At 69.5% G+C, this 46,030-nt stretch carries 37 protein-coding genes and 5 pseudogenes; 31 read left to right on the forward strand and 11 right to left on the reverse strand.

Features of this window, described 5'->3' with window-relative positions:
- The 4 genes and pseudogenes from ACIPFH_RS42485 to ACIPFH_RS42500 form a co-directional block, all read left to right on the forward strand.
- Positions 1-150 (forward strand): annotated as a pseudogene (locus ACIPFH_RS42485) (MerR family transcriptional regulator); the annotation flags it as partial.
- Between the two features lie 490 nt (positions 151-640).
- Positions 641-1,093: a DUF5707 domain-containing protein gene (locus ACIPFH_RS42490; protein ID WP_401835399.1), complete on the forward strand. Its 453-nt coding sequence runs from the start codon at positions 641-643 to the stop codon at positions 1,091-1,093.
- A gap of 75 nt (positions 1,094-1,168) precedes the next feature.
- Complete coding sequence (locus ACIPFH_RS42495; protein WP_401835401.1) at positions 1,169-1,399, forward strand: hypothetical protein; 231 nt, start codon at positions 1,169-1,171, stop codon at positions 1,397-1,399.
- A 362-nt stretch (positions 1,400-1,761) separates the two neighbouring features.
- Positions 1,762-1,849: pseudogene (locus tag ACIPFH_RS42500) on the forward strand (IS5/IS1182 family transposase); the annotation flags it as partial.
- A gap of 571 nt (positions 1,850-2,420) precedes the next feature.
- On the opposite strand, the gene ACIPFH_RS42505 reads toward ACIPFH_RS42500, so the two are convergent.
- Entirely contained in the window at positions 2,421-2,870 is a 450-nt protein-coding gene (locus tag ACIPFH_RS42505) for a spore-associated protein (RefSeq protein ID WP_401835404.1), read from the reverse strand.
- Between the two features lie 542 nt (positions 2,871-3,412).
- Between ACIPFH_RS42505 and ACIPFH_RS42510 the strand changes: the two genes are divergently transcribed.
- Complete coding sequence (locus ACIPFH_RS42510) at positions 3,413-3,787, forward strand: hypothetical protein (RefSeq protein ID WP_401835407.1); 375 nt, start codon at positions 3,413-3,415, stop codon at positions 3,785-3,787.
- Between the two features lie 694 nt (positions 3,788-4,481).
- On the opposite strand, the gene ACIPFH_RS42515 is transcribed toward ACIPFH_RS42510, so the two are convergent.
- On the reverse strand, positions 4,482-4,988 hold the full coding sequence (locus ACIPFH_RS42515; RefSeq protein ID WP_401835409.1) for a hypothetical protein: 507 nt from the start codon (positions 4,986-4,988) through the stop codon (positions 4,482-4,484).
- A 1,298-nt stretch (positions 4,989-6,286) separates the two neighbouring features.
- Here ACIPFH_RS42515 and ACIPFH_RS42520 point away from each other — a divergent pair.
- The 6 genes and pseudogenes from ACIPFH_RS42520 (at position 6,287) to ACIPFH_RS42545 (ending at position 11,216) form a co-directional block, all read left to right on the forward strand.
- Positions 6,287-7,432, forward strand: coding sequence for a Fic family protein (locus ACIPFH_RS42520; protein ID WP_401835411.1), 1,146 nt, complete (start codon positions 6,287-6,289; stop codon positions 7,430-7,432).
- Positions 7,433-7,607: 175 nt separating this feature from the next.
- Positions 7,608-7,841, forward strand: a pseudogene (locus ACIPFH_RS42525) (transposase); the annotation flags it as partial.
- Positions 7,842-8,351: 510 nt separating this feature from the next.
- Entirely contained in the window at positions 8,352-8,555 is a 204-nt protein-coding gene (locus tag ACIPFH_RS42530; RefSeq protein ID WP_356261949.1) for a cold-shock protein, read from the forward strand.
- A gap of 327 nt (positions 8,556-8,882) precedes the next feature.
- Positions 8,883-10,394: a DEAD/DEAH box helicase gene (locus tag ACIPFH_RS42535; RefSeq protein WP_401835414.1), complete on the forward strand. Its 1,512-nt coding sequence runs from the start codon at positions 8,883-8,885 to the stop codon at positions 10,392-10,394.
- A 52-nt stretch (positions 10,395-10,446) separates the two neighbouring features.
- Positions 10,447-10,851 (forward strand): CBS domain-containing protein, encoded by a 405-nt coding sequence (locus ACIPFH_RS42540; protein WP_401835417.1) that lies wholly within the window; start codon positions 10,447-10,449, stop codon positions 10,849-10,851.
- 53 nt (positions 10,852-10,904) lie between these two features.
- Positions 10,905-11,216: an SCO5918 family protein gene (locus ACIPFH_RS42545; protein WP_401835419.1), complete on the forward strand. Its 312-nt coding sequence runs from the start codon at positions 10,905-10,907 to the stop codon at positions 11,214-11,216.
- Between the two features lie 189 nt (positions 11,217-11,405).
- Here ACIPFH_RS42545 and ACIPFH_RS42550 read toward each other — a convergent pair whose 3' ends face one another.
- Positions 11,406-11,846 (reverse strand): hypothetical protein, encoded by a 441-nt coding sequence (locus ACIPFH_RS42550; RefSeq protein WP_401835422.1) that lies wholly within the window; start codon positions 11,844-11,846, stop codon positions 11,406-11,408.
- Positions 11,843-12,311 (reverse strand): annotated as a pseudogene (locus ACIPFH_RS42555) (transposase); the annotation flags it as partial. The pseudogene ACIPFH_RS42555 and the gene ACIPFH_RS42550, both read right to left, overlap by 4 nt.
- Positions 12,312-12,318: 7 nt before the next feature.
- Between ACIPFH_RS42555 and ACIPFH_RS42560 the strand changes: the two are divergent.
- The 3 genes and pseudogenes from ACIPFH_RS42560 to ACIPFH_RS42570 form a co-directional block, all read left to right on the forward strand.
- A pseudogene (locus ACIPFH_RS42560) lies at positions 12,319-12,405 on the forward strand (IS5/IS1182 family transposase); the annotation flags it as partial.
- A 109-nt stretch (positions 12,406-12,514) separates the two neighbouring features.
- On the forward strand, positions 12,515-13,363 hold the full coding sequence (locus ACIPFH_RS42565) for an alpha/beta hydrolase (protein WP_401835425.1): 849 nt from the start codon (positions 12,515-12,517) through the stop codon (positions 13,361-13,363).
- 124 nt (positions 13,364-13,487) lie between these two features.
- On the forward strand, positions 13,488-14,240 hold the full coding sequence (locus tag ACIPFH_RS42570) for a transposase family protein (protein WP_401835428.1): 753 nt from the start codon (positions 13,488-13,490) through the stop codon (positions 14,238-14,240).
- Between the two features lie 515 nt (positions 14,241-14,755).
- Here ACIPFH_RS42570 and ACIPFH_RS42575 read toward each other — a convergent pair.
- Positions 14,756-16,423 carry a PucR family transcriptional regulator gene (locus ACIPFH_RS42575; protein ID WP_401835431.1) on the reverse strand — a complete coding sequence of 556 codons (1,668 nt, stop codon included), beginning with the start codon at positions 16,421-16,423 and terminating at the stop codon, positions 14,756-14,758.
- A gap of 225 nt (positions 16,424-16,648) precedes the next feature.
- Here ACIPFH_RS42575 and ACIPFH_RS42580 point away from each other — a divergent pair, with 225 nt between their 5' ends.
- The 3 genes from ACIPFH_RS42580 to ACIPFH_RS42590 are packed head-to-tail and all read left to right on the forward strand — an operon-like array spanning position 16,649 to position 22,232.
- Entirely contained in the window at positions 16,649-17,917 is a 1,269-nt protein-coding gene (locus tag ACIPFH_RS42580; protein ID WP_401835433.1) for an aspartate aminotransferase family protein, read from the forward strand.
- Entirely contained in the window at positions 17,914-20,796 is a 2,883-nt protein-coding gene (locus ACIPFH_RS42585) for an FAD-binding and (Fe-S)-binding domain-containing protein (RefSeq protein ID WP_401835435.1), read from the forward strand. The genes ACIPFH_RS42580 and ACIPFH_RS42585 overlap by 4 nt, the downstream gene beginning before the upstream one ends.
- Positions 20,793-22,232, forward strand: coding sequence for an NAD-dependent succinate-semialdehyde dehydrogenase (locus ACIPFH_RS42590; protein ID WP_401835436.1), 1,440 nt, complete (start codon positions 20,793-20,795; stop codon positions 22,230-22,232). Before ACIPFH_RS42585 ends, ACIPFH_RS42590 begins: the two co-directional genes overlap by 4 nt.
- A gap of 37 nt (positions 22,233-22,269) precedes the next feature.
- Here ACIPFH_RS42590 and ACIPFH_RS42595 read toward each other — a convergent pair whose 3' ends face one another.
- Together ACIPFH_RS42595 and ACIPFH_RS42600 are read right to left on the reverse strand one after the other, a co-directional pair.
- The gene (locus tag ACIPFH_RS42595) at positions 22,270-23,013 is read right to left on the reverse strand and encodes an IclR family transcriptional regulator (RefSeq protein ID WP_401835438.1); all 744 of its coding nucleotides are present in this window, start codon (positions 23,011-23,013) and stop codon (positions 22,270-22,272) included.
- Between the two features lie 362 nt (positions 23,014-23,375).
- Positions 23,376-24,122: an IclR family transcriptional regulator gene (locus tag ACIPFH_RS42600; protein WP_401835478.1), complete on the reverse strand. Its 747-nt coding sequence runs from the start codon at positions 24,120-24,122 to the stop codon at positions 23,376-23,378.
- 284 nt (positions 24,123-24,406) lie between these two features.
- On the opposite strand from ACIPFH_RS42600, the gene solA reads away from it, so the two are divergent.
- From solA to ACIPFH_RS42665, 13 genes are all read left to right on the forward strand, one after another.
- Positions 24,407-25,543, forward strand: coding sequence for an N-methyl-L-tryptophan oxidase (gene solA / locus ACIPFH_RS42605; RefSeq protein WP_401835439.1), 1,137 nt, complete (start codon positions 24,407-24,409; stop codon positions 25,541-25,543).
- A complete protein-coding gene (locus tag ACIPFH_RS42610; RefSeq protein ID WP_401835441.1) occupies positions 25,540-26,607 on the forward strand; it encodes a succinylglutamate desuccinylase/aspartoacylase family protein in 1,068 nt (355 codons plus the stop codon). The genes solA and ACIPFH_RS42610 overlap by 4 nt, the downstream gene beginning before the upstream one ends.
- Before the next feature lie 117 nt (positions 26,608-26,724).
- On the forward strand, positions 26,725-27,831 hold the full coding sequence (locus ACIPFH_RS42615; protein WP_401835442.1) for an ABC transporter substrate-binding protein: 1,107 nt from the start codon (positions 26,725-26,727) through the stop codon (positions 27,829-27,831).
- Positions 27,824-28,963, forward strand: coding sequence for an ABC transporter ATP-binding protein (locus tag ACIPFH_RS42620; RefSeq protein WP_401835444.1), 1,140 nt, complete (start codon positions 27,824-27,826; stop codon positions 28,961-28,963). The genes ACIPFH_RS42615 and ACIPFH_RS42620 overlap by 8 nt, the downstream gene beginning before the upstream one ends.
- Positions 28,964-28,968: 5 nt before the next feature.
- Positions 28,969-29,889, forward strand: coding sequence for an ABC transporter permease (locus ACIPFH_RS42625; protein WP_401835446.1), 921 nt, complete (start codon positions 28,969-28,971; stop codon positions 29,887-29,889).
- The gene (locus ACIPFH_RS42630) at positions 29,886-30,755 is read left to right on the forward strand and encodes an ABC transporter permease (RefSeq protein WP_401835448.1); all 870 of its coding nucleotides are present in this window, start codon (positions 29,886-29,888) and stop codon (positions 30,753-30,755) included. Before ACIPFH_RS42625 ends, ACIPFH_RS42630 begins: the two co-directional genes overlap by 4 nt.
- Entirely contained in the window at positions 30,752-32,134 is a 1,383-nt protein-coding gene (locus ACIPFH_RS42635; RefSeq protein ID WP_401835451.1) for an aminotransferase class III-fold pyridoxal phosphate-dependent enzyme, read from the forward strand. Before ACIPFH_RS42630 ends, ACIPFH_RS42635 begins: the two co-directional genes overlap by 4 nt.
- Before the next feature lie 32 nt (positions 32,135-32,166).
- The gene (locus ACIPFH_RS42640; RefSeq protein ID WP_401835453.1) at positions 32,167-33,120 is read left to right on the forward strand and encodes a succinylglutamate desuccinylase/aspartoacylase family protein; all 954 of its coding nucleotides are present in this window, start codon (positions 32,167-32,169) and stop codon (positions 33,118-33,120) included.
- Positions 33,117-34,577 (forward strand): aldehyde dehydrogenase family protein, encoded by a 1,461-nt coding sequence (locus ACIPFH_RS42645; RefSeq protein WP_401835456.1) that lies wholly within the window; start codon positions 33,117-33,119, stop codon positions 34,575-34,577. Before ACIPFH_RS42640 ends, ACIPFH_RS42645 begins: the two co-directional genes overlap by 4 nt.
- A complete protein-coding gene (locus ACIPFH_RS42650; RefSeq protein ID WP_401835459.1) occupies positions 34,574-35,512 on the forward strand; it encodes an aldo/keto reductase in 939 nt (312 codons plus the stop codon). The genes ACIPFH_RS42645 and ACIPFH_RS42650 overlap by 4 nt, the downstream gene beginning before the upstream one ends.
- A gap of 46 nt (positions 35,513-35,558) precedes the next feature.
- Entirely contained in the window at positions 35,559-36,224 is a 666-nt protein-coding gene (locus ACIPFH_RS42655) for a haloacid dehalogenase type II (RefSeq protein WP_401835462.1), read from the forward strand.
- A 46-nt stretch (positions 36,225-36,270) separates the two neighbouring features.
- Positions 36,271-37,554 (forward strand): NAD(P)/FAD-dependent oxidoreductase, encoded by a 1,284-nt coding sequence (locus ACIPFH_RS42660; RefSeq protein ID WP_401835465.1) that lies wholly within the window; start codon positions 36,271-36,273, stop codon positions 37,552-37,554.
- Between the two features lie 111 nt (positions 37,555-37,665).
- The gene (locus ACIPFH_RS42665; RefSeq protein WP_401835467.1) at positions 37,666-38,004 is read left to right on the forward strand and encodes a transposase; all 339 of its coding nucleotides are present in this window, start codon (positions 37,666-37,668) and stop codon (positions 38,002-38,004) included.
- Between the two features lie 133 nt (positions 38,005-38,137).
- Here ACIPFH_RS42665 and ACIPFH_RS42670 read toward each other — a convergent pair whose 3' ends face one another.
- On the reverse strand, positions 38,138-38,305 hold the full coding sequence (locus ACIPFH_RS42670; protein ID WP_401835469.1) for a hypothetical protein: 168 nt from the start codon (positions 38,303-38,305) through the stop codon (positions 38,138-38,140).
- A gap of 349 nt (positions 38,306-38,654) precedes the next feature.
- On the opposite strand from ACIPFH_RS42670, the gene ACIPFH_RS42675 reads away from it, so the two are divergent.
- Positions 38,655-40,115: a non-reducing end alpha-L-arabinofuranosidase family hydrolase gene (locus ACIPFH_RS42675; protein ID WP_401835480.1), complete on the forward strand. Its 1,461-nt coding sequence runs from the start codon at positions 38,655-38,657 to the stop codon at positions 40,113-40,115.
- 139 nt (positions 40,116-40,254) lie between these two features.
- Here the strand turns inward: ACIPFH_RS42675 and tpg are convergent, their stop codons facing one another.
- From tpg to ACIPFH_RS42690, 3 genes are all read right to left on the reverse strand, one after another.
- On the reverse strand, positions 40,255-40,812 hold the full coding sequence (gene tpg, locus ACIPFH_RS42680; protein WP_401835470.1) for a telomere-protecting terminal protein Tpg: 558 nt from the start codon (positions 40,810-40,812) through the stop codon (positions 40,255-40,257).
- An 85-nt stretch (positions 40,813-40,897) separates the two neighbouring features.
- On the reverse strand, positions 40,898-42,997 hold the full coding sequence (tap, locus tag ACIPFH_RS42685) for a telomere-associated protein Tap (protein WP_401835473.1): 2,100 nt from the start codon (positions 42,995-42,997) through the stop codon (positions 40,898-40,900).
- Between the two features lie 58 nt (positions 42,998-43,055).
- On the reverse strand, positions 43,056-45,455 hold the full coding sequence (locus ACIPFH_RS42690; RefSeq protein WP_401835476.1) for a Helicase associated domain protein: 2,400 nt from the start codon (positions 45,453-45,455) through the stop codon (positions 43,056-43,058).
- Between the last annotated feature and the right edge of the window lie 575 nt (positions 45,456-46,030).

The raw sequence follows: 46,030 nt of genomic DNA on the forward strand, positions 1-46,030 counted from the left end.
ATCGCCGCCCGCGCCCGCGAACTCGTCGACCAGGGGACCCCCATCGAGGCCGCCTGCCGCATCATCATCCTCGAAGACCAGCTCGAAGAAGCCCAGCGCATCCACGCCGAATACCGCCGCGCCGCCGAGAACTCAACGGCCGCGGCCTGAACGGGGCGCACCGGCACGCTCGTACGTGGTGACGGCCGTGAGCCGCTCGGGCTCGACAGCGCGATCACCATGATGTCCCACCCCGTTCGTCTTCGCCCCGGCCCCGTGCCGTGCGGTGGTCCCCCGGGGAACAGGGAGGCCGTCTTCCACGAGTGTGCCCGTCCCGTCTCGGGCGTGAACTGCCGGCTCACCGGGGCTGGTACGGCCCTTTGCTGCTGACCCGGCACAGGGCCGACCGGCCGATGTGGGGGGGGCGACGGCCGTGACGAGAACGGCAGGCGGGGCCTTCACTGCGGTGACAGCGCTCGCCCTCGTCTGTATGGCGCGACTCAAGCAGGCAACACCGCGGAATGGGGCCAACAGGTCCTACTCAGACGGAAGTTGAGTACGTGCGCTCATACGGGGTGCCCGATGCGCGGCCCAGTATGGGTGCAACGGCGCAGCTAGGAGCGCCGGTTGATCCGGCTGAGTCCGTGAAGGGGAATTTCTTATGTCGCGTCGTGTCGCTTTGTCCGTGGCTGCCGGTGTCGTCGTCCTCGCAGGTGCCGGTGCTTTCGCCGTCGCCTACGCCGGGGACCAGCCTCCGGCGTTGGCGCACAGCACCGCCCGCTACGCTGCCCCCGATGGCGACCGCAGTGGTTCGTTGACCTTCACCACTGACGTCACGGCGTCTTCCGGCGTCAAGAATGTGAAGGTGCTGGCGTGGCCGGAGAAGTCGTCCTTTGCGAAGGAAGGGCTGACCGCCCAGGACATGGCCGCCGCGGAGTCGGCCGTCTGCAAGCCCTCTGGTGAGGACACCGTGCGCTGCACCTACGCCGTCAAGGTCACCGGTTCCGATGCCGAGTCCTCCCCGCGCGGTGTCTGGCACGTCGCGGTCCTGGCCACAGCCAAGGGCGGCGAGACGACGCTGGAGACCGAGGCGGCGGACTTCACCGTTGCGTGATCCGCACGCGGGATGTGATCGTGGCGCGCGTGCAGTTGAGGACACGGGCCGGGGGCTGAAGGAAAGCAGGTCGTGATGCCGGCGAACGAGCCGTGGCGGATGTCGGTCGACGGTGAGGAGTTCGAGGTCAGCCAGCGGGACGGCAGGCCGGGCTCCTACGACCTGACTTGGCTGACCGGGGCCGATCCCCAGTACGGATTCGGGTTCAGCACCCACCCTCCGGTGCAGTGCGGCAGGGAGCAACTCGAGGAAGCCATCCGGGAGTTCCTCTCGCAGGTGGATCCCGGCACCGGACACATCGAGTGATCAACCACTCCGGGCTGCACCGCATGCTGTCCGGAGCGGTCGGGCTCCGCAAGGTTCGATGCCCTGAGGCTCTACGCCTGCACCATGCGCCATCCGAACGTCGCGGCCCGCGCCCGCGCAGCATTCCGGGTCCTGGTCGTGGCCGAAAGGTCAGGGCCGCCGCCCGAAAGCGGTGGATGTGTGGTTCGTGTGGCCGGACCGGAGCGGTGTCCGGCCGCCCGCTTCAGAGCCGCTCGGGTGAAAGCGCGAGGCTGGAAGTCAGCCTCCTCGGCGCTGGAAAGGACCCGTCCGACCCGATCGCAAGCCCAGTGCGGTCAGCCTCAGGATCCCCACTCTGCTGAATTCCGGCAGGCCCCGGGTGCGGGATCCTCTTCGTGCTGCACACCGGCATGCAGTGGGAGTACCTGCCCCAGGAGCTGGGCTTCGGCTCGGACATGACCTGCTGGCCGACGCCTGCCGCCTGGAGCCAGACCGGCATGGCGCTCACCGAGGAGTTGGCCAAGCAGTCGCAGGAGGCCCAGGCCGAGCGGGAGGAGGTGGTCGCCGAGCGCGGAGGAGGCCGCCGCGGCCGTTGCCCCGGCTCCCGCCCGGGTGGCGGGGCGGGCGGTGCCGCTGATTCCGCACCGCAGCGAGATTCCCGACGAGGCAGCCGCCGCAGACCGCCGCACGGGAGGATCAACAATCGGATCAGACATCGAACTTGCTCGTCCAGGATGACCCGTTGGAGCCAGCCAGACCCGGCCGCGACGAGTACCCCGGGCCAGGGGAGCACGACGGCGCCCGGCTCCTCGAGTGCACGCCACGGCCGGGCCTGGACATCGGCCGGCCACCCCACCACGAGATGGGACTTGCGTGATTGCCCTGGCGGATTCGATTGAGTTCCGCCAGGGCGGGCCAAATTGTTGACGGCCTCGTGCGCTGTCCTGCGCCACGGCGCCCACCGGCCGGCCCGGGGCGTAGTCCGGCCTGACGGTCAGCGGGCGTTCCGGTCGGCAGTCGCAGGACGGGTGGATGGGGTGGATCAGCGGGTGTGGGTGGTCCGGTGTTCCTTGAGGGAGGCGCAGTTGGAGCCGGTCACCTGTACAGAGGTGTTGGCGATGGCGCCGCCCCAGTCCACGCAGTGGCCTTTGCCGATGACGTAGGAGGGTCCGGCGTAGGAGGTGTAGCGCCCGTAGTCGTCGTCGCCCTCGTTGGTGTCGGGAACGTAGATCCAGGCAGACATGTCCACGATGGTGCCGGGGTTGTTGCGGATGGTGACGACGCAGTTGTTGCCGTTGGCGGCGTTGTAGGCGAGGTAGACGGTGCCCAGTGAGCCGACGGCGGCGGAGTTCACGGTCTTGTAGCCGCTTCCGCAGACCTTCTGCGGGGTGGTGTTGGGCGCGGCGGAGGCGGGTGCCGCCAGGGCGGTGGTGGCCCCCACCGACAGAGCGGCCAGTGCGGCGGCGCCCAGCATGGAATGAGTGAAGCGCATATTTCCCCCTTGTGTGCTTAGGAGTTGGTTGCTCCTGCCTTATGTGACGGGCAGGGCCTTCGGATGGTTGTGCCGGAGTTACTGGTGTTTCCAGTCATAACTGGCGGCATGGTTGGCTGAGTTGGGACGCAACCAGAGGCGTGTGAGCGGTACGTGCCAGGTTCCGGCTGCATGGGCTGGCCTGTGTCCTGGCGGCGTGGCGCGCCGTGCGGTGGCGTCAACGGTGGGGGAACTGCTGCAGACCGGCTGAGGAACGGGACGGGCAGGGCAGCGTTGCGGGGCAGCTCGTTGCAATGACTCCAGCGCGCACTGCGCGCCTTGAGTCAGACCGGAACCGGACGGGTGGGATACGGCGCGCGCAGCACGAGATCGGTCCGGTGCCCTCACACATGACGCGCGAGACCTGGGGGTTGTGCCGGATGGCGCAGTGGTGTGACGAGATGGGTTTGGGGGCATTCGGGTGGTTGGTTGCCGGTGCTGCAACTGCCGACCGGGCAGTCCGGCTCCTGGTTACCAAGTGAACGCCGGATGCTGGAGGTTGTATGCGGGACTGGCAGTGCTCACCGACCGCTGTGACGACGACGCCTGAGCTGATCCTGGACCCCTACCGCTGCGGTTTCGACGCGCAGACGGCTCTGGGCGGGGCGGAGTCCGCAGAGCAGTGGGGGGACGAGGACTGGCGGGTGCCGCCGCAGGCGCGGGCGGTCGAGGAGGAGGCGCCGTGGCCTGCTCCCGACCCGGGCCGGCGGCTCCCCGCGGTGATGGCTCCGGCAGACCGGCGCCGTCTGGAGCTGCACGCGGCACTCATCCGGGCGGGAGTCGCGCCCGAGCCAGGAGACCTGCACGCCGTGGAAGCGCTGAGCGCCCTCGACGACACCGTCAACGACGCCGTCCGGCGCTGGATCGCCGCCCACTGAGCCTGGGGGCCTTGCTGTGACGCAGGCGTGCGAGATGTTGCGACCGGCCCGAGGTGCCGCAGCCGGCGTCGGCGCCGACTTCCCATCGTGCTTCGTGTCCGCCGCTCGATCGAGGACCGTGGGGGAAGGATCGTCGGTGCGCGAGCTCGTGCAGGACGTCGGGATGAGCAGTACTGCTTCGGCCGTCTACCACTTGACGGACCGACAGAAGCGCGGCGCCCTGGCACGCGACGGCTGGCGCTGGGCGCGCACCCGCCAGGCCGGTGCGGGGCGGGCGACGGCGCGAGGCGCCCGAATCCCCCGCTCCTCGCGGGCGAGGAGAAGACCTCAGCCTTCGGCCCTTGGCGGCCGGCTCAGCGGCGCCGGCTCGCACAACGCCTGAGCTGGCCGCACTGCAAGATCTGCAAGCTGGAGAACGGACAGTGGACAGCGACCCCAGAGGATCTGCGCGCGTGGGTTGACGGCATCGGCCAACCCGCGGTCTTTGACGAACTGGACTTCACACTCAACGGGTTGGAGAGGCCGCTCGCCTCCGGTCGGCCGTTCACGCCGCACCCGCCCCTGTGCATGCAGCACAAGCGGTGGGCCGTAGGCCGTACGGCGTGAAAGGGGCCCGTCCACCTCACGGTAAACGGGCCCCTTTCATGCGCCGCACATGCTCATACGCGGGTTGCGCGCCGCAGCATCCGGGTGGTTACAGGGCGCCCTTCTTGGCGCCCGAGAACGCGGCGAACGCGCCGATGGCGAGGAACAGGAAGGTCATCGGGTCGGCCGTCTCGCTCCAGCCCTTGGTCAGCACGTCGAAGTGCTCGGTGAACAGCGAGGTCGCGGAGACGCCGACTTCGTCGGCGCCGATCATCGCGATGCCGATGAGCTGGCCGAGGTAGACCGCGCCCAGCGACAGCAGGGCGCTGACCACGGGCAGTACCGGGTTGGTGCCGCCGATCTTGCCCGCCGCGAAGCCGATGAGGAAGCCGACGCCGACGGCCGCGTAGCCGATCTCGTACTCGGTCGCGCCGACGATCCCGCCATAGATACCAGCGGTGACCAGCGCCACGACGACGGCGACGACCAGGCCCAGGGCGAGGTTGTTGCGGGCCGGCGCGGCCGGGGGCGTGAACGGGGCCGGAGGAGGCAGGGCGGCACCGGGCTGCTGGGCGAACGGGTTACCCTCGGACGGCGGTGGAGTTGGCTGGGTCATGACAGGATTCCCCCGATGGGACTGATGCGACGAGTGGCGTGATGTGTGCGCACGAGTGTGCGACAAGACGCCGAAGACTAGCAGGCGAGACGGCCCTCTTCGCCAGGGATTACACGGGCGGTTGCGGGTGGGAACCGGCTGACGAGTCCGCGCCGGAGGGCGGAGGAATCAGCGGGGGAGTCCGAGGGGAATCGACGAGCAGGCTGCCGCCGCCGTGATCCCGCCGAGCACGTCTTCCTCAATGGCGTCGGTGGACTGGCAGGGCGAGGTACTGGTTCGTCCGGCACGTGGCGGGCGCACGCGCCGAGGGCAAGACATATCGCTGCCCTGGCTGCGACCCGTTGATCCCGTCCGGCGTCGCGCATGCGGTGGCCTGGGCCAGGAACAGTGCTGCGGAGGACCGCTCCAGCATCACCCAGCCGTGGTCAAGTGTGGCCACGCGCTCCTGGGGCAGCCCGCAGTACGGCACGTGAACAGTTGCGTGTCTATCCGGGATGCGCCCTCGTCAGCCCCCGTGTTCTCGAGGCTGCGGCGCGGCAGGGGCTGCGGGAAGAGTGCGAACTGGTCGCATCGGCGATGAGACGGATGCCGTGTCACTGCGGGCCTTCGGCCCGGCAGCCAACTGCCCGTAAGTGCCGGCGTGGAGGCCGCGGCCGGCCGGCGGCCCGGACGTCCCGCCCCGTGACCGGAAGCGGCGTCCGGCGGAGGCCGATGCGTGGCCACCGGTACGATCCGGGGACGGTCGTGAGGGCCGGTGGGGGAGATGCCGGGCGGGAGGCCCGGGCGGGGGAGGGGCGACATGGGGGACGGGGCCGTCGCAGAGGGTTCGGGGCCGCAGCGTGCACTGCTCATGGGCGTCAGCCGCTTCGCCTCGGCTGTTGCGCCGGACGCGGGCGCGGCGTTGAGGTCCAGACCGACCGCACGGGGCAGCGTGAACTCCTCATCCGTCAGCCGGTGGAGGTCGCGCACCCGCTGGTAGGCCTACGCATCCCGTCTCATCCACGGCCGTGTGGCTGCCTCTTGCTGTGGCCTTTCTGCACAACCGTCGTCGGGCACCGCGACGCGTACGTCTCCCTCCTGGACGCGTGCGCACACGAGGGGCCCGAACTGTGCCCGGGCCCCTCCGAATGATCCCAACGGCACACAGAAAGCAGCCCTGTGCCTCAACAGTCCTGGTGGGAGCACCGGACTGGGCTTCATGGCGGCCGTTTGCCCTCGCACTGCGGCGGGCGGAGTCGCATACAAGCAGCGACTCGACGGCACACCACCGAATGATATGCAGTGGGTATCATTCCATCATGCTCCACGAAACTCCACCGCTCGCCGCAGCCGACCAGCACGTTCTCGACGAGATCACCGCCATGCGTCACGATCTACGGCACGTCGTTCAGCAAAGCCCCACAAAGTGGACCGCCGATCTTAGGCGCTCGCTGACCGCGTCCGCCATCGCGGCGTCCAACACCATCGAGGGCTATCGAGTCGACCCGGTCGACGTGGCCGACCTCCTCGACGGCGAGCGGGACGCCGTGGACGCCAGCGAGGAGAACAAGGCGGAGACCCTGGCATACCAACAGACCATGACGTACATCCAGTCGCTGTGGGACGTCCCGGACTTCACCTACTCCAAGGAGCTGCTCAACGCCCTGCACTGGATGCTGCAGGGCCACCACCACCCCCACCGGCCGGCAGGCCGGTGGCGCCGCAAGGCCATCTTCATCACCGCTGTCGGGGACCCGCACGCCACCGAGTACGAAGGCCCCCACGAAGACGGCGTCCCCCAACTGATGGCTGAATTGGTCGACTGGCTCAACCAGGGCGACCTCGATGCAGATCCTCTGGTGCGCGCCGCCATGGCCCACCTGAACCTGGTGAAGATCCACCCATGGACGGACGGCAACGGCCGCATGTCCCGCAGCCTGCAGACACTCCTGATTGCCCGCGAGGGGGTGCTGGCCCCGGAGTTCTCCTCGATCGAGGAATGGCTGGGCATGCCCGGCAATACCTGGGAGTACTACAAAGTACTGCGCGAGGTAGGCGGGCCGGTTTACTCCCCCCAGCGCGACGCACTCCCCTGGGTCCGCCTCAACCTGCGTGCCTACCACGAACAGACACAGCGTGTGCAGCACCGCGTGAAACGCTCCACCGACTGCTGGATCGCCCTCGCCGAACACGCCGAGCACTTCCAACTCGCCGAACGCCAGATCACCGCACTGCACGAGGTCGCCATGGTCGGCCGCGTCCGCCGCTCTCGCTACGAAAAGGCAGAAGTCCTCAGTAACCAGCAGGCCGTACGCGACATCCAGGCACTGACCAAAGCTGGCCTACTCACCGCCGTCGGCAACACCAAAGGCCGCTACTACATCGCCGGCCCCGCCTTCCCTCGAGACGTCCTCCACACCGCACAACGGCGCCATACCATCACCGATCCCTACCAAAACCAGTAACCGGTGTACAACCACCCGCAGCGCCGGGAGGAGCAATGCTCAAGGCTCGTGGATCAGCCTCGGGTTGGCGCGCGAAAAGGCGTACCTTCCCGAATGATCCTGTGATGGCCATCGAGTAGGCCGACCCTGCGAACGCCGGTCGGGAAGGCACGCCCCTGGCTCACGGTAGTCAACGATGACACCACACGGCTCCCTGATTGACGAGATCGTCCGCGAGGGCGCACGGCGGATACTGGCCGCCGCGCTGGAAGCCGAAGTCAACACCTGCATAGCCGAGTTGGCCGATCGGCGGGACGAGTCCGGGCGGCGGCTGGTCGTGCGCAGCGGCTACCACCAGGCGCGGAAGGTCACGACCGCGGCCGGGGTGATTGAGGTGAAGGCCCCGCGGGTCAATGACAAACGCGTCGACGAGGCAGGCTTCGCTGGGGTCGTGCGACGAATGTCGCCGGCGACGGCCCGGACGGCCTGTGGGGGACCGGGGCCCGCGCTCGGAGCGTACGGCTGCCCGCCTGACAGCCCCAGCGGCCCCGTACTGGCCGATGGGGCCGGCGCCGGGCAGTATGCCGTCACCGGAATTTCGTGCCCTTTTCGGCCGTGACAGCGACCGTCTTCCTGAAACGCTGCCCTCGGGGTGGGTCAATATCTGTGGCAGTGACGTGAGAATTTGACGCGCCGTGCGGGGAGTGTTTTTACTGCAATCAGCAGGGTGGAGTCATTTACCGAACATGGGCCGCTACATCATGCTACTGTCGATCTCAGTTGCAGTCGTGGTTCCCAAAACTTCAAGCGCCTTCGCCCGGTATTTTCAGCCGCTGGCGGCGTTTTCGTATTGCCGGTAATTTTCCGGACGGGGCATCATCGCGGCGACCCGGTATCCGCGCATCGCGGTCCCGGCGTACTGCCCAAGAGGAGATATGACGTGGCGTCAGGCACTGTGAAGTGGTTCAACGCGGCCAAGGGGTTCGGCTTCATCGAGCAGGACGGTGGGGGCGCTGACGTGTTCGCCCACTTCTCGAACATCGCCGCCCACGGCTTCCGCGAGCTGCTCGAGGGCCAGAAGGTCACCTTCGACATCGCGACGGGCCAGAAAGGCCCGACGGCCGAGAACATCGTTCTCGCCTGACGCTGACACGTACTTCGTAGCTGGGGCCCGCATCCCTCGGGGTGCGGGCCCCAGCTGCGGGTTTCTTCCCGCAGTGGTGTGACCTGTGGGACGAGTAGCGCCCACAGCCCCTTGCCCAGGGGCGCGCGCCTGTTCCAAGGTGCAACCGGTAGGCGTCCGGGATTTCACGTCACATGACGTCACAAATTTCGTCGATGCAACCCGCGCCAGATTTACTGCACTCTCCAAATCCTTTTTCGCATTCCATTCGGCCCGTTCTTGTGATTCCCCGCGCTGCTCTTCCGCTGCGGGAATTCCTTGATACGCGCCTATCAAGGAAGGTTCTCAATGAACCCCACACGAACGAACGACCGCTCCTCCCGCCGCAACCGTGGCGACGGCCCCGCTTTCGGCTCCCGCGCCGGTTCGAAGCGGGACGGCCGTTTCGGCTCGTCCGCCCCGAGCCGTTCAGGGGGTCCGAGCCGTTCGGGCGGCTACGGCCGACGCCCCGCAGTGGTCCAGGGCGAGTTCGCCCTGCCGGAGACGATCACTCCCGCGCTGCCCGCGGTCGAGGCGTTCGCCGACCTCGACATGCCCAAGCAGCTGCTGGCCGCGCTGACCGCGCAAGGCGTGAGCGTCCCGTTCCCGATCCAGGGCGCGACCCTGCCCAACACCCTCGCGGGCCGCGACGCCCTGGGACGCGGGCGCACCGGCTCCGGCAAGACCCTCGCCTTCGGCCTGGCCCTGCTGGCCCGCACCGCCGGACAGCGCGCCGAGCCCCGCCAGCCGCTGGCCCTGGTCCTCGTGCCGACGCGTGAGCTGGCCCAGCAGGTGACCGACGCGCTCACCCCCTACGCCCGCTCGGTGCAGCTGCGTCTCGCCACGGTCGTCGGAGGAATGTCGATCGGCAGGCAGGCCAATGCGCTGCGCGGTGGGGCCGAGGTCGTCGTCGCGACGCCGGGCCGGCTCAAGGACCTCATCGACCGCGGGGAGTGCCGGCTGAACCAGGTCGCGATCACCGTCCTGGACGAGGCGGACCAGATGGCCGACATGGGCTTCATGCCCCAGGTCACCGCGCTCCTGGACCAGGTCCGCCCCGAGGGCCAGCGGATGCTGTTCTCCGCCACCCTCGACCGCAACGTGGACCGCCTGGTCCGCCGCTACCTCACCGACCCGGTCGTCCACTCCGTCGACCCCTCCGCGGGTGCGGTCAGCACGATGGAGCACCACGTGCTGCACGTCCACGGCGCGGACAAGCACTGGACGACAACGCAGATCGCGGCACGCGAAGGCCGGGTGATCATGTTCCTGGACACCAAGCACGCCGTCGACCGGTTGACGCAGGACCTGCTGAACAGCGGGGTGCGGGCCGCCGCCCTGCACGGCGGCAAGTCACAGCCGCAGCGCACCCGAACCCTGACCCAGTTCAAGACCGGGCACGTCACCGTGCTCGTGGCCACGAACGTCGCCGCCCGCGGCATCCACGTCGACAACCTCGACCTGGTCGTCAACGTCGACCCGCCGACGGACCACAAGGACTACCTGCACCGAGGCGGCCGTACCGCCCGCGCCGGCGAATCCGGCAGGGTCGTCACCCTGGTCACCCCCAACCAGCGCCGCGACATGACCCGCCTCATGACCGCCGCCGGCATTGTGCCCCAGACCACCCAGGTCCGCTCCGGCGAAGAGGCACTCGGCCAGATCACCGGCGCCCGGACGCCCTCCGGCATCCCCGTGACGATCACCGTGCCGGTCGCCGAGCGGCGTCAGCGCAGCACGTCGTCGTCACGCGGCCGACGCAGCCCCGGCTCGGCCGCCCGGCGCATGACCCGGCAGTCCTCGTTCGGCGCGGCGGCGTAAAGACTTCGTGTTCAGGTTCAGGACACTGGCCCACCTCTGCAGGAGGCACTTTGTGACGATGGTTCAGATGCAGCCCCGCTCGACGGGTGCCGCCCCCGTACCCAGAACGGTGGCAGACGCCATGGACACCGCCGGACCGCAAGTCTGCGACGACATGACCGTCGAGGTGGCCCTGTCCGTCATGGCGAGCGCCCGCACCGCACACCTGCTCGTCTGCGACAACGACGGCGTGTGCACCGGGCTTCTCACCCAGGCCCAGCTCACCGCGGTCCGCGACAGCTCCGTGTACACCGACCGGGTCCAGCTGCGGGACATCCTCGTCGACCCGCGGCCCTTCGCCTCACCCGTGACCACGATGGCCGAAGCCGAGTACGCGATGCGCTACCGCCGCCTCGATGCCCTGCCCGTGGTCGACGAACACGGCAATGCCCTGGGCGTCCTCGCCCTGGCTCGCTGAACCGCCTCAACCGCGGCAGAACCATCCCCTCGTTCTTCTCCCTGTGAGGCATCATGCGCTGTGTCATCGCCCGCTTCCCCTTCGACCTCACCAAGAGCGGCGTCCTGGAATCGATGAAGGGCGTCAAGCCTGAGGAAGTCTTCGGGGCGTCAGTGATCGTCGGCCGTCGCACCTACCCGGCCAAGCAGGTCGGACAGGTCGTCACACGCCAGGACCGCCGCGACTTCAGCGCCGGCGAGGTCCTGCGGGCCATGACCCAGCTCGGCTTCACCTGCCGCGACCTTTCCCAGGCCGCCGCACCGACGCGCACGCTCAGCGCGTTCCAGGAGGCTTCCGCGATGCTCGGGGCCCCCGCGGCGGCCTGACCGGGGAGCGCAGTCTGCCAGGCGCTGTTCCAAAAGAGGAGTGTGAGGCCGCCGCCGCGAGCCCGGTCCACCAGCAGTGGTTCGCGAGCCGTCCGAGCGCACAGCGTTGCGGCGGGCAGCCGTGTCAACTTCGAACCTGAACTCGTTCCAGCTGAAGGAAGCAGATCAGCGAGGTGGCGGCGTGTCCGGTCAGCGGTGGCCGGTGGCCAGGATGACGAGGAACTGGCCGCCGCCCGCCTCGATGTCGGCGGTCACCGGCAGTCCCGGTACCAGTCGGGAGAACCGGTCCACCAGCCAGTCCGCCGCTTCTTGGGCGTCCTGCCTGGTCGGACAACGGCCCACCATCTCGCGGCCCCCCTTGCGCTCCAGTCTCGCGGCAACGGTGATCAGCGGCGCGGGTTCGACCACGTACAGGCGGTCCGGCCAGGCGATGACCACCTTGACCGCGCCCTTGCGGGTGTTGCACCCGCGGTGCGCGAGCCGCTCGGCGACCTTGGCCTTCCGGTCGGCGGTCCGGCTGTCAACGCTGGGCCCCTGCGGGTCGTTCACCGACTTGTCGGGGTCGACCGGTTCGTCGCACACCCAGCAGCGCCAGCCGTCGCGCTCAGCTACATCATCAAGGAGACTCACCCGAGCAAACTAGCCTGCCCAGCCGCCGCCCTGCGCACCAGGGCTTCCGCAGCCCACGCGAGCCTCGACAGCCTGCTGCCCGGCCGCACGCCGGCGGGCTCGACGTCCGCGGGCGTGCGGGATTCGTAGAAGGCGCCGTCCCGGAGCATGGCGAACAGGACGCTGATGCGTTGGCGGGCGAGGCGGAGGAGGGCCTGGGCGTGGGTTTTGCCGCGGGCGCGTTGCTTGTCGTAGTAGGTGCGGGAGGCGGGATCGGCGTTCATGAAGGCGAAGGCGGAGAGGAACATGGCGCGTTTGAGCCGGCGGTTTGCCGCCTCGGGGCGCGTGTTCGCCGTGGATCGAGGTCCCCGACGACTTCGTGGTCGGGGCGAGGCCGGCGTAGGAGGCGAGATGGGCGGCGGTGGGGAAGCTGGTGCCGTCGCCGACGGTGACCAGCAGGACGGCGGCGGTCCCGTATCCCGGTAACGGTCACCGCCACGAATGCCGTTCCCGCAACTACCTGGCCTTCCTCGGCCTTGCCGCAGCCATCTGCTGCTACAGACAGCTCATCCGCCTCACCGCATGGCACACGGAGCCCTTTCCAACCTCGCCACTGAAGCTGCGATGTGGAGCCTCTGGACGAAAATCCCTTGCGGACAAGGGCGGTGATCGCCCTACGGTTGCTCCCCGTGACCATCGAGATGGCCTACCAGCCACTTCCGATCGACCAGTCGGACGTGCGCTACGTCCACGGACCCGATTCCGCTCGGCAGCCGGGCGTGCCCGCTGGCGAGACGGTCGCGTTCGACTGGAGGGACAGCGAGGTCTACCCGGGAACCTTCCGGAAGTTCTGGGTCCACGTGCCTGCACAGTACGACCCAGCGGAACGGGCATCCTTGATGGTGTTCCAGGACGGATGGTGGTACCTGGACCCCGCAGGGGAGGTACGCGGCGCGATCGTCCTTGACAACCTCATTCACCGCGGCGACATACCCGTCACCATCGGCGTGTTCGTCGATCCTGGCGTCTTCCCCAACGCGGAGAACCCCAAGAACCGAAACAACGAGTACGACGCCTTCGACGACCAGTACGTCACCTTCCTCCTCACCGAGATCATCCCGCAGGTTGCGGAGCTCTGTACCATCGCCCAGTCGCCCGAACAGTGGGGCATCTGCGGCGGGAGCAGCGGCGGCAACTGCGCCTTTACCGCCGGGTGGCTGCGTCCGGACAAGTTCCGCCGCGTCATCGGATACCTGTCCAGTTTCGCGCAGATGCCGGACGGCAATCCCTACCCAGACCTCATCTCCCGCGTTCCTCGCAAGCCGCTGCGCATCTTCATGCAAGGCGGCCACCGCGACCTGCACTGGAATGAGCCACAGCGGAACTGGCTCGCCGAAAACCTGCGTGTGGCAGCCGCTCTCGCCGAAGCGGGCTACGACTTTCGCCTTGTCCTGGGAGACGGCGGACATAGCCCCAACCACGGCGGCGTCCTGCTGCCGGACGCTCTGCGCTGGCTGTGGCGGCCCACCGAAGATTGAGCCTTTTCAGCGTGGACACCGATCGGGTGACGACGGTGGTGGGGCCATGGCAGCAGAACGGGCGGGGCCCCCAGGCAGTTGAGGGAGGTATCTGACATCTCATCTCGGTTGCCGGGGAGCCCCGTTGCTTACGTACCCTGCCGCACTCGACCTTCCGCATGCACTGGTGGAGGCGGTGACGATGCTGATCGTCCTCCGTGAGGGTGACCGGCGGTGCAAGCTGCCTCCGCACCAGCGTGCCCTGGTCGCGCTGGTGTGCCTGCGCCAGCACACCACCCTCGCCCAGATCGCGGCCGGCTTCCGCATCAGCGTCGGCACCGCCCACGCCTACGTCCGCTCCGTGGTGGCCCTGCTCGCCCGCCGAGCGCCAGGACTCACCGCTGCCCTGCGCGAGGCGAAGGCACGAGCGGAATACGTGCTGGTCGACGGCACTCTCGCGCAATGCGACCGGGTCGGTGACGCACGCGGCGACTGCTCGGGAAAGCACCGTCGCCACGGAGTGAACGTCCAGGTCGTCACCGATCCCGACGGCCCGATCCTGTGGATCTCGGGGGTGCTACCCGGCCGTACCCACGATCTCACCGCGGCCCGCAGACACCGCGTCGTCGACACCTGCCGCCGACTCGGCACCCCGGCCCTGGCCGGCCTGGCCTTCCTCGGAGCCGGCGGCACCTTCGCCACCGGCCGACGACGCCGCCCCGGCAAAGAACTCGGCCGCCAGAAGTCGCTGAACAAGGCCCACGCCCGCCTGCGCTACCCCGTCGAGCGAGGCATCGCCCGCCTCAAGACCTGGCGGATCCTTCGCAAAGCACGCTGCAGCCCCACCTGGCTCACCACCGCGGCCAAAGCCCTCCTCGCTCTGGAGAGTTACCGCTGAAAAAAGGCTCGTTGAACCAGCCGCCGGGGCCGATCGCCTGCAGCTGCAGGTGGTCGCCGAGGCCGACGACCTTCGTTCCGGGTCTGCGGGTCCTGCACCGCGCGGGTGGGCGGCCGCAGCGCCGTCATCAGCTCCAGCCCGGACACAGCCGTCGACCCTCGCGACGTGATGACCCGCTGGGCGTAGATGCCGAGGACGCGGGCGACTCTCCTCCTGGCCCGGACCCCCGGCAGGCGGCCTGCGTAGGGGCGAGCTCGACCACTCGTCCTGCAGGGCGAGGACCTTCGCGAGTGTCTGATCAGGCTCAAGTTCCTGGTTCGTGTCCTGGCCGGTCGTGACCTCACGGCTCACGCTGTCCAGCGCGCGCAGGGCGGCGTGGGCAGCCGGCCGGTGACGACGTCAGCGCCGAACGCCTGTAAATGCGCATATGAGTACATATGCCTGAAATGGTAGGCGCTGGCGTCCATGCCGCACCGCGGCTGAGGCTCTCGCTGACCCGCCTGCGAGGCGTCGGGTCAGCCGACGCGCAAGACGTCCAGCGCTGTCAGGGCTACGTGCAATGCGGTGCGCTGGTCACCGGATTCGAGGTCGCAGTCGAGCAGGCGCTCGATGGTGCGCAGGCGTTGATAGAACGTCTCGCGGGACAGGCCGCCACGGCGGGCGGCGCTGGTCTTGTTGCCGGCGGTGTCGAGGTAGTGGCGGAGGGTCGTCACCAGGTTCGTGCCGTGCCGGGTGTCGTGATCGAGGAGGCGGCCGAGTTGTTGTTCGGCGTACTCCTGGATCCGGGTGTCCTCGCGGAGCGCGTACAGCAGGCGGCGCAGGCCGACATCGGAGAGTTCGTGGAAGGAGCGGCCCGGGGGGAGGGGCTGGTCGGGCGGGGTGGCCTCGGCCACGCGGGTTGCCTGGCGGAAGGAACGAGGGGCGGCAGTGAGGTCGTCGACCTCGGAGCCGACGCTCACGATGGCCCGCGGGGAAAGGCCGAGCGCGGCCTTGCCCAGTCGCTCCACCACGGGCCGCCAGGGATGTGAGGAGCTGAGGGCGAGCAATACTCCCAGGCGACCGACGGAGAGTTCGCCGATGACTGCCGGGGTTCCCGTCGTCTGCACGACCTGGGACAGGAGGGTCTCGGCATGCGCGGTGGCGTCGTGCACCGGGAGGTCCACCACGACGGGGAGGAAGCGGCTGTTCTCGGTGGGCAGGCCCAGAGCGGCCAGGCGGGCCTGGGCGTCTTCCCGGGATCGATGGCGCTGCTCGACGAGGTCGCGCAGGGCGTTGCGGTGCGCGGTGCGTTCCCAGGGGACGGGGTGGATGAGGCGGGCGACGGTCAGGGCCATCGCCGTTCTCTCCAGGACGGTCACGTGCTCCGGATCGAAGGCTCGCTCGGAGGACGTATCCGTGGTGGGGGTGGGCAGCATGGCCACGCGGCCCCAGCGTTCGCCCTGGTATTCGACCGGTGCGGTGAGCCAGCCTTCCGGGCCGAGCCGGCTCCGGCGGTGGCCGGGCGGGGTGGCCCTGGAGCGCTCTTCCCAGCCGGTGAGTGCATCCTCCAGGGTGGTGCCGGAGGGTTCGCAGATCAGTGCCTGATGGACGAGGTTCTCCAGGACGACCGTGTGGCCGCTCATCTCGGCCGCCGCGCGCATGACGTCCTCCGGCCCGGCGCCGCGCAGCGTGAGGGTGGTGAACGCCTCGTGGACGCGCTGGGCGCGGCGCATCGCTTTGGCCTGGTTGCCGAGGATGAGGGCGTGCACGACCTGGGTGACCTCCAGGAAGTTGACGTCCTTCGCCAGGGTGATCAGGGGCAGCCCGCGGGCGCGACAGGCGTGGACGAGGGCGTCGGGGGGGCGGTGGTAACGCCGTACGAGTTCGATGACCAGGGCCGCCGCGTCGACGTCGGCGAGTTCGTCGACGTAGCGGCGCACCCCCGTGGCGTCGTCGGGCAGCGGCATGCCGGTGGTGAGGACGAGTTCGCCGCCCTTGAGGAAGGAGGCGGGGTCGGTCAGCTCGGTGATGTGGACCCAGCGCACAGGACGGTCGAGGAGGGGCACGCCGGTGACGACCTGGGGCTGTCCGGAGGCCAGGACGGGCAGCGCCAGAACGTCGGCGACGGTGGGGGCACGGCCGGGCGGACTGTTGTCCGGGTCGCTCGTCTCTGGCGGCCGGGCCTTCGGAGGGTTGTCGTTCACGGTGTCTCCCTGAGTGCCCGGTCACTGTGACAAGCATCGCTGACGTGCGCAAGAGGGGTTCCGCTTCGCTCGGACGGGGCAGCAAGGGCCGCCTTCCGGCCGCACGCTTGACACAACGTCCGAACCTCGTGCTCGCACCAGACAGATCGCGCGTTGGCTCCGGGAGGGGCGCTGGAGATGCTCGATGGACCGCAAGCGTCCGACGACCCACGCCGGGAGACGAACATGACCGCACTGTCGCCGCACCTTCGCCAGGCCACGCCCGTGACGGCGGTACGGGGCGAGGGCGTCCACCTCTTCGACGAGGACGGCCGTCGCTACCTCGACTTCACCGCCGGCATCGGTGTCACCAGCACCGGGCACTGTCATCCCAGGGTCGTGGCGGCGGCGCAGGAGCAGGTGGGGACGCTGATCCACGGTCAGTACACGACCGTCATGCACCAACCGCTGCAGCGGCTCGTCGACAAGCTCGGCGAGGTGCTGCCGGCCGGTCTGGACAGTCTGTTCTTCACCAACTCCGGCAGTGAGGCCGTCGAGTCCGCGCTGCGGCTGGCCCGCCAGGCGACCGGCCGCCCGAACGTCCTGGTCTGCCACGGTGGCTTCCACGGCCGTACGGTGGCGGCTGCCTCCATGACCACCTCCGGGACCCGCTTCCGGTCCGGTTTCTCGCCGCTGATGAGCGGAGTCGTCGTCACCCCGTTCCCGTCGGCCTACCGCTACGGCTGGGACGAGGACGCCGCCACCCGCTTCGCGCTCCAGGAGCTGGACTACACGCTCCAGACGATCTCCTCGCCCGCCGACACGGCGGCGATCATCGTCGAGCCGGTGCTCGGGGAGGGCGGCTACGTCCCCGCGACGCGTGTCTTCCTCGAAGGGCTGCGCGAGCGGGCGGACCGGCACGGGTTCCTGCTGATCCTGGACGAGGTGCAGACCGGCGTGGGCCGCACCGGCCGGTTCTGGGGGCACGACCACTTCGGCGTCACCCCGGACATCCTCGTCACCGCCAAGGGCCTGGCCAGTGGCTTTCCGCTGTCCGGCATCGCGGCGTCGGAGGAGCTGATGAGCAAGGCGTGGCCGGGCTCGCAGGGCGGTACCTACGGCGCCAACGCGGTCGCCTGCGCCGCAGCCTGCGCCACGCTCGACGTCGTAAACGACGAGAAGCTCGTGGAGAACGCCGAGGCGATGGGCGCGCGGCTGCGCCACGGTCTGGAGGCCGTGGCCGACCGGACCGCGGGCATCGGCGACGTGCGGGGCCTGGGGCTGATGCTGGCCACCGAGTTCGTCACCGAGGACGGCAGCCCCGACCCCGACACCGCCGCTCGCGTCCAGCGCGCCGCCGTCGACGAGGGCCTGCTGCTGTTGCTGTGCGGTGCCTGGAACCAGGTCGTGCGGATGATCCCAGCGCTCGTGATCGACGAGACCGCGGTGGACGAGGGCCTCCAGGCATGGGCGACCGCGGTGGAGGCGGGAACCTCAGGAGCGTCGGCACGATGAGCGACGCCCTCGCGCGGCTGACCGCACGGCTCGCCGAGTCCGCTCCGGGCCTGCGGGTGGAGACGGGGCCGGGCACCGGCCCCTACGCTTACGACGCCTCCAACTACCGGATCCCGCCACGGGCCGTGGCCTTCCCTCGCGGCGCAGACGACGTCGTCGCGGTGGTGCGGGCCTGCCGGGAGGCGGGCGTTCCGGTCACCGCGCGGGGCGGCGGCACCAGCATGGCCGGCAACGCGGTCGGTCCTGGTGTCGTCCTGGACTTCTCCCGGTACATGAACCGGATCCTGGGCATCGATCCGGCGGCCGGACTCGCCCGGGTCCAGGCCGGAGTGGTCCTGGACGCGCTGTGCGCTGCGACCGCGCTGCACGAGCTCACCTTCGGCCCTGACCCGTCCTCGCACAGCCGCTGCACCCTCGGCGGGATGATCGGCAACGACGCCTGCGGCAACCGCTCCGTACGGCACGGGCGGACCAGCAGCCACATCGAGGCCCTGGAGATCGTGACGGCCGACGGTGTGCGGGCCGTCGCCGACCGCGCGGGGCTGCACCCGGTGGACCCGGCCGACGCGGAGCACGTCGCCCGCCTCGAAGCGGACGTACGACGACTGATCGACGCCAACCTCGCGCCAATCCGCACCGAGCTGGGCCGGATCCCGCGCCAGGTGTCCGGCTACCAGCTGCACCACCTGCTGCCCGAGCGCGGCTTCGACATGGCCCGGGCCCTGGTCGGCACCGAGGGCTCCTGTGCGGTCGTCACCTCGGCGACGGTCCGCCTGGTGGCGACCGCACAGGCTTCGGCACTGCTGACCCTCGGATACGACGACGTGGTCGCCGCCGCCGAGGACATCCCGGAGATCCTGCGCTGGAATCCCACCGCCGTCGAGGGCATGGACGAGGCGATCGTCGCCACCATGCGCGCCCGCCGCGGCCCCGACTCCGTCACCGGACTGCCCGGGGGACGCGCCTGGCTCTACGTCGAACTCGACGGTGACGACCAGGCGGCGGTGGACTCCCGAGCGGCCGAACTGCTCGACGTGCTCCAGGCCCAGGGACGCATGACCGGCGGCCGGGTCGTGGCGAGCCCCGCCGAGCGGCGCTCGCTGTGGCGGGTCCGCGAGGACGGGGCCGGGCTCGCCGCCCGTCTCGTCGACGGCGGAGAGTCCTGGCCCGGCTGGGAGGACTCGGCGGTCGCGCCCGAGGATCTCGCGGGATACCTGCGGGACTTCCGCAAGCTGCTTGCGTTCCACGACTTCACCGGCGTGATGTACGGGCACTTCGGGGCCGGCTGCGTCCACGTACGCATCAACTTCGACTTCGCCTCGGACGAGGGCCGTGACGCGGCCCGTCGCTTCCTCCAGGAGGCCGCAGCCCTGGTCGTCGCGCACGGCGGCACCCTGTCCGGCGAGCACGGTGACGGACGGGCGCGCGGCGAGCTGCTTCAGGTCATGTACAGCCACCGGATGATCCGGGCGTTCGCCGCCTTCAAGGAGATCTTCGACCCCGAGGGGTTGCTCAACCCGGGCATCATCGTCGCCTCCGCCCCGCTCGACGCCGATCTCGCACTGCACCAGATCCAGCCCCTCGTAACGGAGTTCGCCTTCCCGCACGACGAGGACGGCTTCGCGGGCGCGGCCCGCCGCTGCGTCGGCGTCGGCCGCTGCCGCAGCGACATGGGCGGGATGATGTGTCCCAGCTACCGGGCGACGGGGGAGGAGAACGACTCCACCCGGGGCCGGGCCCGCATGCTCCAGGAGATGGTGCGCGGCGAGACGGTGAAGGACGGCTGGCGCTCGACCGAGGTCAAGGACGCCCTCGACCTGTGCCTGTCCTGCAAGGCGTGCTCCAGCGACTGCCCGGTCGGCGTCGACATGGCCACGTACAAGGCGGAGTTCCTGCACCAGCACTTCAAGGGCAGACTTCGGCCCCGCTCCCACTACTCGCTGGGCTGGCTGCCGCTGACCTCCGCCCTCGCGGGTTTCGCGGCCCGCCCGGTCAACGCGCTGCTGCGCGGGCCGGTCGGCAGGCTGCTCGCCCGCCTCGGGGGCGTGACCACGAAGCGAAGGATCCCGGCGTTCGCCTCCCGGCGCAACCTGCGCCAGGTGCTTCGTGCGTCGAAGCCAGAAGAACCGGCGAAGGCCCTGCTCTTCGTCGACAGCTTCACCCGTGCCTTCCGCCCGTACGTGGCGGGTGCCGCCAGTCGCGTTCTCGCCGACGCGGGTATCTGCAGCACGGCCGAGGACGGCCTGTGCTGCGGCCTGACCTGGGTGAGCACCGGCCAGCTGTCGGTGGCCCGCCGCATCATGGCCCGTACGGTCGCCCACCTCGACAACGGCGACGAGCGGCCCATCATCGTGGCCGAGCCCAGCTGCGCCGCCGCGTTGAAGCGGGACGTGCCTGAACTCCTCGACACCAACGCCGCCCGGCGCGTCGCGGACCGCGTCCACACCTTCGCCGGCGCCCTCACCGACCTCGCGGAACCGGGCTGGACCCCGCCGCCGCTGCCCGAGAATGTCGTCCTGCAGACCCACTGCCACGAGTACGCCACCTTCAAGGGCCGCCACCCCCGAGACCTGCTCGGCCGCCTCGGCGTACGCAAGGTCGACGAGGCCGAGGGCTGCTGCGGACTCGCCGGCAACTTCGGCTTCGAGGAACAGCACTACGACACCTCCATGGCCGTCGCCGGCCTGGCCCTGAAACCCCGCCTGGACAGCATCGACGCCATCGACGGGGACATCTCGACCGTCGTCGTGGCTGACGGCTTCAGCTGCGCGACCCAGATCGACCACCTGGCCGGAGACCGGGGCGTCCGCGCCCTGCACCTCGCGGAACTGCTCGACCCCGCCGCCGATCGACCCGATCAACCAGGAGAGACGTCATGACCGAGACACCCACGCAGTTGTTCATCGGCGGCGCCTGGGTGGACGCCGCGGACGGCGCCACCCTGCCCGTCGACGACCCCGCCACCGGCGAGATCCTCTGCCACGTCGCCGACGCCGGCCCCAAGGACGCCAAGCTCGCCGAGGAAGCGGCCGTGCGGGCACAGGAGGAGTGGGCCCGTACGGCACCCCGGGTGCGCGGCGAGATCCTGCGCCGCGCCTACGAGATCATCATCCAGCGCACCGACGAGCTCGCCCACCTGATGACGGCCGAGATGGGCAAGCCGCTCGCCGAGGCCAGGGGAGAGGTGGCGTACGCGGCCGAGTTCTTTCGCTGGTTCTCCGAGGAGGCCGTCCGCATCGACGGCGGCCTGGCCACCCTGCCCGACGGCCGCAACCGCATGCTGCTCTCCCGCCGCCCGGTCGGCCCCTGCCTGCTGATCACGCCGTGGAACTTCCCGCTGGCCATGGGCGCCCGCAAGATCGGCCCGGCCATCGCGGCCGGCTGCACGATGGTGCTCAAGCCGGCCCCGCAAACCCCTCTGTCCAGCCTGGCTCTCGCCGCGATCCTCAAGGAGGCCGGGCTGCCGGACGGCGTGCTGAACGTCGTCACCACCTCCCGTGCGGGGGAGGTGTGCGAACCGCTCCTGCGCGGCGGGCGGATTCGCAAGCTGTCCTTCACCGGTTCCACGGCCGTCGGGCGGTTGCTGCTGGTCCAGAGCGCGGAGGCCGTGGTACGGACGTCGATGGAGCTGGGCGGCAACGCGCCGTTCATCGTCTTCGACGACGCCGACCTGGACAAGGCGGTGGACGGGGCGATGGTCGCAAAGATGCGCAACATGGGCGAGGCCTGCACCGCCGCCAACCGCTTCTTCGTGCACCGGTCGGTGGCGGAGGAGTTCGGCCGGCGTCTGGCCGAGCGGATGGGTGCGCTCGTCGTGGGCCCCGGCACCCGGGACGGCGTCGATGTCGGCCCGCTGATCGACAGGAGGGGGCGTGCCAAGGTCGAGGAACTGGTCGCCGACGCGGTGGAGCATGGTGCGCGCGTCCTCGTCGGCGGCCGTACGCCGGAGGGTCCGGGCTGTTTCTACCCGCCGACCGTGCTCGCCGACGTCGACCCCGGCAGCCGTCTGATGGACACGGAGATCTTCGGCCCGGTGGCCGCGATCCTCACCTTCGACGACGAGGACGAGGTGATCCGCCGGGCCAACGACACCCCCTGGGGCCTCATCGGCTACGTCTTCACCGAGGGCCTCGACCGTGCCCTGCGGGTGAGCGAGCGGCTGGAGGTGGGCATGGTGGGGCTGAACACGGGTCTCGTCTCCAACCCGGCCGCACCCTTCGGCGGGGTCAAGCAGTCCGGGCTGGGCCGCGAGGGCGGCCGGGTGGGGATCGATGAGTTCCTGGAGTACCAGTACCTCGCGGTGCCCGTGAGCTGACCGCGGTCTCTCTGTTCGACCCTGCCTCGGTGCAGCCTCAGCGCAGGTGGCGTGCGGTGATCTCCGCCGCGGTGCCGGTCACCAGTTGGCCCAGCTCGGCGAGCCGGCCGGGCTCGAAGCGGGAGTCGGGCAGGGAGACGGCCACGGCTGCCAGCGGTACGCCCTCACCGTCCAGCACGGGTGCCGCGATGGCACAGACACCCTGAAGGTACTGGTTGTGGTTGACGGCGTAGCCACGCTCTCTCACGCGGCGGAGCTCCGCTCGCAGTTGCTCCGGGTCGGTGATGGTCTCCTCGCCGTAACCCTCCAGCGTCCCAGCGGTGACCTCGTCGACCTCGGACTTTCCCAGATGGGCGAGGACGGCGTTCCCGGCGGCGGTGGCGTGCAGGGGTGAGGTGTCGCCGATCGTGTGGAAGGTGCGCACGGCGTGTTCGCAGTCGACGCGGTCCACCACGACCATGCAGTGCAGCGCGTCCGGGACCGACAGGTGGATGGTCTCGTTCGCCGCGTCCCGAAGGCGGATCATGGGTTCACGTGCGGCGGCGAACAGGCTGGAGCCCTGCAGGGCGGCGGGTCGTACCGCCAGGACGCGGGCGCCGATCTCCCAGCGCGTGGTGTCCCTGCGGTTCGCCCGCAGCCAGCCCGCCTCATTGAGCGTCAGCAGCGTGCGCTGCACGGTGGACTTCGGCAGACCGAATATCCTCGTCAACTCTCCGACGGTCACGGGCTGATGTCGGGCGACCGCCTCCAGAACCCGCAGCGACCTGATGACGCTCTTCATTTCCATTCGATGCCCCCTCAGACCTGTGGATTCTTCTCACCTGGTGACTCCAGCGCGGAGTCACGGCCACGATCGTGCCAGACTCTAGCATTGCGTTCCACTATCCGGCACGCTGGGTGGGGCTGGTCGATCACCGGACCGGTCTTGAGAGCGCTGGGAGCTCCGATTCCCCGCGGCGATGGCCAGCGGTGGCGCCCTGACCCGTCCCTGCCGTGCCGCGTGGTGCGGCCGCCCTGTGCCCAGGTCATCCCCCGGCCGGGCACGGGGCGGTGGCTGCAGGGGCAGACGGCCGAGGGCCGACCCGCGCGCTGACGCGTGCGAGTCGGCCCTGGTCGACGGGTTTGACGGCCGTCTTCCGCCGTTCAGGCGCCCAGACGGCGCTGCGAGATCTCCGCGGCCGTGTCGGCGACAAGGCGGCCCCACTTGGATACCCGTGCATCGTCGTACCGTGCCTCGGGCATGGAGATGGCCACGGCGGCCAGCGGGGTGCCGTCCTCGTCGAGTACGGCAGCGGCGACGGCGCAGACGCCCGGCCGGTACTGGTTGCGATTGACCGTGTAGCCGTCGGCGCGGATCCGGTCCAGCTCGGCGCGCAGTTCGTCGGGCTCGACAGGGGTCGTGTCGCTGAATCGCTCCAGCCCGGCCGTGATGAGCTCTTCGACGTCCCGTCTCGGAAGGTGCGCGAGGATGGCGCGTCCGACGGCGGTGGCGTGCAGGGGTGAGGTGTCGCCGATCGTGTGGAAGGTGCGCACGGCGTGATCGCAGTCGACGCGGTCGACGACGACCATGCAGTGCAGGGCGTCCGGGACCGACAGGTGGATGGTCTCGTTCGCCGCGTCCCGAAGGCGGATCATGGGTTCACGTGCGGCGGCGAACAGGCTGGAGCCCTGCAGGGCGGCGGGTCGTACCGCCAGGACGCGGGCGCCGATCTCCCAGCGCGTGGTGTCCCTGCGGTTGGCGCGCAGCCAGCCGGCCTCGGCCAGTGTGACCAGCGTGCGCTGCACGGTGGACTTCGGCAGCCCGAACATCTTCGTCAATTCCCCCACGGTGACCGGCTGATGCCGGGCGACCGCCTCGAGGATGCGCAGCGACCTGGTGACGCTCTTCATTTCCATCCAGTTTCCCCCTGTTAACCCTGCAAATTTCTGCTGGGCACCCTATTGACTCCCGCCTGAGCCACTGCCATTGTCTGTGCCAGATTCTAGCACAGCATTCCACATAGTGGCACGGTCCCCCATTGGATCCCGCCGAAGTGAGCCGGACCACGAGACGCGGCGGTCGCGAGCCGCAGGTCCCACGAAGAAGGGCCTGGCTCCCGCACAAACCCTCTTGAATCGAACAGCCTCACGGCGAGGGCTCAGCATGCGCCTGGGCGATACGAAAGGAAAGTCCTGTGTCACCTGCGAAGAAGCGTGTCGCGGTGGTCGGTGTCGGAACGATGGGCAGCCAGGCCGCCTGGCGGCTGGCGGCCCGCGGCGCCGAGGTCGTCGGATACGACCGGTTCGCCCCCGGCCACGATCGCAGCGCGGCCGGCGGCGAGTCCCGGATCTTCCGCAGCGCGCACTTCGAGGACTCCCGGTACGTCCCGCTGCTCAAGCACGCGGACACTCTGTACGAGCAGCTTCAGGAGGAGACGGGCCGGGAACTGCGCCGCCTGACCGGGTGCCTGCTGATGGGGCCGCCCGAGCACGAGCAGATGGCCACGGTCCTGCAGTCCATCGCCGAGCACGGCCTCGACCACGAAGTGCTGGACGCCGAGTCCCTCGCCAAGCGCTTCCCGCAGTACCGGATCGAGGACGGCGACGCGGCCGTCCTCGACCGCCGCGCCGGGCTCATCCGGCCGGAGCTGACCGTCCAGACCGCCGCCCGTCGCGCCGAGGAGCTGGGCGCCGTCATCCGGCGTTACACCGCGGTCCGCGAGATCATCCCCGTGGCGAACGGCGTGGAGATCCGCACCGACGCCGGCAGCGAACACTTCGACACGGCTGTCGTCACCCCCGGCCCCTGGGTGAACGACCTGTTGCCCGCCCTGCCGTGGGAGGTGGACGTCCGCCGCCTCGTCAGCGCCTGGTACGTGCCCACCACCGGTGCCTGGTTCGGCGAGGAACGCCCCGCGTTCATCCGTACGGCACCCACCCACTGCTACGGCCTGCCCTCCCCGGACGGTGTCTCCGTCAAGCTCGGCCTGTCCCGCGCCCTGCACCGGCCCGCGGGCGACCCGAACCAGCTGGAGCGGACGGTGCAGCCGGAGGAGCTGGAGATCTTCGCCGACCTGATGGGCCGTTACATGCCCGACCTCAACCCCGACCCGATCCGCCTGGCCGTCTACATGGAGGGCTACACCGAGAGCAGCCGCCCGCTGGTCGGCCCCCTTCCCGGCGCCGAGAACGTCGTCCTGCTCGCCGGCTTCTCCGGACACGGCTTCAAGCTCGCGCCGGCCTTCGGAGACATCGCCGCGGACCTCGCGCTGGACGGCACCTCTTCCCAGCCCATCGACTTCCTCACCACCGTCGGCCGTACGGAGGCATGACCATGCACGACACCACCCTCTCCGTCGGCTCCCTGCAGGCCGGGCCGGGCACCAAGACCCGCGGCGCCGTCCGTGCCGAGCTCGGCACGCTCACCGTCGACATCCCGGTCACCCTGATCAACGGCACCCGTCCCGGCCCCCGCGTCGTGATCACCGCCGGAGTGCACGGCGGCGAGTTCACGCCCATCGACGCGGCCGCACGGCTCATGGCGCTGCTGGAGCCCGGCGAGGTGCGCGGGCAGGTGATCATCTGTCCGGTCGCCAACCCCAACGCCGTGTACCAGGGCCGGCTCAACGTCTCCCCGACCGACGGCGTGAACATCAACCGCGTCTTCCCCGGCAACCCCGACGGCAGCCCCACCGAGCGGCTGGCCGCCTGGCTCTTCACCCACCTCGTCGACGGCGCCGACGTCTACGTCGACCTGCACTGCGGCGGCATCGACCAGGTCCTGCGGGACTTCGTCGGCTACCGTCTCACCGGCGACCCGGACCTCGACAAGGCGACGGCCGCGCTGGCAGGGTCCTTCGGCATCGAGGACGTCATCCTCGGGCTGAAGCCCGACGGCGGCAACAGCCACGCGGCCGCCGCCCGCCGGGGCATCTCAGCGGTGCTCGTCGAGGTGGGCGCACTCGGGCAGCGTGACGCGGCCACGGCCCGCCGCCGCGTCGACGGCCTCCTGCGGGCACTGCGCCACCTGGGCGCGCTCGACCCGGACGACGCCGCCCCGGCGCCGATTCGCGAGTGGGTCTGGTCCGCGGGTGTCACGGCCGAGGCCACCGGGCTCTGGTACCCGGAGTTCTCCTTCGACGGCGACGTCATCGGCGAAGTGGCGGAAGGCGACGTCCTCGGCCGCATCGTCGACCCGGCCGACGGCCGGGAGCACACGGTCCACGCCGCGGCCGGCGGGCGGATCTTCTACGCCATGCACGGCCTCACCGTCGCCCCCGGTGCCGAACTGGCCGCCCTGGCCGTCCCGTGGGACCCCGACACGGCCACGCGAACCGGCACCCTGCGCACCCCCGGTACAGGCGTCGGATCCGACGAGGCCGACCTCCGCCACTAGACCCCCACCTGCGGACCCCACCCCTGGATCCCCACCACTGGGCCCCCACCCCAGCAGCTCTTTACTCACGTCCCCCGGCCACTCCCCTTCCAAGGCCGGCAGCACCTGGAGGCACACGTGAATGATGCCCGGATCGACCGCAGACTCTTCCTGCGCGCAATAGGCGGGGCCACGGCCGGTGTCGCCGCCGCGACCACCCTCAGCGCCTGCGGCACCGGAACCAGCCGGTCCGTCGTCGGCGGCGCCGGCAAGAGCTCCAAGACGCTGGTCGTCCGTGACAGCGGCGGCACGTACGGCGACGCCAACAAGAAGGCCGTCTACGACGCGTTCACCAAGGAGACCGGTATCCGGATCGAGGTGGTGAACATCCAGTACGCGCAGATGCTCGCCCAGATCCAGCAGGGCCGCCCGCAGTTCGACATCATCGACGACTCCATGTCCGACTTCCTGCGCTTCAAGCAGGCGGACGCGACCGAGGACCTGGACTACGAACGGCTGAAGAACTTCAAGAACGCCGGCATCGCCAAGACCCTGGTCACCTCCAACGCCATCGGCAAGAACTACTGGGCCAGCGTGATGGCGTACCGCACCGACGCCTTCGGCGGGAAGAAACCTTCCTCCTGGGCCGACTTCTGGGACACCAAGGCGTTCCCCGGTGCCCGTGCCCTCCAGGGCCTGGACGCGGACCGGCCCGTGCTGGAGTTCGCCCTCCTCGCCGACGGGGTGTCCCTGGACAAGCTGTATCCCCTGGACCTGGACCGCGCCTTCAAGTCCCTGGACGACATCAAGGGATCGATCAAGAAGTTCTGGGACACCGGCGCCCTGCCCGGCGTGCTGCTGGGCCGCCAGGAGGTCGTCGCCACCGATGTCTGGCACGGTCGCCTCGACGCGCTGATCAAGCAGGGCTCGCCGCTCGCCTACCAGTGGAACGGCGCCCGACGACAGAGCAACGCCCTCGGCATCCCCAAGGGCGCCGCCAACCTGGACGCCGCCTACCGGCTCATCGACTTCGCGCTGCGCCCCGACGTGCAGGCGGCCTACGCCGAGCTGTACCCGATGGCCCCCTCGGTGCCCGCCGCCTACAAGAAGCTCTCCCCGACCACCGCCGCAAACCTGGGCAGTTCCCCGGAGCACCTCAAGACCGGCTTCGACATGGACGTCGCGTGGTGGGCCGAGAACCAGGAGGCAGTCGACAAGCGCTGGCAGGAGTGGACACATGCCTGAGACCAACGTGATGCCCGAGCCGTCGCTCGCCGCCCCCGCAGCGCTGGCCGGCAGCGGCAAAGCCCTGTCCGTGCAGCGACTGCGCAAGACGTACGCGGGAGTGACGGCCGTCGACGAGGTCTCCATGGAGATCGCGGCGGGCGAGTTCGTCACCTTCCTGGGGTCCTCCGGCTCCGGCAAGACCACCACCCTGATGATGATCGCCGGGTTCTGCGAGCCCGACTCCGGCAGCATCGTCGTCGGAGGCAACGACGTGACCCGCCTGGCCCCGCAGAAGCGCGGACTGGGCTTCGTCTTCCAGCAGTACCTGCTCTTCCCGCACATGACCGTGTGGGAGAACGTCGCCTTCCCGCTGCAACTGCGCGGCGGACCCAAGGCGGAGCAGCGCCGACGGGTCGGCGAGACGCTGGAGATGGCCGGGCTGTCCAAGATGGCCCGCCGCCGGCCGCGTGAACTGTCCGGCGGCCAACAGCAGCGCGTCGCGCTGTGCCGGGCCCTGGTCTACCGGCCACCGGTGATCCTCATGGACGAGCCGCTCGGCGCCCTCGACAAGAAGCTGCGCGACCAGCTCCAGACCGAGATCAAGCGCATCCAGCAGGAACTCGGCCTGACCGTCATCTATGTGACGCACGATCAGGAGGAGGCCCTCGTCCTGTCCGACCGCATCGCGGTCATGCGCGACGGGCGGATCGACCAGTTCGACACCCCGCAGGAGCTCTTCGAGCGCCCCCGCACCCCCTTCGTCGCCGACTTCCTCGGAGCGGCCAACTTCCTCCCCGGCCGCGTCGAGGAACAGAGTGCGGACCACACGCTCGTACGGCTCGACACCGGCGGCCTGCTCAAGGCCCGCCCGCAGGCCGCCCCCGACGGGGCGCGGGTACGTGCCGCGGTCCAGCCCGGCCGGCTCTTCCTGTGTCCCGCCGGCGACGGCTTCTGTACTGGGACCGTCGAGACGGTCACCTACGTCGGCACCCTCGTCCGGGTCACCGTCCGCCCCCTCGGCGCCACGCACACCGACCTCGTACGGCTGGAACTGCCCGCCGGCCGCGCCCCCGCCCTCGGCGCACGCGTGGACCTCGCCGCGGACACCGCGAACGTCAGCGTGTTCCCCGACGCGGAAGACGGGGGGTGAGGACGATGGCCGTGCTCGCTCCCGCACCGGTCTCCACAGCCCCGGTGCCCGGCAGGAAGCGACTGAGCCGCGCGCTGTCCGAACGCCGCACCCGCTTCGGACTGCTCAACGCCGCACCCGTCGTCGTGTACCTGCTGCTCCTCTTCGTCTACCCGATCTTCAGCATCCTGATGCTGAGTCTCAAAGGCGAGAGCGGAGACTTCACCCTCCATTGGTACACCGACGCCTTCCAGGGCGCCAACCTGGAGATCCTCCTCACCACTCTGCGGATCTCTGCCGAGACCTCGCTGCTCAGCCTCGTCATCGGCTTCGTCCTGGCCGCCGCGGTCTCCCGGCTCAAACCCCTGTGGGCGGGCCTGGTGATGGTGGTCGTGGTCGTCCCGCACTTCATCAGCGCGCTCGTGCGCACCTACGGCTGGATCATCCTGCTCGGTGAACACGGCGTCGTGAACAACGCCCTGACGGGCCTGCACGTCCCCGGTGCTCCCTTCCAACTGCTCTACAACGAGCTGGGAGTCGTCATCGGCACCACCTCCGTGATGCTGCCGTACACCGTGCTCCTGCTGTACGCGGTCATGAAGGGCATCGACCGCCGGCTGATGGCCGCCGCGGCCAGCATGGGCGCGGGGCGCCTGACCATCTTCCGCCGGGTCTACGTCCCACTGGTCGCTCCCGGTCTGGTCAACGCGGGCATCCTCTGCTTCATCCTCTGCCTCGGCTACTACATCACCCCCGCCCTCATGGGCGGCCCGAAGCAGACCATGGTCGCCTCGCTGATCGACACACAGGTCATGAAGCAGGACCAGTGGAACGGGGCCTCGGCGCTCGGCATCATCCTGCTGCTGCTCACCTTCGCCGGACTGCTGCTGCTCAGGGTGCTGAAGTCGGCGGGCGAGAGGTACCGGAATCGAGGTACGGCGTCATGACCGAGCTCCGCTCCACCCTGGCCGGACGCATCACCCTGGCCGTCCTGTCCACGTTGATCCTGCTGTTCCTGGTGTTGCCGATCGTCGTCATCGTCATCACCTCCTTCGGCAAGGACGCCTTCGGTTCCTTCCCGCCCAGCTCCTGGACGCTCAACTGGTACAAGGCGCTGTTCGCCGACGACAGCAAGTGGCCGGCCACGCTGTCGCTCAGCGTCCTCGTGGCCTGTCTGACCACCGTCTTCTCCCTCATCCTGGGCATGACGGCGGCCACGGCCCTGGTCCGCAGCGATCTGCCGCTGCGGACGGCGGTCTACGGCCTGGTCCTGGCTCCCCTGGTGATCCCCCAGGTCGTCATCGCCCTAGGCCTGTTCCTGTTCTTCGAACCGGCCGCGATGCTCGGCAGCCCGGTCGCCATCGCCCTCGGCCACACCGTGCTGGCCTCGCCGATCGCCGTGATGATCCTCATGGCCACGCTGAAGGGCATCGACGAACGGCTGGAGGACGCGGCCGCCAGCATGGGCGCGAGCCGCCTCACCGTCGCGCGGCGCATCACCTTCCCGCTGGCAACGCCCGGCCTGATCGCCGCCGCGATCTTCTCCTTCATCACCAGCTTCGACGAGTTCTTCATCTCGCAGTTCCTGTCCTCCGTGGACACCGTGACCCTGCCGGTCCAGGTGTTCAACGTCCTCCAGTACGACGTCGACCCGTCCGTGACCGCCATCAGCGCGATCCTCATCGGGATCGCCGTCCTGGCCCTCGCCCTGGTCGCCGTGGTGCGCAGGCTCAGTGGCTCCGGCCAGCAGGACGGCCTGCTGCCCACCGAGCCCGGAGTGGGACTCGCCCCCGGCGGGGAGACCGCGTCATGATCACCGGCACCCGCAGTCCGGTCGCCGCCGCGGCGGCCAGACACCTGCTGCTCCACATGACCCCCAACGGATCGCTCGGCCCCGAAGGCGAGGACATCCTCGTCGTCCAGCGGGGGGAGGGCCCGTACGTCGACGACGCGGACGGCAGGCGCTACATCGACGGCCTGTCGGGGCTGTACTGCTGCCAGCTCGGCTACTCCTACGGCCCCGAGTTCGCCGAGGCCGCCGAACGGCAACTGCGCGAGCTGTGCTACAGCCCGCTGTGGACCGGCTCCGCGCACCCCACGGCCATCGAACTCGCCGAGCGGCTCTCCCGGATCGCCCCCGTCGACATCGAGCACACCTTCTTCTCCAGCGGTGGCGCAGAAGCCGTCGAGACCGCCTGGAAGATAGCCCGGCGCTACCACGCCCTGCGCGGCGAGCCCAGCCGTACCAAGGCGATCGCCCGGCGCGGCGCCTACCACGGCCTGACCATCGGCGCCCTGTCGCTCACCGACGACCCCGGGCTGACTGAGCCGTACGGCCCGCCGGCGATCGAGACCCGGTTCGTGTCGAACACCAACCGCCTCGGCCTCGCACGGGAGTTCGCGGACGACGAGGTGTACACGGCGTGGCTGCTCGCCGAGCTGGAGGCCGCGATCCTGGCCGAGGTCCCGGAGACGATCGCCATGCTCATCGCCGAGCCGGTGCAGAACCGGGGCGGCTGCATCACCCCGCCCCAGGGGTACTGGCAGGGGCTGCGGACGCTGGCCGACCGGTACGGCTTCCTGCTGGTCGCCGACGAGGTGATCACGGGCTTCGGCCGGGTCGGGGAGTGGTTCGGCGGGGACCGCTACGGCGCCCGCCCGGACATGGTCACGGTCGCCAAGGGCATCACCGCGGGATACGCCCCCCTGGGCGCCACCCTGGTGGGCACCAAGGTCGCCGAGGTCATCAACCGGCCCGGCGCGGTCCTCAACCACGGCTACACCTTCGCCGGGCATCCGCTGAGCGCGGCCATCGCCCTGCGCAACCTGGAGATCATGGAGCGGGACGGGATCCTGGAGAACGTCCGCGCCCTCCAGGACGGCCTGGCAAGAAGCATGGCGGCGCTCACGGACCTGCCGATCGTCGGCGACGTCCGCGGCGCAGGGTTCTTCTACTCCTGCGAGCTCGTCGGCGACCTCGACGACGGCGGCTTCAGCGACAGCGCCCGCAAGGAACTCGTCGCCGACCTGATCCCGCGTCGACTGCGTGAGGCCGGCCTGCTGGCCCGCGTCTACGACCGCTCCAGGCCGCTGGTCCAGATCGCGCCCCCGCTGATCAGCGACCGCGCCGTGCTCGACCGTATCGCCGCGATCATCGCTGGCACCCTCGCCGAGGCGTCCGCCCGCCTGTGATCCACGCATTCACGTCATTGGAAAGGAACGACATGTACTCCATCGGTCCCCTGACCGTCGCCCCGGGCGAGCGCGCCCAGGGCCTCATCCCGGTCGGCACCAGCAGCTACGGCGTGGAGCTCGGCATTCCGCTGATCGTCGTCAACGGTGCGCACGACGGCCCGGTCCTGTGTGTGGACGCGGGTGTGCACGGCGACGAGTACGACGGCCAGGAGGCCATCCGACGTGTCCTGGCCGATATCGACCCGGTCACGCTGCGCGGCGCCGTGGTCGGCATACCCTGCCTGAACACCCCGGCCTTCGAGGCGGCGGCCCGCGCAAGCGGCATCGACCATCTCAACCTCAACCGCATCTTCCCGGGTGACGCGGAGGGTTCGTACTCGCAGCGGCTGGCCGCCACCTTCGTCGAGAAGGTCGTCCCGGCCGTCGACGCCGTGGTCGACCTGCACACCGGTGGCGCCTACGGCGAGATCGCCCCGCTGGTCATCCTCCAGGGCGGCTACGAGGACCTGGCGACGGACCTGGCGCTCGCGGCCGGGCACGAGCTGGTCTGGAAGGGCGGCAAGTGGGGCGGCACGGTCCGTCACCCCGTTCTCGCGGCCGGCAAGCCCGCCATCACCATCGAGTGCGGTGGCGCCACCTACCGCGAGACCAACGTCGAGCATCACATGAACTCGATCCGCAACATCCTGCGCAGCCTCGGCATGACCGACGGGGAGGCGGAGCTGCGGGACACCTACACGACCGTCTCCGGCACCTTCGCCCGCTCCGCCGCCGGCGGCTTCTTCGTCGCTCGCGCCGAGCCCGGGGAGACCTGCAAGGAAGGCGACCTGATCGCCACCATCACCGACCACTACGGCAACACGCTGGAAGAGGTCAGCGCCCCGCGGGACGGCATCGTGCTCTGGATGCGCCGGATCCGCACGGTCCGTCCGGGCGACGAGGTCGTCATCTTCGGCGAGGTGCTGGGGGAGATCCGGCCATGAGCGACGAACTGCAACTGTCCGACCTGCTGATCGACGGCAAGCAGGTCTCCGCCGCCGACGGCCGCTCCTTCACCGTCCTCGACCCGTCGAACGGGAAGGCCATCGCTCAGCTGGCACTGGCCGGCAAGGCGGACGTGGACCAGGCGGTGGCCGCCGCGCGCGCGGCCTTCAACAGTCCCGAGTGGGCCGGGATGCGTGCCGCCGACCGGGGCCGCATCCTCTACCGGATCGCCGAGGCCATCCGCTACCAGGGCGAACGACTGGCGCGGCTGGAGAGCCAGGATGTCGGCAAGCCGCTGAGGCAGGCCAAGGCCGATGTCGAGGCGGCGGCCCGCTACTTCGAGTTCTACGCGGGCGTCGCCGACAAGCTCGGCGGCTCGACGATCCCGCTGGGCCCCGGCCTGATCGACTACACCGTCCGTGAGCCGATCGGCGTCTCCGGCCAGATCATCCCGTTCAACTACCCGCTGCAGAACACCGCGCGGGGCTCCGCCCCGGCGCTGGCCGTGGGCTGCACGGTGGTGCTCAAGCCGTCACCCGAGGCGCCGCTCACCCCGCTGGAGATCGGCAGGATCGCCCTGGAATGCGGCCTTCCGCCGGGCGTGCTGAACGTGGTCCCTGGTGACGGCGAGACCGGCGCGGCCCTGGCCGGCCACCCGGACATCAACCAGGTCACCTTCACCGGCTCGGTGCCGACCGGTATCAAGGTCGCCCAGGCCGCCGCCGCCAACGTGGTGCCCTCTGTCACGGAACTCGGAGGCAAGTCGCCGGTCGTCGTCTTCGCCGACGCCGACTTCGACCTGGCGCTCGGCGCGGTCGCCGCCTCCGCGTTCGGCAACGCCGGACAGACCTGCTCGGCCGGCACCCGGCTGCTGCTCCAGCGGGGCGCCGAGGAGTTCCTGGACAAGCTCGTCGCGCACGCGGCGTCCCTGCGCCTCGGCCCGGGTCTCACCGACCCGGACGTCGGCCCGCTCGTCGCCGCACGGCAGCGGGACCGGGTCCTCGGCTACCTGGAGCTGGCGCGGCAGGAGGGCGCCGTGGCACGGGCCGGCGGAGGCGCCCCCTCGGACCCCGAGCTGGCCGACGGCTACTACGTCGAGCCGACCGTCCTGACCGGGCTGGACAACCAAGCCCGTTGCGCCCGCGAGGAGATCTTCGGTCCGGTCGTCACGGTCATCGAGTTCGACGACGTGGCCGAGGCACTTCAGATCGCCAACGACAGCCCGTACGGCCTCGCCTCGTATGTGTGGACCCGCGGCATCGACAAGGCGATGCGCATGGCCGAGGGCATCCGGGCCGGCCAGGTCTACGTCAACGCCACCGGCGTCGGCACCGGCGTCGAGCTTCCCTTCGGCGGCTACAAGCACAGCGGCTGGGGCCGGGAGAAGGGCCTCGAAGGCCTGGCCAGCTACCTGCAGACGAAGAACGTCTGCATCGGGTTCGGGAACCGGTCATGAGGTACCGCACGCTCGGTGAGCGCGGCCCGGCCGCCTCGGTCGTCGGCGTGGGCGGCAACAACTTCGGCGCCCGCCTGGACGAGGAGGGCACGAAGGCCGTCGTCCACGCCGCTCTGGACGCGGGGATCACCCTGTTCGACACCGCCGACATGTACGGCGGGTCCGGCGAGCGGGGCAGCTCCCGCGGCGACGGCGAACGGCTGCTCGGGGCCGCGCTCAAGGGCAGCCGCGACGACGTGGTGCTGGCCACCAAGTTCGGCATGGAGATGGGCCAGGACGCCGACCTGTACGGCCCCCGCGGGGCCCGGGCCTACATCCGGTACGCGGTCGAGGCATCGCTCAGCCGGCTCGGCACCGACCGGATCGACCTGTACCAGTACCACGAACCGGACGGCATCACGCCGCTGGAGGAGACGGCTGCCGCGCTCCGGGAGCTGGTCGACGAGGGCAAGATCCGTTACCTCGGCTGCTCCAATCTCCCGGCCGAGCAGCTCACGGACGCCTTCGTCTCCACCCAGGCCCGCTACCACCTGCTCGACCGCGCCGTGGAGCAGGACCTGATCCCGGCCTGCCTGCGCCACGGCGTCGGCCTGCTGCCGTACTACCCGCTGGCCAACGGCCTGCTCAGCGGCAAGTACCGGCGCGGCGAGGAGCCCCCGCCCGGCAGCCGCCTGTCCTGGCGGCAGGGCTGGCTCACCGACGCGTCCCTCGACAAGGTCGAGGCGCTCACCGAGTACGGCACCGAACGTGGCCTGACCCTCCTCCAGGTCGCGGTCGGCGCACTGGCGGCCCTGCCCGCCGTCGGCTCCGTCATCTGCGGCGCCATGACCCCCGATCAGGTCACCGCCAACGCGGCGGCGGCCGACTGGACCCCGAGCCCGGCCGACCTGGCCGCACTGGACGTGATCGTCGCCCCCGGCGAACGCGTCGTCTGAAGCCCCCCACTCCCTCCGCAAACACGCGAGATCGAGGTTGGACACCATGCGAGAGATCGTCACTTTCGACGCCTACGGAACCCTGGTCGACTTCCAGCTCGGCCCCACCACCCTGAAGGTCATCTCCGACCGGCTGGGCCTGGACAACCTGGACGTCGACGAGTTCCTCGACGACTTCCGCGTCATGCGCTTCCAGGCCGTCCTGGAGGCCTACCGCCCCTACCACGAGATCCTGCACTCCAGCCTGCGCAACGCCATGCGCCTGCACGGCCTGGAGTACCGCGAGTCCGACGGCGACGCCCTCGTCGAGGCCGTCCCCACCTTCGGCCCCTTCCCCGAGGTCCCGGACGCCCTGCGCGCCCTGAAGACCAAGTACGAGATCGCCATCATCTCCAACAGCGACGACAACCTGATCGCCCGGAACGTCGAGAACATCGGCGTCGAGTTCGACCACGTCATCACCGCCCAGCAGGCCGGCGCCTACAAGCCGGACCGGCAGACCTTCGAGCACGCCTTCAAGACGATGGGCGTCGAGCCGTCCCAGGTCATCCACACCGCCCAGGGCTGGGAGTACGACCACATCCCCACCCGCGACCTCGGCCTGAAGCGCCGGGTGTGGATCAACCGCTACGGCCGCCCCGGCAGCGCCGACTACCAGCCGTACGACGAGCTGCCCGATCTGTCGGGCCTGCCGAAGCTGCTCGGCTGCTGACCGACGGCGCAACGGAAACAGACCGAGAACACAGAGGACTCACGCCATGAAGCAGATCCCCTACTGGCTGGACACAGCCCCTGCCTGCCCCGACCGTTCCGGAAAAGACCTGCCCGACGAGGCGGACGTGGTGGTGATCGGCGGCGGTCTCACCGGTCTGTCCACCGCCTACCACGCCGCCCGTAAGGGTGCCCGGGTCGTCCTGGTCGAGAAGGACAAGGTGGGCTCGGGCGCCTCCGGGCGCAACGGCAGCATGTGCACCCAGGGCATCACCATCAGCCCGGCCGAGGCGCGCAAGCGCTTCGGGCAGGAGCGGGCCCGTGAGCTGTACGACGCCTTCCGCGAGGCGGTCGACGTCGTCGAGGGGCTCACGCGCACCGAGAACATCGACTGCGACTTCAACCGCTCCGGGCGCCTCGGCGCGGTCTGCAAGCCCGGGCACTTCGACGGCCTGCGGGCCAAGCAGCGCGACCTGGCCGACAACTTCGGCCACGAGACGATCGTCCTGAGCAAGAGCGAACTGCGGGCCGAGCTCGGCACGGACTACTACCACGGTGCCCTGCTCGACCCGCTCAGCGCGGGCCTGCACGTGGGTAAGTTCGTCGGCGGCCTGGCAGACGCCGCCGAGCGTGCCGGCGCCGAGATCCACGAGCGCAACGCCGCCACCGGCCTCACCCGCCTCCCCGGCGGCGGCTTCATGGTGGAGAGCATGAACGGCACCATCCGTGCCAAGCAGGTCATGGCGGCGACGGACGCCTACACCGACAAGTCGATGCCGTGGTTCCGCAAGCGGCTGATCAACGTCGGCAGCTTCATCATCGTCACCGAGCCGCTGGGGGAGGCACGCGCCAAGGAGCTCATTCCCAACGGCCGCCTGCTGGTCGCCCACAAGAACGTCGGCCACTACGTCCGCCTCACCCCCGACAACCGCCTCGCCTTCGGCGGCCGGGCCCGCTTCGCCCCCTCCAACCCGGCCTCCGACATCAAGAGCGGTGACATCCTCAAGCGGGAGATGACCGAGATCTTCCCGCAGCTCGCCGGGGTGCGGATCGACTACGTGTGGGGTGGCATGGTCGGCTTCTCCTGGGACCGCATCCCGCACGCGGGCGAGGTCAACGGCCTGTACTACTCCATGGGTTACTGCGGTCATGGCGTCCAGATGGCCACCTACATGGGCCGCGCGGTCGCCGAGATGATGGACGGCAGACCGGAGGCCAACCCGCTGCGCGGCTTCGGCTTCCCGAAGGTCCCCGTCCCCTTCTACAACGGCACGCCTTGGTTCCTGCCGTTCGGCGGTGCCTACTACAAGGCGAAGGACAGGCTGTTCTGAGCCGATGCCGACGGCGCTGAAGCCGCGGAGACCTCCCAAGGAGTGGTCCTGGGACGTCCCCGCGGCCTTCCGGTCTCGCGACCCGTTGCCGCACCTCGCGTACGCCCGCGCGTGAACCGCGTCGAGACAGGGCCCACGTCCTGGGCCTGTGGGTCGGCTCCGAAGGCGAAGGCGCCACCGGAGTTCACGCCTTACCTGGCGTTCCCGCCGGCCATAAGGACGGTGGTCTACTTCACGAACATGGTCGAATCGATCAACTTGCGGCTCCGCAAAACCACCCGCAACCGCGGTCACTTCCCCTCGGAACAGGCCGCGTTGAAGGTTCTTTACCTTGCCGTCCGCGAGCAGATCGACCCCAAAGCGCGCGACGCCAACCACGTCGCCGCACACTGGAAAGAGGCACTGAACCAGTTCTCACTCTTCTTCGAGGACCGCCTCAGCATCCAATGACAGCAACCGACTTACACAAGATCGCTGACACGCCCCCTGTGCATCGTGAAGTTGCTGGTCACGGGTCTGGTGTGTGAGGGGTTCGGGATGCTCGGCCTGGCCGCGGGTGGATGACTGCGGTGAAGATCGTCGGTCACCGGGAAACGTCGCGGTTTGTGAGGACGAGCAGGGACCTCACCAGGGCGGTCGCCCACGTCGGGTCGGTACGGACCTTGCCGAGCACGCGCCAGTTCTTGAGGCGGGCGGAGCCGTGCTCCACCGGTGCCCGGACCGCTGCCAGTGCGGTGTTCCTGAGTGCCACCGGCCCCGCCGCGAGCGCGGGTCGGGCACCAAGCCGAACCAGAGGCTCAGGTGAGCGACCTGGTCGGGGTCCGTAATGATCACCAAGCCCGCGCACTGCTACCTGCCCCTCACGCCAAAGACCGGTACAACCACGGAACTTGAAGCCGCCTGGTTTCAGCCTGCGAACGTTTCTGCTCGCGAATTGTGCGAGAGGTATTGACGCTGATCACCGGAACCTCGAGCATCCAGTTGCTCGACTCTTCGACCCTTGTTCGGCATATCGGACAGTCGGGGTCGTGCCACACCGCCTCCGGACAGCCTCTGACGGGCTAAACCGGAGTCGCTTGCTCAAGGATGACGAGGTCCTTATGCCCAGACACAGTTTCAGCCGCAGACATCCGTCTGCGATGCTCGCCGCTGCGGTTGCGGCCCTGGCCGCGTTGGCGGCGCTGCTCGTCGCCGGCCCGGCTCAGGCGGCCACCACCAGCGACGTGCGCGGTGTTGATTCCGGCCGGTGTCTCGATGTGTCGGGCTTCAGCCAGACCGACGGCGCGAACGTGCAGATCTGGGACTGCCACGGTGGAATCAACCAGCAGTGGACGTTGACGGACAGCAACCAGCTGACCGTGTACGGCAACAAGTGCCTGGATGTCCGGGGCGGCGCCACCACGTCCGGGACCCCGGTGCAGATCTGGACGTGCAACGGCAGTGACAACCAGCAGTGGCGGGTGAACCCCGACGGCACGATCGTCGGCGTGCGGTCCGGGCTGTGCCTGGAGGTCTCGGGCTGGGGCAAGGCCAACGGCACGGCGGTGCAGATCTGGTCGTGCCACGGCGGCACCAACCAGAAGTGGACCGGCCTGTCCGGGGCGAGCAACGCGTGTGCTCTTCCGTCGACCTACCGGTGGACCTCGACCGGCCCGCTGGCGCAGCCGAAGTCGGGGTGGGCCTCGCTCAAGGACTTCACCAGCATCGTCTCCAACGGCAAGCACGTCGTCTATGCCACGACGCACAACACCCTCGCCGGTGACGATGGGCGCTGGGGATTGACGACCTTCAGCCCCTTCACGAACTGGTCCGACATGGCCACTGCCACCCAGAACACGATTCCCTTCGATGGCATCGCGCCGACGCTGTTCTACTTCGCCCCGAAGAACCTCTGGGTGCTCGCCTACAACGGGGGTTGGCCATACAGCTTCTCCTACCGCACCTCGAGCGACCCCACCAACCCCAACGGCTGGGGCCCGCAGCAGGAACTCTTCACCGGAACCCTTCCCCCCACAGACGACGGGAGAGCCCGGGGCCCCCTCGACGTGACCCTCATCGGCGACGACACGAACATGTACATGTTCTTCGCCGACGATGAGGGCGGCGTCTACCGCGCCAGCATGCCCATCGGCAACTTCCCGGGCACCTTCGGTTCGTTCACTAAGATCATGAGCGACACGGCGCTCAACCTGTTCGAGGCGCCGGAGGTCTACAAGGTCCAGGGTCAGAACCAGTACCTCATGATCGTCGAGGCCCAGAATTACACAGGGTATGGTCGCTACTTCCGCTCGTTCACGGCCACCAGCCTCAACGGCACCTGGACACCGCAACCGCAGGCCAACACCGTGACCAACCCCTTCGCCGGCAGTGCCAACAGCGGCGCGACGGCCTGGACCAAGGACATCAGCCACGGCGATCTGGTTCGCACCAACCCCGACCAGACCAAGACCATTGACCCCTGCAACCTGCAGTTCCTCTACCAGGGGCGCGACCCCAGCACCGACGGCATGGACTACGGCCTCCTGCCGTACCGGCCGGGCGTGCTGACACTGCAGCGCTAGCCGGTGGCGTGAGCAAGCCGTCGGCAGCCCGCAGTCCGGCGCCACCTACCTGCTGACCGGCTGGGCCAAGGCAGCCAACGGGTGACGGGCGGTGCTACGAACCGGCACCACCCGTCACGGCAGTGGCTTGACAACAAGATTAGTAATCGAGGTCGAGGTAGTCGATGTCGTTGAGGGTGACGTCGGAGAGTCCTGTGGCGCGGCTGCCGCCGTCCTGGAAGTAGATCTCTTTGAATCCCTCGGCGATGATCGCGCGCATCTGCTGGTCGCTGGCGCCTGTGTTGCGGGCGTCGAACAGGCGTTGTGCGTAGGCCGGTGGGAGGTGGACGGTGAGTCGTCGGAAGCGTCCGTCGTCGGTTGTGCCGAGGGGTGCGGTGTAGCCGAACCGGGCCCTGGTCTCCACGGTGATCCCGCCGGTGGTGGCGGCCTGTCGGCGGCGGCGTTTGCGGATCTGGGGCTGCCAGCGGGCCCGTACGGCGGCGTCGATCCGTTCGGCGATGGCCTTCGGCGGGTGTTTGCGTTCGCCCTTGCGGTAGCGCTCCACCGACCGCTGGCTGACCCCGATCTCCTCAGCAACAGCCCGGGTGGTCTTGAGCTGCTTGATCAGGTAGCCGATCTGGCCCTTCAGCGTCTTGGGCGGCTGGCGGGTGAAGCCTTCCCGGTCGGCGCGCTCGATGGCGTCCTCGATCTCTGCCACAGCTCAGCCCTTCTCGGCAGTGGGGTCCTGGCCGCCAGTGTCGAGCAGCGAGATCTTGTGCGTCGGGCCGGTGTCGGGCACTGGCCTACTCTCCTTCGTCGAGGACGGCGTCGCCGCCCTTGATGTGCCGGGCCGGATTCAGCCCCTGTTCCATGAGGTCGACCGCCCACAGCATCGACTGGACGCCTTCCAGCTTGGCCAGGCCCGGGGTGGGTCCGAGACGGAAGGCGCCGGGCTGAGGCTTGCCGGAGGCGGCGTAGGGCAGGAAGTCCAGCGGGCTCTCCCCGGGCGAGGGGTAGACGACGCAGTCGGAGAGCACCGCGAGCGGGTACAGGCCGGTCATCCTGGCCATGTTGGTGAGTTTGCGATGCATGTTGATGCGGGCCTTGGAGATGACAGCGGCGCGGATGTCGGGGCGCCAGGTCGACCGTTGAAGGGCCGGCCACCGCTCGCCCTCCTTGTACTTCTTGCCCTGGGGGCGCTCGCGCAGCTTGCCGATGCCGCCCTTGACGGTGGCCTTGATGGCGGCGAGGACGGCCGCCATCGCCGGGTCGGCGTCCTTGTGCCGCTCCATCGCCGCGAGGAAGGCCCGATCGTCCAGGTCCCGGGTGACGCCGAGATCGGCGAGAGTGTCGACGTACGCCTCCTTGAGCCGGTCGTGCCACGGGTCCAGATACGCGCCGGTCTCCCGGCGCAGGTAGCCCTCGATGGGCTGGACGTTGTAACCGAGCTCCTGGGCGTAGGCGACGGTGTGCGTCTGGTACCAGACCGGCCCCGCCGGCCGCACCCCGTCCGGCGTGAACGGCGACGGCAGACGCGGATCCACCTCGACGTGAGAAAGGTCGACCAGCCAGCTCCCGGGGATCTTCGGGTTGAAGGCCGGGGCGTGGAAGTGATCCGGTGCGCTCAGGCCGACAACGAGGCGGGCCGCGGCGGAGAGGAACGCGGTGTTCAGGTCCAGGCCGACCGCGTACGGCAGCGTGCACTCCTCATCGTTGAGCAGGCTGACGTCGCGCACCCACTGGTAGGCCTCTTCGTTGAGGAATCCGCCACTCCAGCCGCTGTCCACGACGACGGGGTGCTCGGGGGTGGCCTCCGGGGGCGCCGGGTCCACCGGCTCCGTCCCCAGCGAGCCGGGATGGTGACCGGGCACCCAGTTCCCCGTCTGCGGGTCCTGCACCGCGCGGGTGGGCGGCCGCAGCGCGGTCATCAGCTCCAGGCCGGACACGGCCGTCGACCCTCGCGGCGTGATGACCCGCTCCGCGTACGTACCGAGGACGCGCGCGATGGCGGCCGGCTCCATCTCCGCCACCCCGGGCCAGGACCGCTCGTCCAGGGCGTCCCAGGACAGGACCGCGAGCTGCACGCACTGCCGCTCACGCCCCTGGACCTTGCGGTAGATCCTTGCCCAGGGGCCGAACCCGCGCTGGGTGAGCCGCCATTTCGCCTTCACCACCTGCTTGACCACGGGGTGGTCTTCCGGCAGGCGCAGGGAGCGGCGCTGCTCGTGGCCCTCGAGGCGTTCGGGGAGGCCGAGCTTCACGGCGGCCGCGGCGGTGAGGACGATCAGCGGGTCGCTGTCCTTGCCGTTGCGGTGCAGGCGCGGCGCACCGAGCCCGGACTCGCGCAGCGTCCACTCCACCAGCTCCACCACTGTGGTCGCCGGGCAGTCGAGCACGATGCCGTCCACGCCGTACGCGGACCCGTCACCGTCCAGTACGGCGAGCGGACCGTGCGGGAAACGCGGATCGGCTGCCGGCCTCGCAGCCTTCTTAGGGGCCGGGCGCCGCGATGCCGCGGCCGGCCGGGTGGCGGGACGCGCCGGCCCCGCACCTGGAACGTCGACAGGCTGCGGGGCGTCTGCCGTCTCCCCCTCGGACGCGGTCGGTGCGGCAGGCGCTGCCGGCACCGGCGCGGCAGCCGAGACGGCACCGGGGGCCGGATACTTTGCCGCCCACCCGTTCAGCAGCCGCTGGTAGGCATCCAGGCGCGGCGACTTCGGCTCGCTGCGGCCGTTCTCCCAGTTCTTCACCGACTGGGTCGTCGTCTTCAACGCGGTGGCGAGGCGGGCCTGGGTGATGCCGGCAGCCTCACGCAGCCGGGCACGCTCCGCCGGAGGCGGCAAGTGCGGCTCCTCATTCAGTAGAGCGTCGACAGACGCGAACAGCTCCTCCTCAGACGGCATGCCCCGCACCTTTTACTCGAGACCGGACCAAAACTTATCCACCAACTTACCCCTCTCCTTAACCATCTGCCGCCCATTCCAGTCCCAGCGCGGCGAGCGCCTGTAGTTTGTCGACGGTGAGCTTGGCGCGGCGGGTTTTCTGGTTCATGGTCCAGACTCCGAGCTTGACTTCGGTGCCGTCGGGCAGCGTCTCTACGTGCCCCCGTGGGACGGTCACGGAACCCTCGCGGATCTTGTACTGCGTCAGGGCCGCTACGCCCTTCTCGAAGGCGCTCATGGGCGTGGTGGAGGGCTTCGCGGGTGCCTCCGGCTCCGGGGCGAGCGGTGTGATGCTGAGTTGCTCCAGGCGCTCGCGCTGCCCGGCCGCCAGGGCCTGCCAGACCTTCGGCGTCCGCTGCTTGGCCAGCCATTTCCCGATGTCCATGCCGTGGACCGTGAACCCGGGCAGGACCGCGGTCTCACCGCCCTGGCCGTCTTCGTCGCGTAGGAGTTCGCGTAGTGCGGCGTAGTGGCGTTGCCAGTCCGCCGGCCACGCCGGGTTCCAGTCCTTGTCCACGGCTTCCAGCGCGGTCTTCCATTCGGGGTGTCCGTCCAGCGCACCGGGCCGCCGCAAATTTGCGAGCCACATCCCCAACGGCCGGTCCAGCATCGCTGCGGACCTGGGGGCGCACAGCGTCCAGTGCTGGTCGTAGTAGGCCTTGGCGGCTTCGAGGTTCTCCTGGAAGCGTTCATCTGCCAGGGACCAGACCATGCCGAGTTGTTCCAGCCGTCGGGCGCGTTGGCCGGTCATCTGTCCGGCTGTGTAGGCGCGTCGTTGTTCTGCGACCCATTGTCCTAGTGGTGTGGCGCCTTCGCGGTGTCCGTAGGGCACGCGGGCGTTGCCGACCCGTTCGACGTACGTCTTCAGCTTCGCCCAGCCGCGGGCCCAGTCCTGGCGTTCGGTGTCGATGACGTTGAAGGAGACCCAGTTCGCGACCATCACCGGATCCCGGGGGGCGGCAAAACGGAGCAGCAGCCGGGATTCTTCCTCACCGTCTCCTGGCGCGGCACCGATGTTCACGGACGGTTGCGCGACGTCCTTCTGCGGCTCCTGGGGAATCGCGAGCAGTTCCACGGCCTCTTCATCGTGGGCCCGCAGCCCTTCCAGGACTTTCACCAGGGGCCGGTAGGACCCGGAGGTGAACATGTCCTCGGGCTGCTCTGCGGGCTGGAGGAAGACGGGCACGATCAGGGAGGCCAACTTCCCCTGTCCGGGCTTCTGCCGGAGCGCCCGGCCGATGGCCTGGACGATGTCGTGCGGCGCCCCCTTGGGGTCCAGTAGAGCCACTGAGTCCACCGCGCGGATGTCGACGCCCTCGCCCAGGACCCGGCAGTTGGAGAGAACGGCCCGCTGCGCCGTGGTCCCGAACGAGCCGAGAACCTCCTGCCGGCGCTGAGGGACGTGCTCGCCGCACAGCCAGTTGGCCCAGATCCGCTTGGGGTAGGTCTCGGGCTGATCGGCATGCAGCTTCGCAGCAACGCGCTCCAGTCCTTCCGCATAGGCCTGTGCCTCGATGGTGCGGTGGTGGAAGGTGATGCACGTCGACAGGTCGTGCTCAGCCATGGTGTGCAGCAACGCGGCCTGCAAGGCCCCGAGCCGCTGCCCGCGGACCTCTTCGGTGTGCCGCTCCTCGCCCATCAGCCGTTCGGGCGTGACGACGGGGTCCTGGAGCTCTAGGACGATGATCTGATACCGCGCCAGCAAGCCCCGGGAGACGGCTGATGCGAGTGAGAGCTTGTACAGGACAGGTCCGAAGACCTTCTCGTCGTCCATGGAGGCCGCCATCTGACGCGGCAGCGGATCCCGCACTCCCTCGGCGACCTCGCGGTTGAGCCGCTCCTCCCAGATCCGCGGCGTCGCCGTCAGGTACAGGCGCCGGTACGCCGGGATGACGCTCTGGTCGTGGATGTCTGCCCACGCCTTACCCATCGAGCCACTTGTCCGGTGGGCCTCATCCACCACCGCGAGGTCTACTGGATCAAGCTTCTGACCGTAGGCGCCCTCGAACGCCTCCGCCAGAACACCCAGCGACGCGTAGGTGGCGTAGATGGTGACCGGCCCCTGCCCGTGCCACAGCGCCAACTGGATCGGGTTCGTCGTGGAGCGCACCTTCAACGACCACAGCTCCGGATCGTCCTGAAGCGAACACACCGCAACCGCCGGCCCCTTGTGCCCGGCCTCGTGCCACGCCCTCACCGTCTGCGCCAGCAGATCCAGCGTCGGCACCAACACGAGCACACGCCCCCTGGGCACGAGCCGCCTCGCCGACGCGGCAGCCATGATGGTCTTCCCCGTCCCACACGCGGCGTGCACCTGCCCACGAAGACCATTCCAGGGAATACCGCCCGGCGGAACATCAAGACCGCGCACAATGGCGGCAACGGCCTCGATCTGGTGATCACGCAACTTCACGGCCATGCCCCGTGCTCTCCTTTTCGCAGAATGCGGCGCGTAATAGCAAGTGGAATCCAAGGCGCAAGGTGCGCGGCGGTAGGGGTGTAGCATCTGATCCCAGACTCTACACACTTACAACTAGTGATGCATCCCCCGCATACCAACTTCGCACCCGGGGTGACGGATGACTCAATCCCACCCACGAAAGCCCGGGTTCCCTGTATGCTGACAGGCCACTGGCGAAACATGTCGGGACAGGTTAGACAGTGGGGGAGGGGTTCAGGGTGGAGCGCAGCGGAACCCATCACTACAACGAGGCCGGCACCCTGTCAGGCCGACGGTCCGTCACATCCCGTTGCAGGGGTGATAGCTGGGAATCCCAAGCCCTACACAGACCCGCGCGTAATGCACCCACCCCTTACTGCCAGCCCCAGGAATCCCGCTTGCGGGATTCCATCAATTCGCGCTTGCGCGAATTGTCCCGCGCTCAGAATTCCGCTTGCGGAATTCGATTCCCGCGCTTGCGCGGGAATCTGGCGGAGCGTCAGCGGAGCCGTTCTCTATGCAGCGCGCCAGCGCTGCATATCCCGCTCCGCGGG

The sequence above is a fragment of the Streptomyces sp. NPDC088157 genome, assembly GCF_044741545.1.
In the GTDB taxonomy this organism is placed as follows: Bacteria; Actinomycetota; Actinomycetes; order Streptomycetales; family Streptomycetaceae; genus Streptomyces.

Coding starts and splice junctions, on each gene's coding strand:
- ACIPFH_RS42490 (WP_401835399.1), top strand. CDS start 641: ATGTCGCGTCGTGTCGCTTTGTCCGTGGCTGCCGGTGTCGTCGTCCTC.
- ACIPFH_RS42495 (WP_401835401.1), top strand. CDS start 1,169: ATGCCGGCGAACGAGCCGTGGCGGATGTCGGTCGACGGTGAGGAGTTC.
- ACIPFH_RS42505 (WP_401835404.1), bottom strand. CDS start 2,870: ATGCGCTTCACTCATTCCATGCTGGGCGCCGCCGCACTGGCCGCTCTG.
- ACIPFH_RS42510 (WP_401835407.1), top strand. CDS start 3,413: ATGCGGGACTGGCAGTGCTCACCGACCGCTGTGACGACGACGCCTGAG.
- ACIPFH_RS42515 (WP_401835409.1), bottom strand. CDS start 4,988: ATGACCCAGCCAACTCCACCGCCGTCCGAGGGTAACCCGTTCGCCCAG.
- ACIPFH_RS42520 (WP_401835411.1), top strand. CDS start 6,287: ATGCTCCACGAAACTCCACCGCTCGCCGCAGCCGACCAGCACGTTCTC.
- ACIPFH_RS42535 (WP_401835414.1), top strand. CDS start 8,883: ATGAACCCCACACGAACGAACGACCGCTCCTCCCGCCGCAACCGTGGC.
- ACIPFH_RS42545 (WP_401835419.1), top strand. CDS start 10,905: ATGCGCTGTGTCATCGCCCGCTTCCCCTTCGACCTCACCAAGAGCGGC.
- ACIPFH_RS42580 (WP_401835433.1), top strand. CDS start 16,649: ATGACCGCACTGTCGCCGCACCTTCGCCAGGCCACGCCCGTGACGGCG.
- ACIPFH_RS42585 (WP_401835435.1), top strand. CDS start 17,914: ATGAGCGACGCCCTCGCGCGGCTGACCGCACGGCTCGCCGAGTCCGCT.
- ACIPFH_RS42590 (WP_401835436.1), top strand. CDS start 20,793: ATGACCGAGACACCCACGCAGTTGTTCATCGGCGGCGCCTGGGTGGAC.
- ACIPFH_RS42595 (WP_401835438.1), bottom strand. CDS start 23,013: ATGAAGAGCGTCATCAGGTCGCTGCGGGTTCTGGAGGCGGTCGCCCGA.
- ACIPFH_RS42600 (WP_401835478.1), bottom strand. CDS start 24,122: ATGAAGAGCGTCACCAGGTCGCTGCGCATCCTCGAGGCGGTCGCCCGG.
- ACIPFH_RS42610 (WP_401835441.1), top strand. CDS start 25,540: ATGACCATGCACGACACCACCCTCTCCGTCGGCTCCCTGCAGGCCGGG.
- ACIPFH_RS42620 (WP_401835444.1), top strand. CDS start 27,824: ATGCCTGAGACCAACGTGATGCCCGAGCCGTCGCTCGCCGCCCCCGCA.
- ACIPFH_RS42625 (WP_401835446.1), top strand. CDS start 28,969: ATGGCCGTGCTCGCTCCCGCACCGGTCTCCACAGCCCCGGTGCCCGGC.
- ACIPFH_RS42630 (WP_401835448.1), top strand. CDS start 29,886: ATGACCGAGCTCCGCTCCACCCTGGCCGGACGCATCACCCTGGCCGTC.
- ACIPFH_RS42635 (WP_401835451.1), top strand. CDS start 30,752: ATGATCACCGGCACCCGCAGTCCGGTCGCCGCCGCGGCGGCCAGACAC.
- ACIPFH_RS42640 (WP_401835453.1), top strand. CDS start 32,167: ATGTACTCCATCGGTCCCCTGACCGTCGCCCCGGGCGAGCGCGCCCAG.
- ACIPFH_RS42645 (WP_401835456.1), top strand. CDS start 33,117: ATGAGCGACGAACTGCAACTGTCCGACCTGCTGATCGACGGCAAGCAG.
- ACIPFH_RS42650 (WP_401835459.1), top strand. CDS start 34,574: ATGAGGTACCGCACGCTCGGTGAGCGCGGCCCGGCCGCCTCGGTCGTC.
- ACIPFH_RS42655 (WP_401835462.1), top strand. CDS start 35,559: ATGCGAGAGATCGTCACTTTCGACGCCTACGGAACCCTGGTCGACTTC.
- ACIPFH_RS42660 (WP_401835465.1), top strand. CDS start 36,271: ATGAAGCAGATCCCCTACTGGCTGGACACAGCCCCTGCCTGCCCCGAC.
- ACIPFH_RS42675 (WP_401835480.1), top strand. CDS start 38,655: ATGCCCAGACACAGTTTCAGCCGCAGACATCCGTCTGCGATGCTCGCC.
- tap (WP_401835473.1), bottom strand. CDS start 42,997: ATGCCGTCTGAGGAGGAGCTGTTCGCGTCTGTCGACGCTCTACTGAAT.
- ACIPFH_RS42690 (WP_401835476.1), bottom strand. CDS start 45,455: ATGGCCGTGAAGTTGCGTGATCACCAGATCGAGGCCGTTGCCGCCATT.